The organism is Bartonella sp. bp_1, assembly GCF_055808085.1.
Window position 1 is genome coordinate 748906 of the sequence record NZ_CM147851.1, and the last position, 57671, is coordinate 806576.

The 57671-nt window shown below is 45.9% G+C and carries 55 protein-coding genes, 5 tRNA genes and 1 pseudogene (2 of these 61 only partly in view); 29 read left to right on the forward strand and 32 right to left on the reverse strand.

Annotated elements, in window-relative coordinates:
- Positions 1-4475, forward strand: the 3' portion of a protein-coding gene (locus ACYZ97_RS03735; protein ID WP_473300146.1) for a DEAD/DEAH box helicase. It extends 424 nt beyond the left edge of the window; the window shows 4475 of its 4899 coding nt (coding positions 425-4899); its start codon lies beyond the left edge, outside the window; its stop codon occupies positions 4473-4475.
- 99 nt (positions 4476-4574) lie between these two features.
- Here the strand turns inward: ACYZ97_RS03735 and ACYZ97_RS03740 are convergent.
- From ACYZ97_RS03740 to purM, 4 genes are all read right to left on the reverse strand, one after another.
- Positions 4575-4650, reverse strand: a tRNA-Thr gene (locus tag ACYZ97_RS03740).
- Between the two features lie 90 nt (positions 4651-4740).
- Positions 4741-5736: a GTP 3',8-cyclase MoaA gene (gene moaA / locus ACYZ97_RS03745; RefSeq protein WP_473300147.1), complete on the reverse strand. Its 996-nt coding sequence runs from the start codon at positions 5734-5736 to the stop codon at positions 4741-4743.
- Positions 5737-5861: 125 nt separating this feature from the next.
- Positions 5862-6473 carry a phosphoribosylglycinamide formyltransferase gene (purN, locus tag ACYZ97_RS03750; RefSeq protein ID WP_473300148.1) on the reverse strand — a complete coding sequence of 204 codons (612 nt, stop codon included), beginning with the start codon at positions 6471-6473 and terminating at the stop codon, positions 5862-5864.
- Positions 6470-7555, reverse strand: a complete 1086-nt coding sequence (purM, locus tag ACYZ97_RS03755) for a phosphoribosylformylglycinamidine cyclo-ligase (RefSeq protein ID WP_473300149.1) — start codon at positions 7553-7555, stop codon at positions 6470-6472. Before purM ends, purN begins: the two co-directional genes overlap by 4 nt.
- Before the next feature lie 182 nt (positions 7556-7737).
- Here purM and ACYZ97_RS03760 point away from each other — a divergent pair, with 182 nt between their 5' ends.
- Both ACYZ97_RS03760 and ACYZ97_RS03765 read left to right on the forward strand, forming a co-directional pair.
- Positions 7738-8958, forward strand: coding sequence for an AI-2E family transporter (locus ACYZ97_RS03760; protein WP_473300150.1), 1221 nt, complete (start codon positions 7738-7740; stop codon positions 8956-8958).
- Positions 8955-9668 carry a P-loop NTPase family protein gene (locus ACYZ97_RS03765; protein ID WP_473300151.1) on the forward strand — a complete coding sequence of 238 codons (714 nt, stop codon included), beginning with the start codon at positions 8955-8957 and terminating at the stop codon, positions 9666-9668. Before ACYZ97_RS03760 ends, ACYZ97_RS03765 begins: the two co-directional genes overlap by 4 nt.
- Here the strand turns inward: ACYZ97_RS03765 and ACYZ97_RS03770 are convergent.
- Positions 9634-10305, reverse strand: coding sequence for a hypothetical protein (locus tag ACYZ97_RS03770; RefSeq protein WP_473300152.1), 672 nt, complete (start codon positions 10303-10305; stop codon positions 9634-9636). The two genes, ACYZ97_RS03765 and ACYZ97_RS03770, sit on opposite strands and share 35 nt — an antisense overlap.
- Positions 10306-10467: 162 nt before the next feature.
- Here ACYZ97_RS03770 and ACYZ97_RS03775 point away from each other — a divergent pair.
- The 3 genes from ACYZ97_RS03775 (at position 10468) to ACYZ97_RS03785 (ending at position 11079) form a co-directional block, all read left to right on the forward strand.
- Positions 10468-10544 (forward strand) — tRNA-Pro (locus ACYZ97_RS03775).
- Positions 10545-10669: 125 nt separating this feature from the next.
- A complete protein-coding gene (locus ACYZ97_RS03780) occupies positions 10670-10975 on the forward strand; it encodes an ETC complex I subunit (RefSeq protein ID WP_473300153.1) in 306 nt (101 codons plus the stop codon).
- 27 nt (positions 10976-11002) lie between these two features.
- Positions 11003-11079 (forward strand) — tRNA-Arg (locus ACYZ97_RS03785).
- 25 nt (positions 11080-11104) lie between these two features.
- On the opposite strand, the gene ACYZ97_RS03790 is transcribed toward ACYZ97_RS03785, so the two are convergent.
- The 3 genes from ACYZ97_RS03790 to ACYZ97_RS03800 are packed head-to-tail and all read right to left on the reverse strand — an operon-like array spanning position 11105 to position 13451.
- Complete coding sequence (locus ACYZ97_RS03790) at positions 11105-11857, reverse strand: metallophosphoesterase (RefSeq protein ID WP_473300154.1); 753 nt, start codon at positions 11855-11857, stop codon at positions 11105-11107.
- Positions 11857-13164, reverse strand: a complete 1308-nt coding sequence (locus ACYZ97_RS03795; protein ID WP_473300155.1) for a DNA polymerase IV — start codon at positions 13162-13164, stop codon at positions 11857-11859. The genes ACYZ97_RS03790 and ACYZ97_RS03795 overlap by 1 nt, the downstream gene beginning before the upstream one ends.
- A complete protein-coding gene (locus tag ACYZ97_RS03800; RefSeq protein WP_473300156.1) occupies positions 13158-13451 on the reverse strand; it encodes a DUF3572 domain-containing protein in 294 nt (97 codons plus the stop codon). The genes ACYZ97_RS03795 and ACYZ97_RS03800 overlap by 7 nt, the downstream gene beginning before the upstream one ends.
- A 106-nt stretch (positions 13452-13557) precedes the next feature.
- Between ACYZ97_RS03800 and ACYZ97_RS03805 the strand changes: the two genes are divergently transcribed.
- Positions 13558-13923, forward strand: coding sequence for a response regulator (locus ACYZ97_RS03805; protein ID WP_473300157.1), 366 nt, complete (start codon positions 13558-13560; stop codon positions 13921-13923).
- A gap of 235 nt (positions 13924-14158) precedes the next feature.
- On the opposite strand, the gene rpsI is transcribed toward ACYZ97_RS03805, so the two are convergent.
- Together rpsI and rplM are read right to left on the reverse strand one after the other, a co-directional pair.
- Complete coding sequence (rpsI, locus tag ACYZ97_RS03810; protein WP_473300158.1) at positions 14159-14644, reverse strand: 30S ribosomal protein S9; 486 nt, start codon at positions 14642-14644, stop codon at positions 14159-14161.
- A gap of 2 nt (positions 14645-14646) precedes the next feature.
- Positions 14647-15111 (reverse strand): 50S ribosomal protein L13, encoded by a 465-nt coding sequence (rplM, locus tag ACYZ97_RS03815; RefSeq protein ID WP_473300159.1) that lies wholly within the window; start codon positions 15109-15111, stop codon positions 14647-14649.
- A gap of 374 nt (positions 15112-15485) precedes the next feature.
- On the opposite strand from rplM, the gene ACYZ97_RS03820 reads away from it, so the two are divergent.
- On the forward strand, positions 15486-15902 hold the full coding sequence (locus ACYZ97_RS03820; protein ID WP_473300160.1) for a CoA-binding protein: 417 nt from the start codon (positions 15486-15488) through the stop codon (positions 15900-15902).
- Positions 15903-16030: 128 nt separating this feature from the next.
- Positions 16031-17314: an O-acetylhomoserine aminocarboxypropyltransferase gene (locus tag ACYZ97_RS03825; protein WP_473300161.1), complete on the forward strand. Its 1284-nt coding sequence runs from the start codon at positions 16031-16033 to the stop codon at positions 17312-17314.
- Positions 17315-17608: 294 nt separating this feature from the next.
- Here the strand turns inward: ACYZ97_RS03825 and ACYZ97_RS03830 are convergent, their stop codons facing one another.
- From ACYZ97_RS03830 to ACYZ97_RS03850, 5 genes are all read right to left on the reverse strand, one after another.
- Positions 17609-18337: an ABC transporter ATP-binding protein gene (locus ACYZ97_RS03830; protein WP_473300162.1), complete on the reverse strand. Its 729-nt coding sequence runs from the start codon at positions 18335-18337 to the stop codon at positions 17609-17611.
- Positions 18334-19071 carry an ABC transporter ATP-binding protein gene (locus tag ACYZ97_RS03835; RefSeq protein ID WP_473300163.1) on the reverse strand — a complete coding sequence of 246 codons (738 nt, stop codon included), beginning with the start codon at positions 19069-19071 and terminating at the stop codon, positions 18334-18336. Before ACYZ97_RS03835 ends, ACYZ97_RS03830 begins: the two co-directional genes overlap by 4 nt.
- Complete coding sequence (locus ACYZ97_RS03840; protein ID WP_473300164.1) at positions 19068-20015, reverse strand: branched-chain amino acid ABC transporter permease; 948 nt, start codon at positions 20013-20015, stop codon at positions 19068-19070. The genes ACYZ97_RS03835 and ACYZ97_RS03840 overlap by 4 nt, the downstream gene beginning before the upstream one ends.
- A complete protein-coding gene (locus tag ACYZ97_RS03845) occupies positions 20012-20875 on the reverse strand; it encodes a branched-chain amino acid ABC transporter permease (protein ID WP_473300165.1) in 864 nt (287 codons plus the stop codon). The genes ACYZ97_RS03840 and ACYZ97_RS03845 overlap by 4 nt, the downstream gene beginning before the upstream one ends.
- 84 nt (positions 20876-20959) lie before the next feature.
- Positions 20960-22174 carry an amino acid ABC transporter substrate-binding protein gene (locus ACYZ97_RS03850; protein WP_473300166.1) on the reverse strand — a complete coding sequence of 405 codons (1215 nt, stop codon included), beginning with the start codon at positions 22172-22174 and terminating at the stop codon, positions 20960-20962.
- Between the two features lie 272 nt (positions 22175-22446).
- On the opposite strand from ACYZ97_RS03850, the gene ACYZ97_RS03855 reads away from it, so the two are divergent.
- Entirely contained in the window at positions 22447-23550 is a 1104-nt protein-coding gene (locus ACYZ97_RS03855) for a branched-chain amino acid aminotransferase (protein ID WP_473300167.1), read from the forward strand.
- Positions 23551-23621: 71 nt separating this feature from the next.
- Here ACYZ97_RS03855 and ACYZ97_RS03860 read toward each other — a convergent pair whose 3' ends face one another.
- The 3 genes from ACYZ97_RS03860 to ACYZ97_RS03870 all read right to left on the reverse strand — a co-directional run bounded on the left by ACYZ97_RS03860 (position 23622) and on the right by ACYZ97_RS03870 (position 26016).
- Positions 23622-24086, reverse strand: a complete 465-nt coding sequence (locus tag ACYZ97_RS03860; protein ID WP_473300168.1) for an NUDIX hydrolase — start codon at positions 24084-24086, stop codon at positions 23622-23624.
- A 276-nt stretch (positions 24087-24362) separates the two neighbouring features.
- Positions 24363-25310 (reverse strand): 3-hydroxyacyl-CoA dehydrogenase, encoded by a 948-nt coding sequence (locus tag ACYZ97_RS03865; RefSeq protein ID WP_473300169.1) that lies wholly within the window; start codon positions 25308-25310, stop codon positions 24363-24365.
- A 1-nt stretch (position 25311) separates the two neighbouring features.
- Positions 25312-26016, reverse strand: coding sequence for an SDR family NAD(P)-dependent oxidoreductase (locus ACYZ97_RS03870; protein ID WP_473300170.1), 705 nt, complete (start codon positions 26014-26016; stop codon positions 25312-25314).
- 214 nt (positions 26017-26230) lie between these two features.
- Between ACYZ97_RS03870 and ACYZ97_RS03875 the strand changes: the two genes are divergently transcribed.
- Positions 26231-26989: an IclR family transcriptional regulator domain-containing protein gene (locus ACYZ97_RS03875; RefSeq protein ID WP_473300171.1), complete on the forward strand. Its 759-nt coding sequence runs from the start codon at positions 26231-26233 to the stop codon at positions 26987-26989.
- A 105-nt stretch (positions 26990-27094) separates the two neighbouring features.
- The gene (locus tag ACYZ97_RS03880; RefSeq protein WP_473300172.1) at positions 27095-28393 is read left to right on the forward strand and encodes an MFS transporter; all 1299 of its coding nucleotides are present in this window, start codon (positions 27095-27097) and stop codon (positions 28391-28393) included.
- A gap of 418 nt (positions 28394-28811) precedes the next feature.
- Here ACYZ97_RS03880 and ACYZ97_RS03885 read toward each other — a convergent pair.
- A tRNA-Ser gene (locus ACYZ97_RS03885) sits at positions 28812-28899 on the reverse strand.
- A 325-nt stretch (positions 28900-29224) separates the two neighbouring features.
- Between ACYZ97_RS03885 and ACYZ97_RS03890 the strand changes: the two genes are divergently transcribed.
- From ACYZ97_RS03890 to ACYZ97_RS03910, 5 genes and pseudogenes are all read left to right on the forward strand, one after another.
- Complete coding sequence (locus ACYZ97_RS03890; protein WP_473300173.1) at positions 29225-29542, forward strand: hypothetical protein; 318 nt, start codon at positions 29225-29227, stop codon at positions 29540-29542.
- A 146-nt stretch (positions 29543-29688) separates the two neighbouring features.
- Entirely contained in the window at positions 29689-30048 is a 360-nt protein-coding gene (locus ACYZ97_RS03895) for a hypothetical protein (RefSeq protein ID WP_473300174.1), read from the forward strand.
- Positions 30049-30126: 78 nt separating this feature from the next.
- A complete protein-coding gene (locus ACYZ97_RS03900) occupies positions 30127-30537 on the forward strand; it encodes a hypothetical protein (RefSeq protein ID WP_473300175.1) in 411 nt (136 codons plus the stop codon).
- A gap of 287 nt (positions 30538-30824) precedes the next feature.
- Positions 30825-31865, forward strand: a pseudogene (locus ACYZ97_RS03905) (integrase core domain-containing protein).
- 131 nt (positions 31866-31996) lie between these two features.
- Positions 31997-33205 carry a phospholipase D family protein gene (locus ACYZ97_RS03910; RefSeq protein WP_473300176.1) on the forward strand — a complete coding sequence of 403 codons (1209 nt, stop codon included), beginning with the start codon at positions 31997-31999 and terminating at the stop codon, positions 33203-33205.
- Here ACYZ97_RS03910 and ACYZ97_RS03915 read toward each other — a convergent pair.
- From ACYZ97_RS03915 to ACYZ97_RS03925, 3 genes are all read right to left on the reverse strand, one after another.
- Complete coding sequence (locus ACYZ97_RS03915; RefSeq protein ID WP_473300177.1) at positions 33199-34800, reverse strand: TRM11 family SAM-dependent methyltransferase; 1602 nt, start codon at positions 34798-34800, stop codon at positions 33199-33201. The two genes, ACYZ97_RS03910 and ACYZ97_RS03915, sit on opposite strands and share 7 nt — an antisense overlap.
- Before the next feature lies 1 nt (position 34801).
- The gene (locus ACYZ97_RS03920; protein WP_473300178.1) at positions 34802-36181 is read right to left on the reverse strand and encodes a DNA methyltransferase; all 1380 of its coding nucleotides are present in this window, start codon (positions 36179-36181) and stop codon (positions 34802-34804) included.
- Positions 36182-36838: 657 nt separating this feature from the next.
- Positions 36839-36914 (reverse strand) — tRNA-Lys (locus ACYZ97_RS03925).
- A 228-nt stretch (positions 36915-37142) separates the two neighbouring features.
- On the opposite strand from ACYZ97_RS03925, the gene ACYZ97_RS03930 reads away from it, so the two are divergent.
- The 3 genes from ACYZ97_RS03930 (at position 37143) to glmS (ending at position 41237) form a co-directional block, all read left to right on the forward strand.
- Entirely contained in the window at positions 37143-37934 is a 792-nt protein-coding gene (locus ACYZ97_RS03930) for a cytochrome c biogenesis CcdA family protein (protein ID WP_473300179.1), read from the forward strand.
- A 50-nt stretch (positions 37935-37984) separates the two neighbouring features.
- Complete coding sequence (glmU, locus tag ACYZ97_RS03935; protein WP_473300180.1) at positions 37985-39340, forward strand: bifunctional UDP-N-acetylglucosamine diphosphorylase/glucosamine-1-phosphate N-acetyltransferase GlmU; 1356 nt, start codon at positions 37985-37987, stop codon at positions 39338-39340.
- Positions 39341-39413: 73 nt separating this feature from the next.
- Complete coding sequence (gene glmS, locus ACYZ97_RS03940) at positions 39414-41237, forward strand: glutamine--fructose-6-phosphate transaminase (isomerizing) (protein WP_473300181.1); 1824 nt, start codon at positions 39414-39416, stop codon at positions 41235-41237.
- Here glmS and ACYZ97_RS03945 read toward each other — a convergent pair whose 3' ends face one another.
- From ACYZ97_RS03945 to rpe, 3 genes are read right to left on the reverse strand one after another with little or no spacing between them, the layout of a single operon-like run.
- The gene (locus tag ACYZ97_RS03945; protein ID WP_473300182.1) at positions 41238-42095 is read right to left on the reverse strand and encodes a phosphodiester glycosidase family protein; all 858 of its coding nucleotides are present in this window, start codon (positions 42093-42095) and stop codon (positions 41238-41240) included. It abuts the gene before it with no gap.
- 51 nt (positions 42096-42146) lie between these two features.
- Positions 42147-43448 (reverse strand): adenylosuccinate lyase, encoded by a 1302-nt coding sequence (gene purB, locus ACYZ97_RS03950; protein ID WP_473300183.1) that lies wholly within the window; start codon positions 43446-43448, stop codon positions 42147-42149.
- A gap of 12 nt (positions 43449-43460) precedes the next feature.
- Positions 43461-44126 carry a ribulose-phosphate 3-epimerase gene (gene rpe / locus ACYZ97_RS03955; protein WP_473300184.1) on the reverse strand — a complete coding sequence of 222 codons (666 nt, stop codon included), beginning with the start codon at positions 44124-44126 and terminating at the stop codon, positions 43461-43463.
- A gap of 339 nt (positions 44127-44465) precedes the next feature.
- Here rpe and ACYZ97_RS03960 point away from each other — a divergent pair, with 339 nt between their 5' ends.
- On the forward strand, positions 44466-44975 hold the full coding sequence (locus ACYZ97_RS03960; protein ID WP_473300185.1) for a flavin reductase family protein: 510 nt from the start codon (positions 44466-44468) through the stop codon (positions 44973-44975).
- A gap of 26 nt (positions 44976-45001) precedes the next feature.
- Here ACYZ97_RS03960 and ACYZ97_RS03965 read toward each other — a convergent pair whose 3' ends face one another.
- From ACYZ97_RS03965 to ACYZ97_RS03980, 4 genes are all read right to left on the reverse strand, one after another.
- Complete coding sequence (locus tag ACYZ97_RS03965) at positions 45002-45532, reverse strand: hypothetical protein (RefSeq protein WP_473300186.1); 531 nt, start codon at positions 45530-45532, stop codon at positions 45002-45004.
- 79 nt (positions 45533-45611) lie between these two features.
- A complete protein-coding gene (locus tag ACYZ97_RS03970; protein ID WP_473300187.1) occupies positions 45612-46634 on the reverse strand; it encodes a YcjF family protein in 1023 nt (340 codons plus the stop codon).
- Positions 46631-48058: a YcjX family GTP-binding protein gene (locus tag ACYZ97_RS03975; RefSeq protein WP_473300629.1), complete on the reverse strand. Its 1428-nt coding sequence runs from the start codon at positions 48056-48058 to the stop codon at positions 46631-46633. The genes ACYZ97_RS03970 and ACYZ97_RS03975 overlap by 4 nt, the downstream gene beginning before the upstream one ends.
- Positions 48059-48144: 86 nt before the next feature.
- Entirely contained in the window at positions 48145-48594 is a 450-nt protein-coding gene (locus ACYZ97_RS03980) for a SixA phosphatase family protein (protein ID WP_473300188.1), read from the reverse strand.
- Positions 48595-48804: 210 nt separating this feature from the next.
- On the opposite strand from ACYZ97_RS03980, the gene dksA reads away from it, so the two are divergent.
- A complete protein-coding gene (gene dksA, locus ACYZ97_RS03985) occupies positions 48805-49221 on the forward strand; it encodes an RNA polymerase-binding protein DksA (RefSeq protein WP_473300189.1) in 417 nt (138 codons plus the stop codon).
- A 99-nt stretch (positions 49222-49320) separates the two neighbouring features.
- On the opposite strand, the gene ACYZ97_RS03990 is transcribed toward dksA, so the two are convergent.
- Entirely contained in the window at positions 49321-49824 is a 504-nt protein-coding gene (locus ACYZ97_RS03990) for an outer membrane protein assembly factor BamE (RefSeq protein WP_473300190.1), read from the reverse strand.
- 239 nt (positions 49825-50063) lie between these two features.
- On the opposite strand from ACYZ97_RS03990, the gene ACYZ97_RS03995 reads away from it, so the two are divergent.
- The 5 genes from ACYZ97_RS03995 to ACYZ97_RS04015 all read left to right on the forward strand — a co-directional run bounded on the left by ACYZ97_RS03995 (position 50064) and on the right by ACYZ97_RS04015 (position 53894).
- Entirely contained in the window at positions 50064-50639 is a 576-nt protein-coding gene (locus ACYZ97_RS03995; protein ID WP_473300630.1) for a YceD family protein, read from the forward strand.
- A gap of 137 nt (positions 50640-50776) precedes the next feature.
- Positions 50777-51841 (forward strand): phosphate acyltransferase PlsX, encoded by a 1065-nt coding sequence (plsX, locus tag ACYZ97_RS04000; protein ID WP_473300191.1) that lies wholly within the window; start codon positions 50777-50779, stop codon positions 51839-51841.
- Between the two features lie 40 nt (positions 51842-51881).
- The gene (locus ACYZ97_RS04005; RefSeq protein ID WP_473300192.1) at positions 51882-52853 is read left to right on the forward strand and encodes a beta-ketoacyl-ACP synthase III; all 972 of its coding nucleotides are present in this window, start codon (positions 51882-51884) and stop codon (positions 52851-52853) included.
- Between the two features lie 74 nt (positions 52854-52927).
- Positions 52928-53239 (forward strand): integration host factor subunit alpha, encoded by a 312-nt coding sequence (locus ACYZ97_RS04010; RefSeq protein ID WP_473300193.1) that lies wholly within the window; start codon positions 52928-52930, stop codon positions 53237-53239.
- A 148-nt stretch (positions 53240-53387) separates the two neighbouring features.
- Positions 53388-53894, forward strand: coding sequence for a MerR family transcriptional regulator (locus ACYZ97_RS04015; RefSeq protein ID WP_473300194.1), 507 nt, complete (start codon positions 53388-53390; stop codon positions 53892-53894).
- A gap of 7 nt (positions 53895-53901) precedes the next feature.
- Here ACYZ97_RS04015 and ACYZ97_RS04020 read toward each other — a convergent pair whose 3' ends face one another.
- Positions 53902-55119 carry a hypothetical protein gene (locus ACYZ97_RS04020; RefSeq protein WP_473300195.1) on the reverse strand — a complete coding sequence of 406 codons (1218 nt, stop codon included), beginning with the start codon at positions 55117-55119 and terminating at the stop codon, positions 53902-53904.
- A gap of 170 nt (positions 55120-55289) precedes the next feature.
- Here ACYZ97_RS04020 and ACYZ97_RS04025 point away from each other — a divergent pair, with 170 nt between their 5' ends.
- Positions 55290-56498, forward strand: coding sequence for an MFS transporter (locus ACYZ97_RS04025; protein ID WP_473300196.1), 1209 nt, complete (start codon positions 55290-55292; stop codon positions 56496-56498).
- 23 nt (positions 56499-56521) lie between these two features.
- On the opposite strand, the gene ACYZ97_RS04030 is transcribed toward ACYZ97_RS04025, so the two are convergent.
- Positions 56522-57436 (reverse strand): LysR family transcriptional regulator, encoded by a 915-nt coding sequence (locus tag ACYZ97_RS04030; RefSeq protein WP_473300197.1) that lies wholly within the window; start codon positions 57434-57436, stop codon positions 56522-56524.
- A 142-nt stretch (positions 57437-57578) separates the two neighbouring features.
- Between ACYZ97_RS04030 and ACYZ97_RS04035 the strand changes: the two genes are divergently transcribed.
- Positions 57579-57671 carry the beginning of a DUF3311 domain-containing protein gene (locus ACYZ97_RS04035; protein ID WP_473300198.1) on the forward strand. 120 nt of this gene lie beyond the right edge of the window, so only the first 93 of its 213 coding nucleotides appear in the window; the start codon lies at positions 57579-57581; the stop codon falls past the right edge of the window.

Here is a 57671-nt window from a genome sequence, read left to right on the forward strand (position 1 = left end):
GTAAGATTGATCTTGCCGCTCTTGAACAAAGTGTTATCGACTGGGAACAATATGCACCTGATAAGGCGCTTGTCATTCATGAAAAGAAAAAACTGCGGCCGCATCAGGAAACAGCATCAAAAAACGTATTGAAAGGTTTGGAGACGGCAGATCGAGGCAAGCTCATTATGGCTTGTGGCACGGGTAAAACTTTTACCAGTCTCAAGATTGCCGAGGCACAGGCAGGCGCTGGCAAGCGTGTCTTATTTCTGGTGCCAAGCCTTGCCTTGTTAAGTCAGACATTGACTGAATGGACACAGCAAAGCGAAACCAAACTTCATAGCTTTGCTGTCTGTTCCGATGTTGAGGTCGGTAAAAAGCGCGATAAAAAAGATGATGACAGTGTGCAGACCTTTGTGCATGAGCTGCAATATCCCGCCACGACCGATGCCGAAAAGCTGGCAGAAGAGATGACCGCTTGGCATGAAGACAATGCCATGAGCGTTATCTTCTCGACCTATCATTCTATTGATGTCATTTCCAAAGCGCAAAAAGATTATGGTTTACCCGCATTTGATCTTGTTATTTGCGACGAGGCACACCGCACCACCGGTCAGACCTATGAAGGCGATGAGGAAAGCGCTTTCGTGCGCATTCATAACAATGATTTTATCAATGCCACCAAACGCCTTTATATGACGGCCACACCGCGTATCTATAGAGATGATGCCAAGCTTAAAGCCGAGGATGGTGATGTTGTCCTTTATTCGATGGATGATGAAACCATTTATGGCAAAGACCTGCATGTTTTGACATTTTCGGAAGCGGTGCAGCGCGGCCTTTTGGTTGATTATAAGGTGATCGTGCTGACAGTTGAAGAAAGCCAGATCAACCGCCGTCTGCAAAATATTCTGAAAGATGAGAATAACGAGGTGCGGGTGGATGATGCAGCCAAAATTGTTGGCTGCTGGAAGGCGCTTTCAAAGCAGAACCTAACCGAAAGTCTTGAAGGTGATGCCAACCCCATGCAACGCGCTGTTGCCTTTTGTCAGGTGATTGATCGCAAAAAGAGTAATAAGGTCGGCTCACTGCAAATTGCCAATATGTTTCAAGATGTAGTGGAAGAATACCAGCGCACCGCAACCGATGAAGAAGAAATGTCCGTCAGGTTGCATTGCGAGGCACGCCATGTTGATGGCGGCATGAATGCCAGCGAGAAGGAAGAAAAAATCCAGTGGCTTAAATCCTCTGCACCTGAAGATACATGCCGTATTCTATCAAATGTCCGCTGCCTGTCTGAAGGTGTTGATGTGCCAGCTCTTGATGCCGTTTTGTTTTTAACAGCGCGTAACAGTCAGGTTGATGTGGTGCAATCGGTCGGGCGTGTCATGCGTAATGCACCCAATAAAACCCGCGGCTATATTGTCTTGCCGGTGGTTATCCCTTCTGGGGTAGAGCCGCATGAAGCTTTGAATGATAATAAGACCTATAAAGTTGTATGGCAGGTTTTACAGGCCTTGCGTTCGCATGATGATAAATTCGATGCGATGATTAACAAAATGGACTTAGTTGGTTCTGACCCGCAAAAAATGGAAGTCATTGCCGTTACCGATATGGGCAAACGCCGTAAAAAGGTGATGAAAGAGGCAACAGGCCTTGCCAAAGGAAAAAATAATCTAGGAAAGGCAGCCCCTGCTTCTGGTGGTAGAGGAGGCGAGCAAATTGAGTTTGTTTACGAGGTGACAGAGCTTGAACGTGCCATCACAGCCAAATTGGTTGAAAAGGTCGGCAATCGCCACCATTGGGAAGAATGGGCCAATGATATTGCCAAGATTGCCCGCACCCATATTGACCGCATCAAGGCCATTCTAGAAAACCCAGAAAACACCAAAGCAATTGCCACATTCAAGGAATTTTCTGCCGAGCTGAAAGACGATTTGAATGATGCGCTCAGTGATGACGAGATCATCGAGATGCTGGCACAACACCTCATCACCAAACCGGTTTTTGATGCGTTATTTTCAGGCTATAGCTTTGCAGATCATAACCCAATGTCGCAAGCCATCCAGAAGGTGCTGGATGCACTCAATGAATTCAACATTGATAAAGAATCGACAAGCCTTGATAAATTTTATCGCAGCGTTGCCATGCGTGCTGAAGGCATCAATACGGCAGAAGGCCGTCAAAAGCTAGTCGTCGAACTTTATGACAAGTTTTTTCGCAATGCTTTCCCAAAAATGACCGAGCGGCTGGGCATTGTCTATACACCAGTTGAGGTGGTGGACTTTATCCTGCACAGCGTCAATGACGTATTAAAAGCCGAATTTAACCAAAGCTTGGGCAGCGAAGGCGTACATATTCTTGACCCGTTCACCGGCACCGGCACCTTTATCACAAGGCTTATGCAAAGCGGCCTGATAGCGCAGCAAGACTTGCCGCGCGTTTATAAAAGCCAACTTCATGCCAATGAGTTGGTGCTGCTGGCCTATTATATTGCTGCCATCAATATTGAATCGACCTATCATGCCCTTGTCGGTGGCGATTATGCGCCTTTCCCCGGTATTTTGCTCACTGATACATTCCAGATGAGCGAAAAAGGCGACATGATTGACGCTATTCTGGTCGACAACAGCCAGCGCCGCAAAGATCAAATGGCTTTGGATATCAAGGTTATTGTTGGCAATCCGCCTTATTCGTCAGGGCAGGATAGCGCCAATGATAATAACCAGAATATTAAATATCCCAAACTCGATAAGCAGATCGAAGAAACCTATGCTGCCTATTCGACCGCAACCAATAAAAATTCGCTCTATGACAGCTATATCCGCGCCATTCGCTGGGCGTCAGACCGCATTGGCGATTGCGGTGTGATTGGTTTTATTTCCGGCTCTGGCTTTATTGAAAAGCCTGCAATGGATGGTATGCGCAAATGTTTGGTTAAGGAATATTCAAGTCTTTACATTATAAATCTACGCGGCGATATTCGAAAAAATATGCTTTCAAAAGGCCGAGCTAAAGAAGGGCAGAATATCTTTGAGCAAGGCAGTATGACTGGCATTGCTATTTCTATTCTGGTCAAAAATCCCGATGCCTCGCAAAAAGGCAAAATTTATTACTATGATATTGGCGATGATTTGAAGTCTGATGATAAAAAAGGCAAGCTTAATTCTCTTGGGAGTTTAACCAAAATCAGTTGGCTGGAAATCACCCCAGATGTTCACAATGATTGGCTTAACCAGCGCGATGATAGCTTTAAAGATTTTATCGTTATGGGTGATAAAAAAGATAAAAGCAGTATAGCTATTTTTGAAAATTATTCTTCTGGTTTAAAAACACAACGCGATGCTTGGTGTTACAATTCGTCTGCACAAAAGCTATTAAAGAATATGCAGAACATGATTAGCTTTTATAATCAAGAAGTCGAGCGGTTTAATGAATCTTTTCCAATTCACGATCGGAAAATGCGTGAAGTCAGTGTTAAAAATTTTATTGATAATGATCCACTTAAAATCAGTTGGTCTGATGGGGTGGTGGCAGATGCTGTCAGAGGAAAACAGAATACCTATAATGATGACGCGCTCATCAAAAGCGATTATCGCCCGTTTTCAAGTCAATGGCTATATTATGATCGAAGCTTTAATGAACGCGTATATCAAATGCCGCGCATCTTTCCTGATGCAAAAGCTGAAAACATAATGATAGCAATAACTGGTATCGGAGCACGAAGCGGTTTTTCAACACTTATCACCAATATCATTACAGACTTGCACACTTTAGATACTGGTCAATGTTTCCCGCTTTATCTTTATGAGCGAGAAGAGGCGGGGGAAGGTCTATTTGCCAGTGAAACAACACCGCAGTTAAAGCGGCGTGATGCGATAACGGGTGCGGGTTTGAAGCATTTTCACGATGCCTATCAGGACACTACAATCACCAAGGAAGATTTGTTTTATTATATTTATGGCCTGTTGCATTCCGAAGATTACCGCGCCCGCTTTGCTGATAATCTGATGAAAGAATTGCCGCGCATACCGGCAGTGAAAAAACTTGATGATTTTATGGCTTTTTCAAAAGCTGGCCGTGCCTTGGCAAGTTTGCACCTAAATTATGAAACGGTTGAAAAATACCCTGCCAATATCATCACCAAAAATAAAAATCTGGAAAATGGCGACTATTATGTCGAGAAGATGAAATATGGCCGTAACGGCAAGGACAAAGACCTGACGACCATCATCTATAACGACAAAATCACAATCACGGATATACCGCTGGAGGCTTATGATTATATCGTCAATGGCAAAGCGGCCATTGATTGGGTGGTGGAGCGGCAGCGCGTGCGTACCGATAAAGCCAGCGGCATTGTCAATGATGCCAATGACTGGGCTATAGAGACCATGCACAACCCAGCCTATCCACTGGAACTGCTCTTGAGAATCATCACTGTTTCACTTGAAACGATGAAGATTGTTCGCAATCTGCCGAAACTGGATATCTAACACCATTGCAAGCGCCCGCCGAAAGGTGGGCTGCGGGGTGGACTGAAAGAAAATTAATTTTTCTAACATATTGTTTTTATTGTATTTTTAGGAATAGAATGGTGCCCCCAGAGAGACTCGAACTCCCGACCCCCTGATTACAAATCAGGTGCTCTACCAACTGAGCTATAAGGGCACACGGGGACGACCTAGCATAAAGATATAGAGAGTAAAACAAAAAAACGCATCATTGTGCATTTTTTAGCAAAAATCTTAATTTTGCTGATTAGCCACCCAGTTCGGACATATGGCGATTAGGTCCATGTGTTTGATTTTTACCAATTATAAAATCATGCCCTTTGGGTTTGGTACGGATGGCCTCGCATATTTTTTCAACGAGAGCGTCATCGCTTTCGTTATTTCTTAGTGTTTCGCGCAATTCAATCATACCATTATGGCCCATACAGGTATAAAGGCGGCCTGTAGAACCAATTCGGATGCGGTTGCAATTGCTGCAAAAATCGCATGAGAGCGGTGTTATAAAGCCGATAATGCCGCCCGTTTCTTCAACATGCATATATCGAGCCGGACCGCCGGTAGACAATTGAGCTGGCGTGAGTGTCCAGCGTTTGGCAAGTGTATCACGTAATGCGCTGAGGGAAAGATGAGTGTCGTATCTGTTGTGGCCGGTGTTGCCTAAGGGCATTTCTTCAATCAAAGTAAGATGCATATTGCGGCTATGGCAAAAATGGATGAGATCATCAACCTCATCAAGAAAGGCGCCACGCATTGCAACCGTATTGATTTTGACTTTTAAATCGGCCTCAAGGGCCGCATCAATGCCGGAAAGGACATGGGCGATATCGCCCCGTCGTGTTATTTCATGATAGCGTTTGGCATCCAATGTATCAAGCGACACATTAAGCCGTTTGACACCGCAACGTGCCAGATCTTTTGCGTAGCGGCTAAGCATGGTACCGTTGGTCGTCAGGGTTAGCTCATCAAGGTCATTGCCAAGGTGCTGTCCGATGAGTTCAAACAATGTCATAATGTCACGTCTTACCAGCGGTTCGCCGCCTGTCAGGCGAATTTTGCGAATACCCATTTTGATGAGACGTGAAGAGAGGCGATAAAGTTCTTCCAATGTCAGCAGTTCGCGCTTGGGCAAGAAGACCATGTTTTCGGCCATGCAATAACTGCATCGTAGATCACATCGATCTGTTACGGAAAGACGTAGATAGTTGATAGGGCGACCGAAACCGTCAATAAGCGACGACCCCATGTTTTTGTCCGATAGAGAAAAAGCATGCTGGTTCACCTCGGCGTCTTCTCCTTATCTTTTGATTCAACGCAATATCAATATGAGCGCAACCGCTCGATAAAGCAAGAAAAAGGGTTAGGGGACTTTTAAAGGCTGAAAAGCTGGGCGTCTGGGACAACCGTATCAGACTTGCCGGAAATGAATTGTGCAAGCGCGGCAGCATAAAGGTGATGTTCCGCCTTAAGTACTCTTTTGGCAAGGCTGTCCGCGTCATCATGAGATAATATAGGGATAACAGCTTGCGCCAATATAGGCCCTTCATCCATATCTTCAGTGACAAGATGAACAGTGCAGCCTGCAACTTTAACACCGGCATCAAGAGCACGTTGATGTGTATTGAGACCGGGGAAAAGGGGCAGGATCGAAGGATGAATATTGAGAATTCGACCACGATAAGGTGAAATCATGGACGCTGAGAGAAGCCGCATATAACCGGCAAGACAGATAATATCCGGTTCATAAGTGCCAAGACACTGCAAAATGGCTTCTTCATGCGCTTGCTTGCTATCATAGTCTTTACGTTCAAAAACATGGGTGGGCACCCCTTGTTCTTGAGCTTTTAGCAAGCCTCCGGCTGATCCTTTGTCAGAAATAACCGCTATAATGTCTGCAGGAAAGTCATCTTTTCTACTTGCTTTGATCAACGCTTCCATATTGGAACCGCTGCCGGAAATCAGAATGATGACTTTTTTCTTCATAGCGCGAGTTGCCCTTGATAGACGACACCTTGTGTTTCGCGTTCGCTCAGCACACCAAGGCGGCTGACGGTTTCGCCTTCACGGGTTAATTTAGCCGTTATTGTGTCTGCGTATTGGGCCTCGACGACAACAATCATGCCAATTCCGCAATTAAAAGTGCGTAGCATTTCTTTTTCATCAATGCCGCCTTGCTTGGCAAGCCATGAAAAAACCTGAGGCACACGAATAGCACCAAGATCTATGTTGGCACATAAATCCTCAGGTAGAACACGGGGGATGTTTTCAGGAAAACCACCGCCGGTAATATGGGCCAATGCTTTAATGCCTTGTGTCTCGCGTAAAGTTGTAAGCAAAGAACGTACATAGATTCGGGTTGGTGTCAAAAGGGCTGCACCAAGTTTTTGTTCCGGAGCAAAGGGGGCTTTTTCCTGCCAGCCAAGTCCGCTTTTTTCTACAATTTTACGGACCAGTGAAAACCCGTTGGAATGGACGCCCGACGATGCAAGACCTAAAATAATGTCGCCTTTGGCTAAGGCCTGAGATGGCAATAATTGGCCACGTTCGGCAGCCCCTACAGCAAAACCAGCCAAATCATAGTCGCCTTTGGCATACATACCGGGCATTTCGGCTGTTTCGCCGCCAATCAGGGCTGCTCCTGCCTGCCGGCAGCCTTCGGCAATGCCGGCCACAATGGCGGCACCCTGATCGGGATCCAGTTTGCCGGTTGCAAAATAATCGAGAAAGAACAAAGGTTCCGCACCTTGGACGACGAGATCATTGACACACATGGCAACAAGATCAATGCCGACTGTATTGTGGCAATCGGCGTCAATGGCAATTTTAAGCTTGGTGCCTACACCGTCATTGGCAGCAACAAGAACAGGGTCCTTGAAACCTGCTGCTTTTAGATCGAACAAACCGCCAAATCCGCCAATTTCGGTATCGGAACCTGGACGTCTGGTCGAGCGCACCAGTGGCTTGATTTTTTCGACCATGCTGTTGCCCGCATCAATGTCAACGCCGGCATCAGCATAGGTCATGCCGTGGGGGACTGTTTTATTATCGGCGGTGTGATTTGTCATGGCGCATTCCTGAAACCTTAATCCAAAGCTTATTTCGCAATGCCATGTCACTCTTCATCGTGCAAGTCTAATCCGTCGTTAACGACATAAAAGAGGCATTTATTCATTGATTGGGTGCGTAATGCTTGACCAAGGCATGATAAGTCGCATATCTGTGCATGGTAATAGCTAATTGGAAAAACATGAATAAAGCTAACGATAGTGCAGAAAATAACGGCATAGAAGAGCTGACGCATAAGGCTGTAAAAAAAACAGCCCGTCGACGTAAAGCCGTGCATGTTCCCGCTTATGCCAATGCACCTTTTCGCGGCAGCGTTAAAAGGCAGGCTTTGTTTTGGCTGGGAACACTGGCCTTTTTCCTTGTTTTCCTATTTTTCTTCAGCAATGTTCTGCTTCCTTTTGTTGCGGGATTGGCGTTAGCTTATTTCCTTAATCCGATTGTCGAGCTGATGCAGCGTATCGGCATATCACGTATGTGGGCAACTGTACTGATTTTATTGGCTTTTATTGTCTTTTTAGTTGTCGGATTGATGGTGTTGGTGCCAATCCTCAATACGCAGCTCAGCCAGTTTACTGTCTTTGTTGAACAGCGTTTGCCCGGTTATATTGATAGCCTGCAGCGTTATCTTAATGAACATAGTTTTGAATGGATCAACAAATATCTGGGTGGCAATACTTCCGATCAGTCTAATACGATTAGTGCCTTGATGCAGCAGGGCAAGAGTTTTGTTTCTACTTTGCTGCAGTCCCTGTGGAACTCTGGTAAGTCATTGTTTGGTCTTATCAGTCTTTTTGTTATTGCCCCAGTTGTTGCTTTCTATATGTTGCTGGATTGGGAGCGCATGGTTGATAGTCTCGATTCATGGATTCCACGAGACCATCTGGCAACTGTACGCGGTATTTTTCGTGAAATGGACCGTGCTGTTGCTGGGTTTGTACGCGGACAGGGTACGGTCTGCCTTATTCTGGGCGTTTATTACGCTGTGGGCCTTTCTGTTGCAGGATTAAATTTTGGTCTTTTGATCGGCCTTTTTGTCGGCTTTATTAGCTTTATTCCTTATATCGGCTCCATGAGCGGATTTTTTTTGGCTTTAGGATTGGCCTGGTTTCAATATTATCCTGATAACTGGCTCTGGATTATTGTTGTAATGTGTATTTTCTTTGTCGGTCAATTTATCGAAGGATATATTTTACAGCCGAAACTGGTGGGTTCATCTGTCGGTCTGCATCCGGTGTGGTTGATGTTTGCTTTGGTTGCTTTTGGTTCGGTGTTCGGTTTTACAGGCATGTTGATTGCTGTTCCGGCCGCGGCGGTTATCGGCGTACTTGTACGCTTTGCTCTTCATACCTATCTGGCGTCCCCTATGTACTCCCCGCAGAATAAAACGGAGAAAAGCAAGTGAGCGATACACCGCGGCAACTGCCGCTGGAGTTGACGCTGCAACCGGGGTTAAGCGGGGATGATCTGGTTGTTACGTCAAGTAATCATGCAGTTTTCCAGCTGATCGAACAATGGCCGCAATGGCCTTTGCCAGTGGCATTGATCATTGGACCGGAAGGGGCGGGAAAGACCCATTTTGCTACTGTGTGGGCGCAAAAAGTCGGTGCTTTTCATGCCTCTTTAAAAGCAATGGACGAAGCCATTGTCATGGCAGGCAAGGGGATTCCTATTCTGCTGGAAGATATCGATAGCAAGCCGTTCGATGAAACGGCCTTTTTTCATCTTATCAACAGTGTCCGTCAAGGACATAGCATCAATCATCATGCCAGTCTTTTGATGACGGCACGTACATCGCCGCAGGAATGGGAATTGGGGTTGCTCGATCTTGCTTCACGGATGAAGCAGGTGATGTTTGTTGAGATTGAACAACCTGATGATGATCTTTTGTCTGCTGTTCTGATAAAGTTGCTGGCTGACCGGCAAATGGAAATAGACACAGTACTGATCAATTATATTATTAGCCGTATTGAACGTTCTTTGTCGGCATTACAGCATTTTGCTGTTGAAGTTGATCGACTTGCTTTGGCAAGAAAGTCTCGAATCAACCGTCAGATAGCAAGCGAGGTTATTGAAAGCCTCAGTGGCGATCACGCGCAATCGAACCGGTCTTAATTATGTCACTGTTGTGCTTGGCTGTTATAGGGGAGCGGGTTAACTGATCAGCTCTGGCCCATCCGATAATATCGGTTGAAGGAACGACAATACGATGCCATTTGCCTTCCGTTTCGTAAGAGCGCATTTCTTGTCCTACTTCAACGGTTGCAATTTTTTTTGAAGATGAATTGGCTGTCGCATAGATAGCAATGCGTTGTTTGGCGTAGATTGCGTTGGCAGCGTTTTTAACCGCAAAGCGTCCCTGTGGGGGCAAGGTGGTATCAGGCTTATAGGGAACGATGATTTGGTTCCCTTGTGTGCTTTGTGGTTTTAAAGCCGGAATAACGGTGCTGTGCATTGTCATCTGCGTTACACTGGCATGCTGATGTGGCAAGGGTTCGTTAAGCAGTGCGTTGATGGTCAGTTCTTTGCTACGTGGAACAACAATAGTAGATTGTGTGCTTTGTGGAGTATTATTACGTATAGCCATATGTTGGGCAGGTTTGCCATTCACAGGTTTTTCATGTGCGACATACCAGCCGGCAGCAGCAGCAATAATCAGTGCGCCGAGAGCGGCGTTGCCGAAGGAAAAACGTTTCTGGGCTGGTGCTTTTTTACGGTTTGTTCGGCGGGTGTTTTTTTTACGTGCAGCCATAACCTATCCTTCAGATGACATATTATTTTGAAAGATTAGAGCGTGAATCTTTTGATTTGGTTATCAAAAATGTTAATTTTAAAAAGAAACGGTAAATTTCGTGGTTTTGTACTTGCACTTGTCGCTCGAAAATCCTAGTGAGAGGTTGCTTGACAAAAGCATCGGAGCGTAGCGCAGTTTGGTAGCGCACCTGATTTGGGATCAGGGGGTCGTAGGTTCAAATCCTATCGCTCCGACCACTTTGTCTAATAGGGCCGTTTCTGCTATAGAGATGGTCTGACAAAAACATGATGTGACAGACGGGAAGTCGTCATGTTAAGTGTTATTCTTAAAGGCGTTTTCATCGTTTGTAAGGAATAGAAAAATGGTTGCACGTATCTATAGCCCTGCTAAAACTGCTATGCAGTCCGGTCAAGCCAATACAGGATTCTGGATTTTGCAATATGAACCCCAGCAAGCTAAAATGGTTGAGCCATTAATGGGTTATACGGCTTCAGCCGATATGCTGGGACAGATCAAGATGCGTTTTAATACCAAAGAGGATGCGATTGCCTTTGCAACCAAAAACGGTATTGCCTATCGGGTAGAAGATCCGCACACGCCGAAGCGTCGTCGCGTTTCATATTCCGATAACTTTAGTGCCAATCGCCAGCAGCCTTGGACACATTGATTCCAGAATAATATAATCATTGTTTGCGGTCCCGTAGCTCAGCTGGATAGAGCAACAGCCTTCTAAGCTGTGGGTCACAGGTTCGAATCCTGTCGGGATCGCCATCTTTCTCTGTTAGTTGTGCTTGGTTCATTCGATTTTTAAATCTTGCCGATTGAATATGGTGCCACAACCGCGGTCAAGAAGCGCTGGCTTTACTGGGGCAATATTATTTTTTGTTGTCTGGTAAAAATTGATATTACAATCATCATCAATGACGCAGGCTGTTAATCGACCGGAAGAATAAATGCCTGTATCAATCGATATGCGGTTTTCGGTGATAATCGGCATATCGCCAATGATTGTATGGCCATGGATGACAATAGGTACTGTATCATCAATATAATCAAGAAAGGGGTGCCGGATCCAGCAAAAGGTTTCCTCGGTTTGTGTGTCGACAGGCATTGAAAAATTGATTCCGGCATGAACGCTAATAAAATGTCCTTGCTGATGGTAGAGGCTGGTGTTTTCAATAAAAGTGACATGCTCGGGATGTTGTCGGTAAATATCCTGGATATGGTTCTCGTCGACATTGTAGGATTTAAGTGTTTCTACGCCACCATGAATCATCCATGCCTGAAAACGAGGTGCCAGCTTGCCTTGCTTGATAGCAGATAGGAACATGGCGTCGTGATTGCCGCGATGCACACATATATTGCCCCAGTCACGTTGTAGATTGATAAGGAGCTCTATGATGTCTTTGGATGCAGGGCCTCTGTCGACAAGATCACCCAGAAAAAAGATTTTGGTGTCGTCAAGTTTTTCATTTTTGGCAATATGATTCAATAATTGGTTTAACGGATCAATGTAACCATGAATATCGCCAATATAATAGCGCTTCATTATTTGTCCCTTTGCGGCTGTATGTTGCGGTTTTTTCCAAAAGTATAACCGGTTTCGACTATCTTGCCGCCGAATTTATGGCGTAACTGGTCTATGGCTCGTTCTGTCTGTGCCCGCTTTGTCGATTGGATGTCAACAAGGTCAGCAGGATCAGCACTTTCGTCACTGACAAGTTGCTGCACACCAATGCCGATCAGGCGAAAGGCTGTGCCGTCGATCTCTTTTGACAGAAGGTCAAGTCCGGTATGGAAAATACGGTCGGCAATTTGTGTCGGGTCTGTAAGATGGCGGTTGCGCGTGCGGCTCTTGAAATCACTGGTCTTGAGTTTGAGTACTACAGTTTGTCCGGCAATATGATCTTGTTTGAGTCGGAATGATACTTTTTCCGATAAGGTCCGTAGTATCGGCACAAGATCATCCATTATTTTCAAATCGACATCAAAGGTTGTTTCGGCTGAAACGCTTTTCATTTCGTTATCGGGTTCCACCTTGCGCGTATCTTGACCTCTTGCAAGACGGTAAATGCGTTGGCCCATCGCGCCATAGCGTTTCATCAAATCGGCTTCATCCATTGTCTGTAATTGGCTGATAGAGCATATACCATCTGATTTAAGTTTTTCGGCGAGGACCTTGCCAACGCCCCATAAGATGTTGACCGGCTGGGTGGCAAGAAAGCTGATGGCTTCTGTCTTTCCGATGACGGAAAAGCCGCGTGGTTTATCAAAATCCGATGCGACCTTGGCTAGAAATTTACAATAGGAAAGGCCGATCGAAACAGAAATTCCGATTTCCTTTTCTATTTTTTGTGACAGTCTGGCCAGGGTGAAAGCAGGTGGGGCTTTGTGTAAGCGGGTTGTGCCTTGTAGGTCAAGAAAAGCTTCGTCAATAGAAAGCGGTTCTACCATGGGGGTTAATTCCTGCATCATTTGTCGTACTTCGCGCCCGATACGTGCATATTTTGCCATATCGGGAGGAAGGACGACTGCATTGGGGCATATCTCCAGTGCTTTGAACATCGGCATAGCTGAACGTACGCCCGAGATACGTGCAATATAACAGGCTGTCGAGACAACACCACGTTTGCCACCGCCAATGATGAGCGGTTTATCGCGTAGTTCCGGATGATCTCGCTTCTCAACACTGGCGTAGAAGGCATCGCAATCAATATGGGCGAGTGAAAGATTATAGAGTTCTTTGTGCTGGACAAGACGGGGACTACCGCAATGGTTGCATCTCTTCGTATGCTGATGTTGCAGTGTCAGACAATCACGACAAAATCCATATTGCGGTTGGTTGAAATTCACCATGAGAAATCAATAGAACCGCCGCCCGGTAATGCGTTGTAGGCAGTCATAACATTTTCGGGTGCATGGCCTGTGGCTTGCACAAACTGCAATAATGATGGTTCGTGTGAGAGCAGAAAATGTAAAACACCAGCCATAAAGCCATCGGTGGAGGCTGCTTGCCTGATGTCATTTGCTGTCAGCCCCGTCAGATCAAGAAAACGCGGCAGCAATTCGCAGTCCTGCGCAATAAAGCTTAGCGCTTCGATGGCTAATCTTTCGGCTTCTTCACGGGAATAGATTGTTTTCATCAGCTTTTCTTAAATGTTCAGAAACGACTCATAGTTTACCCTTTAAAGGTACAAAGGCAATATGATGCCTTTGACAAATGCAAACAAAGCAGGCGGAGTTTCAGGCATGGCAAAAAAAGTGATGATCGTTGAAGATAACGAGCTCAACATGAAGCTTTTTCGTGATCTTGTAGAGGCTTGCGGCCATGAAACGGTTGAGACGCGTAGCGGGCTTGAAGCACTTGATCTGGCTCGTCAAAACAACCCCGGTCTTATTCTTATGGATATACAATTGCCTGAAGTTTCCGGCCTTGACGTCATCAAGCAGCTGAAAGCTGATGATGAATTGAAAGCTATTCCGGTTATTGCTGTGACAGCCTTTGCCATGAAGGGCGATGAAGAGCGCATTCGGGCAGGGGGGTGTGAAGATTATATGTCGAAACCCATTTCGGTGCCGTATTTTATGGAAACGATCAAGAAATATCTGGGGTAGTCTTGGTGTGACATAAGAGATGTCGATCTGGAATGGATGGAACGTAATACTTTGATTGAAGAAATCAGAAAGTTGCGGACCTGAAACTGTGTGGTTTTAATATCAAAACACCGGAGTGGCTGCAATTTATTGCAGTTGTCGCTATTGCTAATGTGTGTTCGTCGATAGCAACGAATTTAGGAAATAAAAAAACCCGCATAAAGCGGGTTTTTTGGAATTTGTAAGTTCGCTGCGATTAACGCTTGGAGAACTGGAATGAACGGCGAGCTTTGGCTTTACCGTATTTTTTACGTTCAACAACACGGCTATCGCGTGTGAGGAAGCCACCTTTTTTCAAAGTGCCGCGCAGACCCGGTTCATAATAGGTCAATGCTTTTGAGATGCCATGACGAACAGCACCGGCTTGACCGGAAAGGCCGCCACCGGCAACCGTTGCAACGATATCGAACTGGCCATCACGATTGGTAACAACGATCGGCTGACGCAAAATCATCTGCAGAACAGGACGGGCGAAATATTTGTCAAAATCTTTGCCGTTGACAGTGATCTTGCCGGAACCCGGTTTGACCCATACACGGGCAACAGCATCTTTACGCTTGCCGGTTGCATAAGCGCGACCCTGAGCGTCGAGTTTCTGGACATGGACAGGTGCGGCATTAGCAGCTTCTTCAGCGCCGCCTGTTGCATTGCCCAGTTCGGAGAGCGAGTTGATCTCAGCCATATTTATGCAATCCTTTTATTCTTGCGGTTCAAAGCACCAACATCAAGTGTTTCCGGCTGCTGGGCTTCGTGAGGATGGTTTGTACCGGCATAAACGCGCAGGTTTTTCATCTGGCGACGGCCTAGTGGACCGCGCGGAACCATACGTTCAACTGCCTTTTCAATGACACGTTCGGGAAAACGGCCTTCGAGGATCTGGCGCGCTGTGCGCTCCTTGATGCCGCCGATATAACCGGTGTGCCAGTAATATTTCTTGTCGGTGTATTTTTTACCTGTCAAAACAACCTTGTCGGCATTGATGACAATAACATTGTCGCCATCATCGACATGGGGAGTAAAGGTTGCTTTATGCTTGCCGCGCAGACGGTTGGCAACGAGAGTGGCAAGGCGACCCAGAACGAGGTTCTCGGCGTCAATAATAATCCATTTCTTCGTTACTTCTGCTGGCTTTTGTGAAAAAGTTGCCATGGAAGTTTTCCTTAATCAGATCCTGAAAAGCCTTTAAAAGTCCCTATCAGGCGTTTTTTGTTGCTTGTATTGTATCGGGTTAATCCAATACAAAAATGTACCGAGCCTCGTTTAAAAGGTATTGGCGTGTGCGCTCAATAAGGCTTCCGCTATATTAGGTCAAGAAGAAAAACAATAAATATAAAATATTGCATAAAATCAATAGTTTGTATTTGCGGTATTATGGTACCGTTTTATTGATATTGTATGCTGTTTTGACTTTGAGAAGCTTCATATTCGGTTTATATTAATTGAGATAAATGGCGATTCGAAACTTGGATGTGTTTTGAAGTGTGAGTGTAATTGATCTATGATGGCTGGGTTCTGGAGGGAATATGGCGCAGTTATTAGCAGAAAAAACCGCAATTAAGGCAGCGCTTTCTCGGGTGCAGACAATAGCACTGGTTGGTGCATCGCCTAAACAGAACCGCGCAAGCTATGGAGTTATGGCTTTTCTTCTCAATCGGGGCTTTCGGGTTATCCCCGTTAATCCATCCTATGCCGGTCAGGAAATATTGGGGCAGTTAGTCCAGCCAAGTCTTGGCCATATTGATGTGTCTATTGATATGGTGGATGTTTTCCGCAACTCGAGTGCTGTAGCCGGTGTTCTTGATGAAACGCTCAAACTGAATTTTATGCCTAAGCTTTTTTGGATGCAGATTGGCGTCTTTGATAAAGATAGTGCGCAAAAAGCGGTTGCTGCGGGTATGGATGTGGTTATGGACCGTTGTCCGACAATTGAATTGACGTGAATTTTATCACAATCTGGCTGAATATAGCATTCCATTTCTTCTGCTTCGGCTTTTGTAAGGGTATTTTTACCCTTAGGGCCTGATATGAGAGGACGGGATGAGCAGATTATTAAATGGAGTATATTTCGATGACAGACAAAAAACAGGGCTTTGAAACGCTGGCCGTTCATGCTGGAGCTGCTCCTGATCCAACAACCGGTGCGCGGGCAACACCTATCTATCAGACAACAGCCTATGTTTTTGAAGATGCCGATCAGGCTGCCAACCGTTTTGCGCTGGCTGATCCCGGTAATATCTATACCCGCATCACCAATCCGACACAGGCTGTGCTGGAAGAAAAAATTGCAGCACTTGAAGGCGGAACAGCAGCTTTGGCAACATCTTCAGGGCATGCCGCACAGTTTTTAACATTCCATACTTTGATGGAGGCTGGTGATAATTTTGTTGCTGGACGCCAGCTCTATGGTGGCTCGATCAACCAGTTTGGCAATGCATTCAAGTCTTTTGACTGGCAGGTGCGTTGGGCCGATAGCGAAAACCCCGCTTCTTTTGAAGCTCAGATCGATTCATGTACGCGTGCTATCTATATTGAAAGTTTTGCTAATCCTGGCGGCATTATTGTTGATATCGAGGCGATTGCAAAAATTGCCAAGAAATATGGCATTCCGCTGATTGTTGATAATACATTGGCTACTCCTTATCTTTTACGGCCGATCGAATATGGTGCCGATATCATTGTGCATTCATTGACCAAATTTATTGGCGGCCATGGTAATTCCATGGGCGGTATTTTGATTGATGGTGGGACATTCGATTGGGGTAAGTCGGGCAATTATAAAAAACTGACTGAGCCGCGCCCCGATTATGCAGGTTTGGTTTTTTATGAGGCTGTTGGCAATGTTGCCTTTGCTTTGGCTGCCCGTGCTTTGGGGATGCGTGATTTTGGCCCTACGATTTCACCGATTAATGCCTTTTTGTTGCTGACGGGGGCTGAAACATTGGCTTTGCGTGTTCAAAAGCACTGTGATAATGCATTGGAAGTTGCAAAGCATCTTGAAAAACACGACAAGGTTTCTTGGGTTAATTATGCTGGCTTGGCATCCAGCAAATATCATGCCCTACAACAGAAATATGCGCCGAAAGGAGCAGGTTCTGTCTTTACCTTTGGTGTTAAAGGTGGATATGAGGCCGGTGTCAAATTTGCCTCATCATTAAAGCTATTTTCGTTGCTTGCTAATATCGGTGATACGCGATCATTGGTTATTCATCCGGCTTCTACAACTCATCGCCAGCTGAATGATGAGCAACGTATCGCTGCTGGCGCAGGTCCTGATGTTGTACGTTTATCTATTGGTATTGAAGATGCTGCCGATATTATCGCAGACATTGATGCGGCTTTGGCTCTTGTGTAGACCATAAGTAAAACAGAATATAAAAGGCCGGAAAACTTCCGGCCTTTTTTATGAAGTCTTTAGCGGTCTCATTTGATGTTACCAATTCCGCTTTGGGATATTGTTCACCGTGTGGGTCAATAGCGCTAAAACGAACACCCAAAAAACATCTGATTTGAAAAGGAAAGTCGACATTGATTATTGTTTTCAGCATTTTCCTACATCGTATTCAATCAGGTCGTGCCCTAAGATAAAAGTAGTTTGAAAACAAAGATAAAGCGCACGATAAAACCAGTGCGCTTTATAATAAAATGCCTAGAAGCCAAGATAGGCTTTTTGTACATCTTTGTTGTTGATCAGATCTTTCGCCGAGCCTTCCAATACAATACTGCCGGTTTCCATAACGTAACCGCGATCGGCGCCATCCAGAGCAAGATGGATATCCTGTTCAATCAGAAGTACAGTCACTTGTTCCTGCTTGCGGATATTATGAAGAATTTCCATAAGCTGGTCGACAACGACTGGTGCTAGACCAAGACTCATCTCGTCAACAAGCAGTAACTTGGGAGAGGCCATTAAAGCACGGCCCATTGCGCACATTTGCTGCTCTCCACCAGACATGGAGCCTGCCATCTGACGACGGCGTTCGGCCATGCGTGGAAAAAGTGCGTAGACCTTTTCCAGATCAAACTTGATCTGGGCTTTATCATTGCGTCTATAGGCGCCCATCAACAGGTTTTCTTCCACGGACATACGGTCAAAAAGTTGGCGGCCTTCAGGAATGTGGACCAGACCGGCACGGAAAATCGCATCTGATTTTGAAACTGAGAAATCCTTGCCGTCATAGATGATTGTACCTGTCGGGGTGATGATATGTGAAAGTGCCCGTAATAAGGTTGTCTTGCCAGCACCGTTGCTACCGACCATGGCAACAATTTCAGCCTCATGGACAACCATATTGATATTATGGATAACGGGAAGCTCGCCATAACCGGCAGACAGATTTTTAACTTCCAGAATTGGTTTTTTAGAAGAATTTGTCATGCACGCTTCTTCCCTAGATAAGCTTCAATCACCATGGGATTGGACAACACGGTCTGCGTACTGCCTTCAGCAATTTTTTCACCATGATGAAGAACCATAACACGGTCAGACAGGCTTTTAATAGCTTTCATCACGTGTTCGATTACAAGAATGGTTACGCCGCTGTCTCTCACTTTTTTGATAACATCAATGACTTCGTCAATTTCCACCAGATTGAGTCCTGCCATGACCTCATCACATAAAAGCATTTCCGGTTTCATGGCAAGAGCTTTGGCCAGTTCAAGCCGTTTGCGATCCGGCCCACCAAGATCTTCAGCCCGTTTGTCAATCATGTTGCCAAGGCCGACAAATTCAAGATTGGCACGGGCTTTTTCACGGGCGCTCGATAGGCCTTTACTACCAGTGTCCTTACGGCCGAATAATGCACCAACAGCAACATTATCAAGTACAGAAAGTCCGGGGAAGGGCTTCATAATTTGAAATGTACGGCCGATACCCATGTGCGCACGCTTATAGGTAGGGATGTCATTGATACGTTGCCCATGGAGAAGGATATCGCCTTCGGTCGGTGTGATGGAGCCGCTGATAAGACTGATGACGGTGGTTTTACCGGCGCCATTGGGGCCGATAAATCCGAGTATTTCACCCTTGTTGAGGGTAAAGCTGACATCGTTGACGGCCGTCAGGCCGCCAAAGCGTTTTGTTACATGGCGAAGTTCTAGAAGAGCAGTCATAGTTTGGTCGCCTTTACATTGTTGACGAAATAACGCAGCCCCTGCTTCATTATATTGCGTACCAGATGGGCAAGCCCGCGTGGCATCAAAACAACGGCGATAACAATGACAACACCGAAGAACAGGCCTGCAATGTCGGTATAGTTTGTTGCCAGCCAGTTAGAAATGTACTGCAACGACAAGGCACCGAAAACCGGACCTAGAACCGTACCGGCACCGCCAAATACAGCCATAATGATCATTTGGACGTTCATTTGTACCGCATAGGCAGATTCAGGATCCAGAAAGGTGATTTTATAGGCTTGCAGAGATCCAGCCATGGCACAGAAAAAACTGGCAAGCATGAGGGCCAGAATTTTATACAGTGTTGTATTGATGCCCATGGCTGCAGCACCTTCTTCATTCTCGCGAATGGCGATCAGGCCAAAACCAAAACGTGAATGTGTAAGAAAGCTTACAAAAAGGGTTACAATGATCAGCAGGATAAGCGCTGTTTCATAGAAGAAGGTTTCATTGTTAAGCAAAGGCAGAACAAGACCGATATTTTGCCCCGCAATCGGCAGGTTGGATGTGATGGCAGCCATAACCTGTGGCAATGCCAACGTTGCGATAGCAAAATAATGGCCTTTTAGACGAAGGATCGGAAGCCCTAAAAGTAATGCAAAGATAACTGCGAGTACAACGCCGCATAATACACCGACACCGAAAGGTAGGTCGTATTGTACCATGGCGATGCCGGCGCCATAGGCTCCGAGGCCATAAAAGACAGAATTACCAAAAGAGGCATAGCCTGTGAAACCACCAATAATGTTCCAGCTTTGGGCAAGAACGGCAATAATAAATGCGTCGAATGCTACTGTCATCCAGCTGATGGAGCCAAAAAGAGGAAAAACAAGAGCAAAAATTGCGCATAAAACAGCGATAATGGAAGGAATATACTTCATGATGTTTTCCCCAAGAGACCACCCGGGCGTATAATCAGAACAGCAATGAGAATGCCGAAACTGACCACATTGCGATAGGTGTCACCAAACCAGAGGACAGTAAGGGATTCAATAACGCCAAGTAAAATCCCCCCGACAACAACACCTAGCGGATTTTCAAGTCCGCCAATAATGGTGATGGCAAAACATTTGGCTGTAAGCGGTATGCCGATATAGGGATTGACCTGATTGACTGTGCCATAAAGGCCACCAGCAACGGCAGCGATAGAAACACCAAGGCCAAAGGTAACAGCATAAAGATGACGCGGATCAACGCCATAGAGACGGGCGGCAACCAGATTTTGTGCAGTAGCACGAATGGCGCGGCCCAATCTTGTTTTGGTCATGAATATGAGCATGAAACCGGAAATGCAAAAGGCCGCAATAAAGGCCAAAAGATTCATCAAGGGGATGGTCATGCCTAGAATATTAAAGTTTTGTCCGGCATAGCTTGGGTTGATGGTACGGAAATCGGCAGAATAGACATGCTGGGCGATATCCATGAAAATAATTTCAAACCCAAAGGTAATCAGGAGCGCATTGAACATCGGCCCGCGGGCAACAAGATTAAGAATACCGCGTTGAAGAAGATAGCCGAGGCAGAACATGATGATAGCTGTGGGAACGAGTCCTATAAAGGGATCAATGCCGAAATAGGTAAAAAGTGTCCATGTTACATAGCCACCCAGCATGATCATCGTGCCATGCGCAAGATTGACAATATTCAGCACGCCCCAAACAAGAGCTAGCCCTTGGGCCATAATGGCGTAGAGGCCGCCAAGCAGAATACCGTTTATAATGATTTGTAGGAATAGGCTCATTCATCAAGTCCTTTTAACTGCGAATAAGTCTTGGAAAATCAGGTGAAAAGAGGAAGCATAGAATGCTTCCTCTTGAGTGTTATATCAACGCTTGTCCCATGCAGGCATCGGGAATTTGGCCGGAGAAATCGGGCCTTTTGGACCACGGATTTCGACAAGCTTTCCATCCTGTACCTGAATAACAATTTGTGGCAGATCAATCTGGCCGCGTTTATCAAAGGCAACAGGGCCGTAAAGGCTGTCAAACTTGATTTCAGCCAATGCATCACGCACTTTCTTGGGATCAATCGAGTTTGCTTTTTCCATGGCTTCCACAAAGGCTTGGACATCGGCAGCACCGGATGCAGCGTGATAATCAGGTTCATAGTTGAAGCGTGCCTTATATTCCTGTTCGAACTTGGCAGCATCGCCAAACCAGCGGTCTTTCAAGTCGCTAACAGGCAGCCATGCGGTCATACCAAAGGCATAGTCGGCATCGTTGCCCAATGCATTTCGGAAGTCTTCAGTCGAGACGCCCACAGTGAAGGAATACATTTTGGGCGCAAAGGCAAGACTTTTGGATTGACGTACGAAGTTCAATACTTCTGTTTCATGGCCGGCAACGAGTACCGCATCGATATCTTTGCTTTTTAATTGCGAGATAAGTGAACTGAAGTCTGTTGCATTGGTTGCAAACTTCTCATCGGCAACAATTTTAAAACCGGCTTTTTCAATCAGCGGGCGTGTACCTTGTGCAACCGATACATCAAATGAATCATCGGCATAGAGAAGGGCGACATTCTCGACTTTTGGGTCGAGGTCTTTCATGACATCGAGGGTCGAGCTGAAATAGTTGGTTGCTGGGGCCAAAGTGCCAAAAATATATTTGAAATTACGGGTGTATATTTCATCTGAAGCACCACCGCCTTGAACCATAGGGATCTGGTATTTTTCAGATATAACCGAATCGGCGAGTGCAAAATTACTGGCGAAAGGCCCGAGAAGGAAGTTAACCTTATCGTCTGTTACAAGTTGTGTATATTGGCGTACACTCAAATTGACGTTGGACTGATTGTCATAAATTTTCAAGGCAAGCTTGTAGGTTTTGCCATCAACAGTTACACCACCTGCTGCATTGATTTTGTCTACCGTAATTTCATAGGCATCTTTGTAATAACGGCCTGTATTGGCAACAGGGCCGGTTAACTGAACGGATGCGCCTAATGTAATAACGTCTTCTGCCGATGCCGAAGATGCAACAGCGGTACCACTAAGGGCAATGGCTCCGGCCGCAACAAAGCTGAATAATTTTTTTGTCATGATATTCCTCCAGTTAACCTTGTCAGTCAGCCTATATAAAAAACTTATGGTTGAAAAGTGGTATTTTATGCCCCCCATAAGAGCATATTCATTTAAGAAATGCTTATCAAAAACAAGTGAATATAAGCTAATCAAGTGCTTTTGATGTTGCAACCTGATACGCCCCGTTGACTTCATCTATTACCAAGCAATAAGGTTATAACGTCCTCGTGCTTTTTTGTGTATGGAGGATTATTCGCGTTGCTCGAAACAAATATAAAAAGGCTGTGAAAATGCAAAAGGCAGTGTCTGGAAATCAGTTTGCAATTAATCCTAATCCGCAATGTGTTTCTGATTCAAAACGTGCAGAATTATTGGTAAGCCCTGGTTTTGGCGTGGTTTTTACGGATCATATGGCTGTTTTGAAATGGTCGCAAGATAAGGGATGGCATAGTGGTGCTATTACAGCGCGCAAGCCTTTTGAAGTTGATCCGGCTAGTGCTGTTTTACATTATGCGCAGGAAATATTCGAAGGATTGAAGGCATACCGCGCTAAAGATGGCCGGATACTTTTGTTTAGACCGGAACAAAATGCCAAGCGTTTCAATCAATCGGCTGAACGGCTTGCTATGCCTGAGTTACCGGAGGCGCTTTTTCTGGAAGCTGTAGAAGAACTGGTGCGGATAGACCATAAATGGATACCGGATGCTCCCGATTCCAGTCTTTATCTGCGTCCTTTCATGTTCGCGAGTGAGAATTTCCTCGGCGTGCGACCTTCGAAGGAATATATTTTCTGTGTTATTGCGTCGCCTGTTGGCCCCTATTTCAAAGGTGGTGTCAAACCGGTCAATGTTTGGTTGGAGACAGAGTATAGCCGGGCCGGGCCGGGTGGTACAGGTGCTGCTAAATGTGGCGGTAATTATGCTGCAAGTTTGTTGGCGCAGGCCAATGCTTACGAGCAGGGGTGTGATCAGGTTTTGTTTCTTGATGTCGTCGAGAAAAAATGGATTGAAGAACTGGGCGGTATGAATGTCTGTTTTATCATGAGTGATAATCGTCTGATTACGCCCGAGCTTGATGGCAATATTCTGGCCGGTGTTACCCGTAGATCAATTTTGAAACTGGCTGAAAAATATGGCCTCAAGGTTGAGGAAAAGTCTTATTCTTTTGATGAATTGAAGGCTGATGCCAAGTCTGGTGCCTTGAAGGAAGTATTTGCCTGTGGAACAGCTGCTGTTATTGCTGCGATTGCTTGTTTTAAATATGAAGGTGGTGAAACCATTATCGGCAACGGCGAAGGTGGTGAAATTACCGCAAAGCTTCGTAGTGAATTAGTCGGAATCCAGAAAGGTGATATTGCTGATCCTGAAGGATGGGTGAGAGTTGTTAAAATTTAAGCAGCCTTGAAATTTTTACTTTGTAAACGGCTCCTTCGGGGGCCGTTTTAATGTGATGGACGGCTGATAATTTATTGGGGTGTGAAAGTCGATAAAATATTTTTCAGTTCCGGTTCGGCAACACGTCGTGCCGCTTCTGCTTGTCCAACCCATTCATAAATGCGCTGCCCATGTTCGGGCCATTTTTTTTCCTGATGTGAATAGTGTACAGCAAAAACATCAACGCTGAAATTGCCGTTTTCATTTTTAGGCATATCATGTTTTTCATAGTCATAGCGGCCGACAGGATGAATTTCGGCAACGCCGCGCACACCTGCCTCTTCATAGGATTCCCGCAGAGCTGCATGGGCCAGTGTTTTGCCTGGCATGGGCCAACCCTTAGGTATAATCCAGCGCCCCGTTCCGCGGCTGGTAATTAATAGGATTTGCAGTTGGTTGTCATGAATTCGATAGACGAGTGCACCTACTTGTAAAAAGCGGCCATTTTGGGTCAAAATGCGCTTTTCTTGTATAATCAAATTAGCCGCAATGTTCATTTTTTTTTCCTTATCGCAACAACCTAATATAGGAAAATGGATAAATGGTGAATTCATTCATAAAATATATGCTGTTGTTGTAGGTAATATATCGCACAGACAGTAGAGTTGCTGTTTCCAAGTTAATTTGGCTTATGAATAGTATAGCATCTGTCTCATCAATTTGAGTGGGAATGGGGTATGTTTGTTTTTTTACACAATGATTGGGACAGATAAATAGAAAAATAGAACTTTAAAAAAAGGACCCAGAAGGACCCTTTATGCATCTTTTAAAGCTTAAGATTTGCTGTTTTTGCGATTGCTGAGCAACTGCATTAATTGATGGTCACGCCATGCGGCCCGCTCTTTCCATTGATCAAGAGGTAGTATCTCTCGTCTTTGGCGTTCAACTTCATGAACCATTTCTTCTGTCCATGGGTCATGCTGACCGCGCTGGGCTCCCATGCGTTCGTAGGCTGGTCCCATTTTTTTTGCATGTACAGGAATGCCGCCAATTGTATTGAGGTCAACGGTCTCAAATGGACCAGTAACAGACCAGCGCAAGCCTAAACCGTTTTTCACAATATTATCAATGTCGCTAACTGAAGCAATGCCATCACGAACAAGGCAGTAGGCCTCACGCAAGATGGCACCTTGAAGTCTATTAAATACAAAGCCTTCAATTTCATGTTTCACTAATATGGGTTGCATATGGACGGATGAAAAAATATCTATAGTTTGTTGAGTTATAGTTTTTGATGTATTGGTAGATGGTACAATTTCTACGACAGGAATGAGGTAGGGTGGGTTGCCTGGATGTGCAATCAGGCAGCGCTCTTTATGATTTATATGCTTAGTAATTTCAGAAATCATCAAGGCTGATGAAGAGCTGACGAGAATCGTTTCAATGTCAGCGAGTTGATCAAGTTCGGCAAAAATGGACTGTTTGACATCAAGCTTTTCAGGGCCGCACTCGATAACTAAAGTCGTGCCAGTTACGGCATTTTGCATATTATCAAAGACTTTGACGCGATTAAGAATGGTCTCTGTACTTTCATGGATTAAGTCATATTGCGCAAGCGCATCAAGACGCGGACGTATACTGTCCAACGACTTGTTACGCATATCAGCTGAAGAATCAAAAATTTGAACTTGCCAACCGGCGCGTGAAAAGACCAGCGCAAAAGCTGTACCAATAATACCAGTGCCAATAATAGAAACGCTGGTGTTTTTTCCCTTATTCATTTTAGACTCCTGCAACGCCGATGGTCATGCCACCACAAACATAAAGAATTTGACCGGTGGTAAAGCCACTGCGTTGATCAAGCATGTAGGAGACAGCATGAGCGATATCTTCTGGCAAGCCGATGCGTTTAACTGGTACAGATTCAATGATTGCTTTGGTGCGTGGAGAATCAGCCGGATTAGCACGCTCAAAAAGCTCTGTTCGTATAGGGCCGGGGCCGATAGCATTGGCTGTTATCCCGAATTGCCCGAGCTCAAGTGCCCAAACGCGTGTCATGCCAATTAAACCGGCTTTGGTTGCGGCATAGGCAGTACGCAACTCCTTGCCTAAGGCGGCGCGTGACGACATATTAACAATGCGTCCAAAGCCCGCTTTTTTCATGTCAGGCAAAAGAGCTTGCATGGCTTGTAATGCACAACGCATATTCAGTGATACGACACGGTCAAATTCTTCAATTGTTTGTTGTTCTGCTGTATTAGGGGCTACCATGCCGACATTGTTTACAAGTCGGGTGATAGGCCCACCTTCAAGTGCTTTTTGTATGGCTATTCGTGTTTGCTCGGGATCTGTGAGGTCTGCATGTATCCCATCTCCTATACGGTCGATAATAACTGGTTCATATCCATCAGTTATACATCGCTTGGCGATGGCAGCTCCAATTCCACTGGCGCCACCTGTAATAAGAACACGTTCTTTGTTAGACATAGAAAACTCCCTTTCAGATTATTATCAGCGTATCACCAACGATAAGTACCACTAAGAATGTGCTGCAGAGCATCACAGCCGATGGTGTTTATAAATGGTAATAAATCTTCTCTGCTCCTCCCTTATTCGTTGAGGATAAATTTTTTTTCTTGCCTTCGTCAATAAATTTGTTCAATAATTGATAAATGTTCATATTGTGAACATCGGGAGGACTATGAAGGATACAGATTATATTGGTAGTCTTGCTAAAGGGCTGAAGGTTCTTGAAGCATTTGATCGTAGTGAACCACGCTTAACGATTGCCGATGTGGCGCGTCTGACCAACTTGGATAGAGCGACATCACGTCGCTGTCTGTTAACGTTTCATGCGCTTGGTTATGCTCACTATGATGGCAAATTTTTTTCATTGACGAGTAAAGTTTTTAATCTTGGGCGTAGTCATATGGAATTGAATCCTCTGCCTAAGATTATTCAGCCGTGGCTTGATAAACTTTCTAAACAAATAGGCCATAGTACTTCGGCCTCTGTGCTTGATGGTACTGAAATTGTCTATATAGCGCGTGCATCGCAACAACGTATCATGTCGATCAATTTGACTATTGGTAGTCGTCTTCCGGCGTGGTGTAGCTCTATGGGGCGTGTTTTGTTGGCAGGTTTGTCACAGGAAGAGCGCAATGTCATATTGCAAAGAAGTCAAATCATAGCCCAAACACCCAAGACATGTATAAATCGTACGGATCTTGATGAAATCTTCAAGAATATCAAAAGGCAAGGCTATGCCTTTATTGATCAGGAACTTGAATTGGGGCTTTGCTCCATAGCGGTCCCACTTAAAAATAAAACCGGTAAAACAATTGCTGCTATTAATCTAGGGATGCCGGCGGCACAAATTGAAGTGAGGGATATTTTTGAAAAATATCTGCCTCTTCTGAAGGATTGTAGTCACAATATTTCAGAATACATCAACGAATAAATCATTTTCTTTGTTAAGGATATTCCATGGATATCCTTATTAAAACATGTGGATATGAAACATACATAAAGTAAAATATTATATTGGAGTAGGGAGAAAAATTAAATGTCGAGTGAATTGGAAATAAGAACACGAGCAGCAAAGAAAGCAGGTATTGCTTCTTTTGTTGGCACTACAATCGAATGGTATGATTTTTATGCTTATAGTACAGCTGCCGCGCTTGTTCTCGGAAAGCTTTTTTTCCCATCAACGGATCCTGGTACTGCTACATTGGCCGCATTTGCTACTTTTTGGGTTGGTTTTTTTGCACGTCCAATAGGGGGCGTTTTCTTTGGTCATCTTGGGGATCGTATTGGACGCAAGAAAACACTTGTTGCTACTTTGTTTTTAATGGGTATCTGTACGACATTGATTGGCTTTCTTCCGACTTATGATCGTGTCGGTATTACGGCTGCTGGGTTGTTGGTGGCGTTGCGCCTTATCCAAGGGCTTGCGATGGGTGGTGAATGGGGCGGAGCCGTTGTGCTTTCAGCTGAGCATGCGCCAAAAGGCAAGTCGATTTTCTATGCTGCTTTTGCGCAGCAAGGATCCCCTGCTGGTAATTTGTTGGCAACAGTTGTCTTTCTATTTTTCTCAATGTTGCCCGATGAGCAATTTATGAGCTGGGGGTGGCGTATTCCATTCATCTTCTCGGCGCTGTTGGTTATCATTGGTTTGATCATTCGTATGAATGTCGATGAATCGCCTGAAATGGAAAAGCTGATGAAGGAAAAGACTATCGTTCGTCTTCCTATCGGTGAAGTATTAAAAAGCCATTTGGGAGTTGTTTTACTCGGTATTGGGGCAACAGTTATCACTGTTACTGCAACATATTTTAAAACTACATTCGCTTTGGCTTGGGCTGTTGAGGAGCATTTTTTTACCCGCACCGAGTTTTTGACGATTATTACTTTTGCTCTGGTCGTGCAATTTTTTGTCCAGCCTTTTGGTGCGGTTTTAGCTTCAAAGTTTGATCTTAAAAAGACTATTACTTGGATGTTGGTTCCTGAAGTTATTACTTTGCCATTGATGTTCACGCTGATTGAAACAAAATCCATGCCTTTGGCTATGATCGGCATGGCTTTGGCAACTATTCCTCATGCGCTTTATTATGCTGCTCTTGCTGGTATTCTTGTCAAAGCATTTCCGGCTAGAGTGCGTTATACCGCAATTTCTGTTACATATCAGGTATGTTCGATGATTTTTGCTGGCTCAACGCCGATTGTAGCGCAGTATCTGCTCAATAAAACAGATACAATTTTATCGCCTATGGCCTTTGGTATTGCACAGGTGCTTTTGACACTCGTTTGCGGTTTGGCATTGATTAAGTATGCTAATATCCGCAATGAGAAAGATGAGGCATAATTGGTTGCTTTAATCTAGTAGTCATAAGAAAGGGGCCTGTTGGCCCCTTTCTCATATGCTCATTTGGTGTAATATTTTTACACACCGATTGCTTGATCTGACGTATGCGCGTTGTGAATTTGTGTTGTGGTCTTGTGGTCTGATGCACTGATTTTAAGGATTGGTTCGTTATGACCCTTCATGAAGAGAGACGTGCTAACGATTCTTCTATCGACATCAATTATGTGGTTGATATTTTGTGTCACACTAATAGTATTTTGCTGTTGATGAGCTTTCGGGCTTCATGGAGACCGATAAAGCTTGCTCCGGTTATTGTGGACTTGGAGCAGGATGTGAATAGACGGAAAACAAAAAGTGTCTAACTGTAGTGACTGCAGCTTTTCTTGCTTTAAAAACGCTAATGAAAAGAGATTTTTGTTGGTGAGCGCGCAGGGATTCGAACCCTGGACCTACTGATTAAAAGTTATTATTTAATCATTCTATTATACACTCACGCTTACGCCCTCATACTACCAACAAAATTATAACTAACTGATATTATTCAACTGTTGGTTTTAGAGCGTAAAATATCGTAAGGCCACCTTTCCATTTTTAATATTTTGCGGTTAAATGATTCCGCGTCACATCCGCGTCACAGATATCCATATCTTTTAGTAGAAATATACAGATGAATTCCGAACTTCCATTTACTGAAAAAGCAATTTCTTCGATTTCCCCTTGCGGAAAATTGCCGTGGCCTATTTCGTATAACCCTTGATCGTAGGCAGCGAATTAAACTTGCTCGCGTCACACCGGAATTGCTTGACGACTACATCGCACAGGAAATGACACTTGAACAATTGGAAGCTTTTGCCATTACCGATGATCAGGACGTCAGAAGCAGGTCTGGAAGTTACTCATGCAGCTTCCTTATGGGCACAGCCTTATCAGATCAAGCGACATCTAATGGAAACGAGTGTACAAACCACAGACCGTCGTGTTCGCTTCGTCGGTGTGGACACTTATGCCGCAGCCGGCGGCCCAATAACACGTGATCTCTTCGATGATGAAAATGATATTTATCTGGAAGATGTCATGTTACTGGACAACCTTTTCATGGAAAAGCTTGAAAGTAAGGCGGAGGAACTTCGTGCCGCGGACTGGAACTAGGTTAAACCGCTTGAAAACAGCCAGAACACTGAACGCCACGATTATGAGCATTACAAGGGTACCGTACTTGAATCCACGGATGAACAGAACGCCGAAATTGATGCTTTGCAGACTGAAGCTGATGATCGATATGATGAAGTCCTTCCTTGATCGAAGCGATGCAGAAGCCGCTCTATACCGATGACGGTACTGGTGGACCGGATGATTATCCTGTCGCCTTGGAAAAAATGCAGGGCGATAGTGAGTCGGAAGATATCGCCGAGGTTGACGAATCCGATTCCGGGTTGTCTGATCGCTTGCTCTCGGGCCTGACGCAGCACCGCACCAAGGCCGCGCGCAACAAGCTTGGAAAAAAATCCTATGTCGCCTTGACATTCTTGCTTTGCCGTTTGTTCCGCAAACGTTACACTGCCTATGGTTCGCGCGGCTTGGATCATATTTCGCAGATTTCAATCACCGACAATGCTTTCGGCTATGAAAAACTGGAAGAAACGCCATACGGCTAGGAAATTGATAAGCGCTAAGCTGACTACAAGGAACTGCAAAGCCCGAATGATAAAGATCTCTGGTACAAGATCAGCGCCATGATGACCGACGAAAAGCTGACACTTCTAGCGCATTACCTGTCTTATGGTCTTAATCTCGTCGAAGGCAAAACCATGCAGGCTTACAACGCCAATCGCCGTCGCCAGCAGAAGGATCTGTTGTTTGAAACACTCGACTTTGACATGCGTGAGGAAGGCTTTATCCCCGATGCCGATAATTGCTTTTCCATGATGACCAAGGCGCAGGTGCTCGACGTTATCGCCGAAGTGAAAGACCCGACGACGGCACGCCAATTGAGCACTTTCAAAAAAGAACAGATCGCGCACGCGGCCGAACGCATTACCCGAGATACAGATTGGCTTCCGACACTGTTGCGCTCGACCAATGACAACAAGCGGGATTCTGAAGACATTATGCCAAATTTCATCAGGCCAAATGTTCCGGCCTGACGGATCAAACCGTCATGGTTGAAGCCGCCGAATAAGGCGGCTTCTCATTCCGAAAGTCTCCCAACTTTACAGCCCGCACCAATGCGGCTTTTTTCTTTTTGGAGCAACAAAATGCCTCAACTTATTTAAACGACTGTATACAACGTCAATGAACTATCCGGCACAACCAAACAAAAGGCGCGCGACTGCTTAAGCTTCCCCTTTCTTCACACAGATTAAAAGTAGAATAATGTGGTGTTGATGTCAGGAGGAATTGTACGAGGAAGTCACTACTCAGCGAAACGCAGATTGTCACAATCTTGAAGCAGCCTGACGCAGTTGTTCCGGTCAAGGACATTTGTCAGTAAGCGGGCATCAGCGCGCCGACCTATTACGAGTGGCAGTTTAAATTTAGCATCCTTGATGCATCGGAGCTCATTTGGGTCAAGGAATTGAAAGCAGAGAACGCCGAACTCAAAAAGGATATATGCAGAGCTTGCGCTTGACAATGCGGAGATGAAGGATCTGATCGTAAAAAAATTGTAAGGCCGGAATGCAAGCGCGTTGCGATGCGGTACCTCTGTGAAATGCACGCATTACAGGTGCGCCGGTCCTGTGAATACGTTAGCTTCTAACAATTCGCACAGTATCAACCACCTCTGGACTGGAGGGGATGCGATGGAGAGTTGATGATAGCGCTTTGTGATCTGGTCGAGGTTTATTCAAGACGCGGCTTCTGAAAAGTTCAGACGAAGCAGCGCAAGCGACCCGATTGGAACCACAAGAGGATCTATCGCATGTGCAAGGCGCTGAACCTCAATCTGAGGCGCAAGGCTAGGTAAAGACTTCCCAAGCGTCATCGCGTGTCCCTCTACGTACCCCGCCTACTAGATACCGTCTGATTAGCCGACTTAATGGCCGATGCACTGACATGGGGTCGCAGTTTTGGAACCTTCAACGTTGTTGATGACTTCAACCGAGGGGCCCTGAACATCGAGGTCGACACATTGATCTTATCAACGCGGTTGGTCTGCGTATCCGTGCAGCCAAGTGCAATCATGGATCCCCATAGTATCTGCGCACCGATAACAGACCTGAGTGTCTCGGCCAGACTTTTATGCCATGCATCGAGAGCAACAGCATGGTGATTCGTTATATTCAACCGAGCCAGTCCAATCAGAACGCCCATATCGAACGTTTCAACCGGACTTTCCGCGAAAAGGTTCTTAACCAACACCTGTTCGCTGCGGGAGGCGGCATACTGATGGATGATCGACTACAATGAAAGACGTCCCCATTACGCACTCGCTAATTTCTCACTAACGCAATACACACAAAAAAATCAGTAATCCTTCTAACTTTAAAGTGTACACTTGACAGGGTAGCTAACTTCGCTAAATATCTGCGTGTAGCCTGTGCGTCGTTTCAATCATAATCGGCGGCGGGTTCTGTGCTCGGGCGATTCGAATATGCTGTACTAATGAAGTTCATCCACCAGCCATCGACGGCCAATCGCCTCGGCGAATTCCTGACTGAAAACCTGCGAAAGCCCTGGCTGACCTTCCGCGCTGCGGTTGCGTTCGTAAAGCAATCCGGCACACGCCATATTGTCGAGCCCTTGTCCTTGTTTTCTAAGACGAGCCGCAGCGAGCTGGTCGTCGGAATCGACCATCGCGGAACATCCAGGGAAGGACTCGAAGACCTGCTCTTAGGGGTCGGAAACAGCGGGCGCGTCGTCGTCTTCCACAACCCGATTGCCTCCACCTTCCATCCGAAGGTCTATCTGTTCCGGTCGGAGACTAAGGCCGAAGTACTAATCGGCTCCGGTAATTTGACGGAAGGCGGTCTGTTCACGAACTACGAAGCCGCGGTGCATCTCGATCTCGACCTTTCGGCGGAATCTGACGCCTCGATCCTTCATTCCATCGAAACCGTTCTCGACGACTGGGCGGACACCAGCAGCGGAACGGCGCGGGTTCTCGAGGCCGATTTCCTGACTAAGCTAGTCGCGCGGGGCTATGTGCCAATTGAAGCGCTGACTGTGCCCGAACGGGCTCCGGCGGAAGGAGGCGAGTACGAACCAGAAACCGCCGACGATACCGAAGAATTGGAAACGTTGTTTTCTGCGCGGGGTGTTACACGAGCGCCAGCAGTTGCAAGGCGCGCCCGTACTGCGGGAACAGCAACCTATACTGCGGCAGCTCCAACTATCGCTGGAACGGGAGCTGCTGCCCTACCGTCCAAGGGTTTCGTGATGACTCTTCAACGTACTGACGTAGGCACCGGGCAGGTGATCGCCGGCACATCGAGGCGGTCCCCTGAAATCTTTGTTCCGCTCAGTGCCCGAGATGTCGATCCCGATTTTTGGGGCTGGCCAGACAGCTTTACGGCGGACGCGTCCAAGATGGGAAAGTTCGACCGTTTCGGCGTACGGATGCGTTTAGGCACGAACCTCGTCAACGTTAATATGATGACCTGGCCAGACAAGCACGATTTCCGGCTTCGGAGCGAGGCCCTGCGAAGTGCTGGCAATATCGGGGATATATTGAGGGTCGAACGCACCGATCCCGCCAGTGGGTCCGATTATTTCGCGGTTGTGATCCCGCCTGGCGCGACGGACTACCCGATCTACCGTGCGCTTTGCACCCACACTGTCCGGAATTCGCTAAAGCTCTACGGCTATTATTGATCCTTTTGTAGTGTAATAATCTGCTCCGAAGGCATGGCGTTGTTGCGGAAGATATCGCGAGAGACGAGCATATCCATGGACAGGTTTCCCGCGAGACGAAAACCGGCAGCTTCCGCGATCTTCGCTAGATGATCGGTCGTGCGTATCTCGATAGCCTCTCCGCCGGCTGTAGTGCGGTTGTTTCCGATCACCATGAACATGGTGCCGTGCGAGGCCAGCAACGCGCGCTGCTGTTCGACCACGGCTTTCATGTCGAAGAAATATTTGGCCAGTAGCGCCGACAGATTGCGCCGCCTGAATCCGGCATCAGAGTTCTTGTTCAGCTTGTCGATCTTCTCGATGAGCGTACGGGTCGCTGAGGGTAGCTCGTGGCGGTGTTCTTCATAATACTCCCAGTAGGCCGCTCGAATTTTGTCCGTAATCTCGCGGTTTCCGATCATAAGGGTATCGCGGCTGCGATGATCTGGGCGGGAGAGCAGTTGCAGATAGATCAGACTTAACCTGTCCGTATCGAGGTAAGGCAGCGCCGTAGCATAGGGTGGCGATGTGATGATTGCATCAACCCTCCCGATCAGGTCGGGCAGCGCCTGTGCGGACGTTCTCGCATCGGCCCCGTGAACCTCGTGCGTGCCAAAACCGTTCGTCCCTCGCTGTGCATTGTAGGCCACGATCAGCTTGGTGGAGCGGAGCAGTTCATCCAGATAACGTTCGATCACTGCCCTAGGCGCGATGGACCGCACCTCTTTGCGCACGCGCAAATCGTCCGGCTTTTGCCAAGACACCTGCCGCAGGATATTGCTTAGACACAGGGTATAGAGAGAGCGGATCGACCCGGGCGACAAACCGTCGATGACCATCTGGATATGGTCGAGTTCGTCCAGGACGCTCGGCGCAAACCATTTCTGGAGATAGTCTTGATCGGAGCCGCTCATCGTCGCAAAATGTCCCTGCTGCGTACGCTTGCGGACGGGCTTTTTCAGCTCTTGCGTCAGTTTTTCATACGCTTTGATTAGTTGCGCCGGACTGAGGTTCAGCGCTTGGCATTTGACCTTGGACAAGAACACGGAGAACGGGTTCATATCCAGCCCAACGGCACGGCGCCCAAGCAGGACGGATTCGACCAACGTGGTGCCGCTCCCGCACATCGGGTCAATGACGATGCCGTTTCTGGGAACCTCGGCCATATTAATTAGGGCGCGAACAAGCTGTGGAAAGAATTTCCCGCGATACTCATGAAGCCCGTGCGTGGCGTACCGCAGGCAGCGCTTGTTGGGCAGCTTCTTATCGACGATCTCTGGCGCCATGAGCGGCATATCATTCAGAGCGACGCCGTTCCTTGCAATGAGTGACGTCGCCTCACCGCGAAGTTGATCGGTGACAGACGTCGTTTTGGAAGAGACCGCCTCCCAGTAGGCAAGTTGAGAGCACAGTTTTTCGCGGCTGACTTTGCTTGTGACGCGAAACGAGATGGCCGTCTCAAGATTGCCATTCACCGGTAAGGGATCGTCGCCTGACAAGGCCCGCAACTCGGCCAGCGCAAGCTGACGCTCGAACGGCTGGATATATTCTTTAATCTTGCAGGTAAGGGCGACCATGTCAGACTTTCTGAAGAATCAAAATTTTCTCGGTTTTTATCTTCCCGATTTTCGGATTGAAGGATTTTCTGTTGGCGTTGATGGATCGCTCAAGACGTGCGGCCTCGCGGAAGCCTGCGACGGAGCCCGCCTCCGATACTAACGAAGCGTTGTCGATGCGTTCCCCGTTGAGCGTAGAATCGCCAATGACAAAGCAGGCATACCGGCGATCCCGCAGGCGCGTTCGCAACCATTGGAAAATTCTCTCGAACTCCGCCTGGAAAGTTTTCTCGGTCGCCCGGTGGGGGCCTTTGGCACTGTATTTCCGATGGCTACCAATTTCTATCTTCTTGAAGGCTTCCGGATCGTAACCGAGCCAGAGAAGCCGCGTCCGGTGATAGAGATGATAGCTGAACGCATTTGGATAAGGAGGCGAACAGACTACCAGATCAAACGGCTCCGTTTCGGGCATATCGAGAATGTTGCTATTATAGATATCGCAGTGAAAGCGATCCTCGATCAGGTCGGTGAGTTCCTTCGTCGCTTCCATCGCACCTTTGAGCTGCGAAATATACCGCTTGACCGTATCTCCCGGCAGGATATGCTTTTCGCGGCGAACGTAGCGCGTATCGGAGTCCTGCTTCGACACACTCACGATAATCGAGGACAGCGTAACCTCGCAGAGCATCCTTGCGGACTCTGACTGGATTTTTTCGATCAGCCTACGAAGTTCGGCTAGCTCCTCGACAACATGCGGCAGGAACCAGAATTCACAGATTTGCGGGCCTGGCCGCTCACCGGGCGATATAAATGACCTGCCGCCGTAAAATAGATCGCCTTCGGCAGGCGATATGTGATCGGCGAGACCTTGGCATTCGTGAAGATGCGAACTTACACAAGCAAACTGCGCCTCGCCCAGCGGTGTGGTTTTGGCGCGGCTAATCAAGGCTGCCAAGGGGTTCGCATCGATTCCGATGGCATTGCGTTTCAGTTGGAGCGCCTCCAGCAGCGTGGTGCCACTACCGCAGAAGATATCCGCAATCGTCTCGCCGACAGAGGATAATTCCTGGATCAACGCATTTGGAATTTGCGGAATGAATTTGGCAGGATAAGGATGAACACCGTGTGTCAGATAAGACGTTTTCGCCGACGTGAAATCCCATTCTATACCTCGCAACCGTTCAATGGCCGGGTCGAGACCGTTAAGCGGTACCTGGGCATCGCCGCCGTTTTGCGCGAAAGCGACGATGGCCTCAGCTTCTCTTTGCGAGAAGACGCGCCAACCGTGACGGTTACGATGAGGCTCCGCTACCGCATGATCCCGAAGCCACCGCAGCAAGGTATCTTTGTGAACCCCCGCAAGATCGGCTACCATTTGTGTCGTTAATGAACTGCTTTGCATATACGTGCCTATAGTTTGCGGCATGATACACGGGATGGGATTTAACTGACAAACACAAATTTCAGTTTATCCTCAATGGATTGAGAAATGGGTCTTTTTAGCAACAGTTGTCCGCCCCGTCGGCCGATTTAGAGTGTAGGCGCATAAAAAATTTGATCCAGATATAGACGGCCATGAGTTTGATAACGGCAAGGCAATTTATGGGATACTTTTTGTATCTGGTGACGATCCCCGGAAACTGTTTGAGCTTGCCGAAAAAACGTTCGACAAGATCGCGTAACTGGTAAGCCATAGGGAAAAAAAGAAACGTTTTTTTGTTCTTTTTTAATGGGATATTGGCCCACATATCTAGCTCTTGCACCAACTTCCGTATACCATAGGTATCATAGGCGCGATCATGCGCATGTCATAAGGCGACCCATGTCGTATTGAAGTGCATATTAGAAAATCTGCATGTTGTCCACATCAAACAGCGATGGATAAAACTCAACCAGACGGTTTTGATTCTTTTATCAAGTGCCGAAGAGGTAAAGGAGTTTTGTTTCTTTGTGCCGCGTTTTTGAAATGGAGAGGTTAGGTATTTTGCTTTTTATCTATATTCCGCGTCACAAAATCAACGTCGTGTGACGCGGTTAACTAATAAGTTATTGATTTTATTGGTGAGCGCGCAGGGATTCGAACCCTGGACCTACTGATTAAAAGTCAGTTGCTCTACCGGCTGAGCTACGCGCTCCCGAGCGAGCATCTGCTCGCTGAAAGTTGCCGGAACATACGGAGGCAGTTGCCATTGGTCAACACCTTTTTTATAAAAAAATGCATAAATGCAAAAAGATAGGCAACTGTTTGCTTTAGCCGTGAAAAAAACATTGATTGCGGATAATATATCACTGTTTTACCGCGGCCGTTTTTTATTGTAAAAAAAAGCGTTAGATAACTGCGTGTATATAAATGGAGCAGCGCTTTGGGTGTGGATATCTCGATTCTAGGTGTTTTGGGGGCAGGGGCCTTGTCATTTCTTTCGCCTTGCGTATTGCCTCTGGTTCCGCCTTATCTTTGTTATATGGCCGGAGTCAGCATGGATGATTTTCGCAATAGCAAGCCTGATACAATCGACGACCAGAAATTATTGGCTTTGGTTTTGGCTGCCTTATGCTTTGTCTTGGGGTTTACCACAGTTTTCGTTGCGCTTGGTGCTGTTGCAACCACGATAGGGGCGTTTCTTAGGGCCTATCAAGACTGGTTGGCGATTGCGGCTGGCATTGTTATTATTCTGATGGGGCTCAATTTTCTTGGGCTTCTGCGCATTTCATTGTTTTTACGCGAAGCACGATTCCAAACACGCAATGTTCAGGCTTCTCCATTGGGAGCTTATGTTATGGGGCTTGCCTTTGCTTTTGGTTGGACCCCCTGTATAGGACCGATTCTTGGTCCAATTCTAACTGTTGCGGGCTCCAAAGAGACGGCATTGGAGGGAGCGCAGCTTTTAGCCTTTTATTCATTAGGGCTTGGCATTCCATTTTTGTTGGCTGGCGTGTTTTCCGGAGCCTTTATGATTTTTCTTGGAAAATTTCGGTCATTTTTGGGGGTGGTTGAAAAAATTATAGGTATCCTTCTTGTCTTGACCGGTATTCTTTTTTTGACAGGACAAATGCAAACCATGTCTTATTGGATGTTGGAGACTTTCCCGGACCTTGCAAATGTGGAAGGGATGAGCTGGTCTGATATTGTGGGTTTCTTTACTGGTCGTATGTAAGGTGCCATTCAATTTGTTACAAATCTATTTAAATGCACAAGGAATGTTTTATGACGCGTAGCTGTTTATCGATTGTCCTGGCTGCGGGTGAAGGCACGCGGATGAAGTCTTCATTACCAAAGGTTTTGCATAAAATGGCAGGACTTCCTTTGGTCTGTCATGTTGTTAATATTATGCAGTCTGTTGGTAGCGAAGAGTTGGCTGTTGTTGTCGGCCGTGGAGCGGCGGATGTTGAAAAAGCCGTTATGCCTTTTGCTTCTAATATTCAAATATATGAACAAAAGGAACGGTTGGGAACGGCACATGCTGTGTTGGCAGCGCGTCAATCATTATTAAAAACGGTTGATGATATTTTGATTGTTTTTGGTGATACGCCGTTGATTGAGGCTGAATCTTTACAAAAAGCCCGTAATGCGCTTGCGCAAGGGGCCGATATTGTTGTGATGGGGTTTATAACGGATACGCCGACAGGCTATGGCCGTCTGATTGAAGAAAACGGTAAGCTTGTCAGGATTGTTGAAGAAAAAGATGCAAGCCTTGATGAAAAAAAGATCAACTTTTGTAATGGTGGTTTGATGGCGGTGCGCGGTACGCACCTTTTAGCACTTTTGGAACAAGTTGATAATAATAACGCCAAAGGTGAATATTATTTGACCGATATTGTGGCGTTTGGACATGCCAAGGGGCTGGATATTCGTGCGCTTGCTGTACCTTATGATAATGTTATCGGTATTAATACAAGGCTGGAATTGGCTGCGGCTGATGCCATATGGCAGCAACGCAAGCGCCAAGAATTAATGCTTTCAGGTGTAACAATGATGATGCCAGAGAGTATTTATTTTAGTTTTGATACACAGATCAGTGAAGATGTTGTAATCGAGCCAAATGTCTACTTCGGCCCCGGCGTCAAGGTGGGCAAAGGGGTGGTTATTCATGCTTTTAGTCATCTGGAAGGTGCAGACGTTGGTGAGTCAGCGCAAATCGGCCCTTATGCCCGTTTGCGGCCGGGGGCTGAACTGTCGGAACATGCCAAGGTTGGTAATTTTTGTGAAGTCAAAAATGCAAAAATAGGTGAGGGCGCCAAGGTCAACCATTTAAGCTACATTGGGGATGCTTCAGTAGGAGCGCAAGCCAATATCGGTGCCGGTACCATTACGTGTAATTATGATGGATTTAATAAATGGCAGACCGAAATCGGTCAGGGCGCTTTTATTGGATCCAATTCTGCTTTAGTGGCTCCTGTCAAGATTGGTGTAGAAGCCTATGTTGCTTCCGGTAGTGTTATTACCAATGATGTGCCGGCACAAAGCCTTGCTTTGGGGCGTGCACGCCAAACAATAAAACCGGATTTTGCGCCCCAATTGCGCCAACGTTTTGCGGCAATCAAGGCTGCAAAAAAGAAGTGACGTATAACAGATGTTGAAATATTGCATCATTGCTGTGATACAACGCATTTTTAAATAAGGATTGGAGCTTTTTATGTGCGGCATTATCGGTATTTTGGGTAAACGCCCAGTCGCGCCTCTTTTGATCGACGGATTAAAGCGGCTTGAATATCGCGGTTATGATTCTGCCGGTGTCGCAACGCTTGAAGGTAATCGCTTGCAACGATTGCGTGCTGAAGGAAAGCTTGTACATCTGGAAGAGAAGCTCAAGACTGTTAATTTAAACGGTTCAACGGGCATTGGGCATACACGTTGGGCCACTCATGGCGGGCCGGTTGAGCGCAATGCCCATCCTCATATGACTGATCATATCGCCGTTGTACATAATGGTATTATCGAGAACTTCACTGAGTTGCGTGACGAATTGAAAGCCAAGGGCTACAAATTTGAAACGGAAACAGATACCGAGGCGGTTGCCCATCTGGTAACGGATATCATCAATGAAGGTAAGGCGCCGGCTCAGGCTGTCAGCGCTGCGTTGAAACGTATTCGTGGAGCTTTTGCCCTTGCCTTTATATTTGAAGGGCATGACGATCTGATTATTGCAGCACGCCAAGGTCCTCCACTTGCTATCGGTTATGGCGATGGTGAGATGTTTGTCGGTTCGGATGCAATCGCTTTAGCACCTTTTACGGACCGTATTGCCTATCTGGAAGATGGGGACTGGGCTGTTCTTACACATAAAACGGTTAAAATCTATGATTCAAACGATAAAGAGATTAGCCGACCTGAGATGAAGTCTACCGGTTCTGCTTTTCTGGTCAGTAAAGGCAATTATCGTCATTTTATGCTAAAAGAGATGTATGAACAGCCGGAAGTTGTTTCTCATACATTGGCCCATTATCTCGATTTCGGTTCGCATATTGTGCGGAAGAATCAAGATGGTATCGATTGGAAAAAGGTTTCGCGCATCTCATTCAGTTGTTGTGGTACAGCCTTCTATTCAACATTGGTTGCCAAATACTGGTTTGAAATGATTGCCGGTATTGCTGTTGAGAATGATGTTGCCTCCGAGTTTCGTTATCGTGAGCCACCTTTTGATAAGGATACTTTGGCTGTCTTTGTTTCTCAATCGGGAGAAACAGCGGATACATTGGCATCTCTACGTTATTGTAAGGAAAAAGGCATCAAAACAGCTGTAATTGTTAATGTCGCGGAATCGACGATGGCCCGTGAGGCTGATTATGTTTTTCCGACATTGGCAGGACCAGAAATCGGTGTTGCATCGACCAAAGCCTTTACGTGCCAATTAGCAGCCCTTGCATCATTGGCGATTGAAGCCGCACGTGTACGTGGACGTATCAGTGAAGAGCAGGAACAGTTCTATGTGCGTGAACTTTCGGAAGCTCCGCGATTGATCAATGAGGTTTTGAAGCTTGATCAGCAGGTGGAAGCGATGAGTCGTGATCTGATGAATGTCAAGAATGTGCTTTATCTTGGACGTGGTTCATCTTATCCGTTGGCTTTGGAAGGTGCCTTAAAGTTGAAAGAACTTTCCTATATTCATGCCGAAGGTTATGCAGCCGGTGAGTTAAAGCATGGTCCAATTGCTTTGATTGACGAAACCATGCCGGTCATTGTTGTTGCACCGCATGATCGCTGGTTTGAAAAAACTGTTTCCAATATGCAGGAAGTTGCCGCTCGTGGCGGACGTATTATTATGCTGACGGACCAAAAGGGGGCTCAGACGACCGGATTGGGATCTTTATCCTCTTTGGTCTTGCCGGATGTTCCTGAATTTATTGTACCGTTAGTTTATGCCGTGCCGGTGCAGCTTTTGGCTTATCATACAGCTGTATTATTAGGGACTGATGTTGACCAGCCACGCAATCTGGCCAAGTCGGTAACTGTTGAATAATTATGGATCTGGAGGGGTGTCGATTACAACACCGATAATCGGCCCCAAAGCGTACCACCAATCATAACGGTTTATTTCTGGTGCATAAAGGCTGGAAATAGAGCCGTCTAGAAAAAGTGCATTTGGGGTTTTCAATATGTCGCGGAAGAATCGCGCCATCTCGTCAAAGTTTACTTTGGTCTGTGAAATAACAAAATAAACCATGCCGTGACCATCGACACCAACGCCATTGCGATATTCAAGAAATGGAGAATTAGGAATAAAACGGGGGTGTATTTCATTATTGATGACCAGCATAGGACCCGATTGTGTGGCAATATCCGGTTTATGGGTTTCTTTTAGATAGCTTTGTGTGTCTCGTACATAGGCTTTGCCATCTTCAATGAAGAAGATACCATTTGGCATCATATGGAAATTACCCGGCCCTTCACGTGTCGATACCGGATATAGCTCTTTGGCATTTTCTATATAAAGACCGACAGCACTGTAATCCTTATGATACATGCCGGCATTCATGGCAAAAGCTAGTGTCTTTTTTTGTGATTTCAAAGATTGGACAACATTGCGGAAATAATGAAAAGGCTTGCCTGAATCATCATTGAGGAAAAGACGGATTGTATCCTGTGTTGGATTAACCTTGCAGACAATATAGTTTTTAAATTGGAACGCATGCTGTAAACACCAGTTTTTCGTGACGGAAGGAGAGGCCATCTTGCCGGTATCATGTGATACAGGCTCTTGCGCTTTTGGTGTTGATGGTTTTTGCGGTGTGCTGCGCCAGTGAAAAAAACTGCTCGCCACGACGACGAGTGTTGTCAGTGCGATAAGGACATGTGTGATGAAATGATTTTTTTTCATGGCTGTGGCGACATAAAGGACAATGATGCCCTTTATGCCGAGCTATAAACCTTATCCGAAGACTCGTTTGAAAATTGTATCGACATGTTTGGTATGGTAGCCAAGATCGAATTTTTCACGAATTTGTTCTTCTGAAAGTGCTTTGCGGACTTCTTCGTCGCTAAGCAGTTCTTCAAGAAAGTCCTTACCTTGTTCCCAGACCTTCATGGCATTGCGCTGGACAAGACGATAGGCATCTTCACGACTGACACCGGCTTGGGTCAGAGCCAGCAAAACGCGTTGTGAGTGGACAAGTCCACGAAATTTATTCATGTTTTTCATCATGTTGTCTGGATAAACCAACAATTTTTCAATGACGTTGGTCAAGCGGGCCAGTGCGAAATCAAGTGTGATGGTGGCGTCAGGGCCGATATAGCGCTCAACCGATGAATGCGAGATGTCGCGCTCATGCCAGAGGGCAACATTTTCCATGGCCGGATTGGCATAGGCACGTACCATGCGGGCAAGGCCGGTCAGGTTTTCGGTCAACACAGGATTACGCTTGTGCGGCATGGCAGATGAGCCTTTTTGACCGGGTGAGAAATACTCTTCCGCTTCCAAGACTTCAGTGCGCTGCAAATGGCGGATTTCAATAGCCAGACGCTCGATTGACGAGGCAATAACGCCAAGGGTTGCAAAGAACATGGCATGACGATCACGTGGAATAATCTGGGTTGAGACCGGTTCAGGCCGCATGCCGAGTGCCTTGGCCACATGCTCTTCAACGCGCGGATCAATATTGGCAAATGTACCAACAGCGCCTGAAATTGCGCAGGTCGATATCTCTTCTTTGGCTGCAACGAGACGGTCGCGGCAACGTGAAAATTCGGCATAGGCCAGAGCCAGTTTGACACCGAATGTGGTGGGCTCGGCATGGATTCCGTGACTGCGGCCAATTGTAACTGTGTCTTTGTGTTCAAAAGCACGCTTTTTGAGTGCTTCAAGTAGTTTATCCATGTCAGCAAGCAAAATATCGCTGGCGCGCATCAATTGGACATTGAGTGTGGTGTCAAGAACGTCCGATGAGGTCATGCCTTGATGGACAAAGCGGGAATCAGGGCCAATGAACTCAGCCAGATGAGTAAGAAAGGCAATAACATCATGCTTCGTTATGGCTTCAATCTCATCAATACGAGCCACATTGAATTCAGCTTTGCTACCCTTTTCCCAAATGGTTTTAGCTGATTCCTTCGGGATGACGCCTAGTTCTGCCAAGGCATCACAAGCGTGTGCCTCAATTTCAAACCAGATACGAAATCTAGTCTCCGGTGACCAGATAGCGACCATGTCGGGGCGGGAGTAGCGCGGGATCATAGTTGTTTCCTTTTAGATTTTTGCTGCTTGGCGCAGTGTATTGATGCGCGTTTCATAAATTTGTTTATTGCCGTCCTTATAGATGGCGGAGCCTGCAACAAAAACATTAGCACCGGCTTTGGCGGCTGCGCCAATTGTTTTGTCGGTAATGCCACCGTCTACTTCAAGATCGATCGGGCGATTACCGATCATGGATTTAATGCGTTTTATTTTTTCCACGGTTTCAGGAATAAAGCTTTGTCCGCCAAAGCCGGGATTGACGGTCATCACCAGAATGAGGTCAAGGCTGTCCAGCAGGTATTCGATAGTGCTTTCTGGTGTGCCAGGATTAATTGAAACACCGGCTTTTTTGCCGAGAGCGCGGATAGCCTGTAGCGAACGGTGGATATGTGGTCCTGCTTCGATATGGACTGTGATAATATCCGATCCGGCCTTTGCAAAGGCTTCTAGATAGGGATCGCAAGGCGCAATCATCAAATGGGTATCAAAAACCGCTTTGGTCAATGGACGAATGGCTTTGACCACATCGGGGCCGAATGTGATATTAGGAACAAAGTGGCCATCCATAACATCAATATGTACCCAGTCGGCGCCAGCATCAAGGACATCGGTTACTTCTTGTCCGAGCTTTGAAAAATCGGATGCCAGAATAGAGGGGGCAATAATAGGCTGTGACATAGGCTTCTCCTGAAAATCAATTCTGTGCTAGCACGAGATCGATAGTGATAAAACCCTCATTTGAACGCACTCCACACCGGATATGGGTTGTTAGTTGCAGCTATTGTATGATAGATGCCGCGTATAATGATTTTGTCATAGTTTTTTTATATCTCTCTACGATGTTTAAGCTTCCCTTTTAAAGGTCGTGCGTCCGTCAGCGCGGCATAGACAACATGTAATCGGTCAACATCAAAGAGCATGTTTGCATGGATGCTTATTATCTCATGGTTCTTTTTGCTCTTGAAAGATTATAAAAGCTGTATAAGTGCAGGGTATGAATAAGAAAAAATAGTGATTATGTCTGATAAAAATATATTCCTATCCGTTTCGCCGGAAAGCTATCGTGATGCGATGAGCCATTTTGCGGCTGCTGTCCATATTGTCACAACCAATGGGGCTGCTGGACAACGCGGTGTTACTGTATCGGCCTGCTGTTCATTATCGGATAATCCGCCGACTATTCTTGTTTGTCTGATGCGCAATCGCGAAGAAAACCGTTTTTTTATTGAAAATAAGAATTTTTGTATCAATACGCTGGCCGGTCATCACCAGCCGTTATCGGACGCTTTTGCCGGTCGGGGAAACTTATCGAATGAAGAGCGTTTTCAACAGGCTGTATGGACTAAGCTTGCAACCGGAGCTCCGGTTCTTAAGGATGCTTTGGCGTCTTTCGATTGCGAATTGAGTGAATGGTACGAGCATACCACGCATTATATTTTGACTGGACGAGTTTTATCTATTCTTCGCCATGATGCAAAGTCGGCCTTGACCTATCTTAACCGATCCTATCAAAATTTAACGCTTTAAAAATGTAATCACATATTATCTTGCAATTATTTGCGAGCAAGATCACGTGTAACGTCACCAGTACGTTTGAGTTTCATGCCGACAACGGGGATAAGATCCTCATCCAGTTTGACTGAAACAGTAATATTCATTTCGCCTTTGCTTGAAAGTCTTGCCATTAGGGCACCATTCAGCTGTTTCCTGTTCAGTGCGAAGACCATATGGTCGCTGCCAACCTTGCCGGAAGTCACATCAAGACCTTCCCCCTTGGCGCCATCATTAAAAGCACCGGAAAATGTGGAACCCTTGCGGATGACCGTTGCTTTCATTGGCTGTGAAAAGACACCAACACGGCATGTGCCATCAAGTGTCATTCCTATTGCAGTCTGTTCCGAAATGCCTGAAAGGTTACAGGTAAATTTTGTACCTTTATATTTACCGGCGACAACTTCACCGGGGCCGCTCCATGTGCCTTCTATTGACTGGAAAAAATCCTTATCCTGATCGGCTGAAGCTTTTAAAGACGCCACAGGCAAAAGACCGCAAGATAAAGCGATAGAAAGAAGAAGTTTTTTCATAATAAAAGATACTCTGCCTGATAGACGCTAATACAAGCATATTGAGAAAATATGCATTTTCATTATGACTCGGGAATGGTTAATGATTGGTTTTGTTGTTAGGGGGTGATGATGTTTTTGTTGTATCCTTGTCGGAAAGCCTAATAATTTCATTGGCAAATTCATTTAAGCCTGGACGCTTCTCGCCATCGAAGGGAAAAGGGCGCAATGTATCCATGGCCGCGATTCCTATTCGTGTTGTCATCAAGCCATTGACGACTCCTTCACCTAGACGGGCCGATAGCTTTGAAGCCAGACTCTGTCCTATGATTTGATGCAAAAGACCGTCTCCTAAAGCCAGTGTGCCGGTTACGGCAAGATGGGTCAATACACGCTTGATCAATGATATGTATCCCAGACGTCCCGGTCTGCAGCCATAGAGTTCAGCAAGAGAACGGATAAGGCGGGTGGATTCAAAGGCAACATAACCAAGATCGACAAGGGCACGTGGGCTGACAGCCGTTACAATGGAAACACGTTTTGCCGCTCCTAATATCAAGTTACGCGCCTTTTGATCGAGCGGGCGAAGGATTTCCCGTTCTCCTAGATGGATAAGCTGCCTGCCGTCAATGATATCATTTTTGATCCGTTCAAGGTTCTGTCTACCAGCTATGGCAAGCGATTGGCCGGATGTGAATTGTGACAATGCATGGATAGCTTGCCGGGCAAGAGCCATGTCATCAGAAGAGGTGGCTTGTTCTGCTTTTTGCCGGATATGATCAACTTTTTTCAGCCGGGATATGGCGCAAAGTTCACGTATAATGAATGCAATAAGAGCTATAAGGGCGATGATGGTAATAATAAAGGCTATCCAGCCGAGCATTGTTGATTGCGTAGCAAGATTCTGGATAAGGTTTCCAATCCACTGACCTATAGCCAATATGATGAGTGCGCCCAGAGCGAAGAAAAATAATTTACCCCATCCGAAACCTGATTTTGTAGATTGCGGTGTTATATAATCGAGCTGATCAAGCTCTTGTTTTTCGTGATGGGTGAAAAAGTCTTCTTCTGGAATATCAAGTGTTGCAAGATCGGAAATGGCACGGGGCGCACGTTTGGTCATGACAATATATCTCCAAGCAGGAACTGCATTGCACGATCAAGGCGGATATGAGCAAGGGCACCGTCTTTTTCGATCGGTTGGGGGCGAAAGCGCACAAAATTAAGCGGGTATTGGCCATTTGCCGTTTTTAAGGCATCAAGCGTATCCGGCAAATCACCAGGAAAAATGGCTGTTTCTGTATGACCGTCAAAGATATGGTCACCAATATGTTCTCCTTGCATTGGTGTCCCGATGATCAGGGGCAGGGGATCATCTTTGCTTTTGCTGGTGGCTTCTTTTGTTGTGCGTATAGCGGCAATGGCAAAACTTTCAATTTGGACGTCTTGGATGCCGGCTTGTGGAAAGGTTTGTGCAACCATTTGCTGTATCAATATATTGAGTTTTTTATGGTTTTGATGATGGATTTGGTCGGCTTTGGTTGCTGCAACCAGAATATGGCTAATGCGATGACGCCATATTTTTTTCAGCCAGTGATTGGCACCGGGACGAAATATTTTTAATATCTGGGAAAGGTTGTCTTTCATTTCTTCGATCGCGTCATATCCCGTATTCAATGCCTGCATCAGATCAACAAGCAAAATCTGCCGATCAAGACGGGCAATATGATTGCGAAAGAAAGGTGTAACGACATATTTTTTATACGATTGGAAGCGGCGCTTCATTATGGCACCTAATGAATCATCAGGCAATTTATGGTTGCCTAGGTGAGGTAGTGGACAAAAGCGCAATACCGGCGCACCATCAAAGTCTCCTGGCATAAGGAAGCGTCCCGGTGCTTGCAAGGATAAGAGATTTTCATCTTCTCTGACCGTATGTAGATAAGTTGTAAAAGCCTCGCTCAACCGGTCTGCAGTCTGCTCATCTGCCTTATCCAGAATATTGATACTGCTGATAAGGGAGAGCCATTTTCGGGCATGTGGTTCATAACGGGGACTGGTGGCACGAGCCAAGGCGCTGGCCGAAAACTCTTCATAGCTCTTTTCAAGCAGTGGCAAGTCCAGCAACCATTCGCCCGGATAGTCGATAATATCAATGGAAAGACGGTTGCGTCCTATTATATTCTTAAGGCGCGAACGGGATTCATATTCCAGTGTTAATCGGACTTGCGACAGGTTACGGGTGGATTGTGGCCATAAGCGCTCATTGAGGATTGAGGCAAGGTGCTTTTCATATTCAAAGCGTGCAATCTGATCATCCGGCTGATGATCGGTTTTGAAGTTGATTATCCGTCCTTCATGTGACGCATTGAACAGGGTTAATCGGGATGAGTGTAGAAGCTGATGGATGAGAGCTGTAATAAAAACTGTTTTACCTGCGCGAGACAGGCCCGTTACACCTAATCTTAATGTCGGATTAAAAAGATTGGTCGTCCGGTCGCCAATTGTTGAAAGAGCGAGACGTGTTTCTTCACGGATATGATCGATAGACAGTGCTTTATCTCCATATGCGTCGGATCTATGGGGTAGGGATATGGGGTCGTCTATTTTTATTACAAGGAAAAAAGGCGTTTTCAGGGACTAAAAAAATGGTCGATATGTGCATTTTCAAGAGATTGAGTGCAATGGAAGGCAACAAGTCCTGCTGTTGGTAAAGAGAAGTCAGGATAGGGAGCGCAGCCTAGGTGATGGATGAGTGCCGATATGGAGGGGTTGTGGCCGATAATCAACAGTCCGCTACATGCCTTAAGTTGCAATAGCCGATAATAGTCATGGCCACTGCCCCAATAGAGTGTTTCCTCAAAGGTGCAGGTTGCTTTATCTAAAGCTAGTTTGGAAAGTGTCTGGCGTGTGCGTTGCGCACTGGAACAGAGAACTGTGCTGATTTTATATGAAAAAAGCTGTAATTGCTGGCTGACTTTCTGTGCTTCTATAAGACCTTTGTTGCTAAGAGGGCGATCATGATCGCTCTGGCCACTGTCTGTCAGTTCGGCATCTGCATGTCTAAGGAGAAAAATTTGCATGACAAGTGTTTTATATTGATCTGTTTTTTATGATAGATCACTTTTTACTCTATTTCTATTGAAAAGGCGTTTCATGGCGGTCGTATCCAATTATACGGCATTGATGATGAAATGTTGAAAACACAAGATAAGCGATCTTTTGACTTGTACTTAAGAAAATGTGTCAATATATAGCCATCAATATTTGGTAATATTGCGGGTGAGATAACCATGGGCAATCAAATTGAACTCGATTATCGTCCCAGCGAGGATGAGCCTTTTATGAATGCGCGCCAAAAAGCGTATTTTAGAGCCAAACTTATCGAATGGAAAAATGATATTCTGCGTGAAGCGCGAGAGACGCTTGAAAGCCTTCAGGAAGAAAATGAAAATCATCCTGATTTGGCTGATCGGGCTTCGTCGGAAACGGATAGGGCAATTGAGTTGCGCGCACGCGACCGGCAGCGCAAGTTGATCAGTAAAATTGATGCGGCTATTGAGCGTATAGACGATGGTACTTACGGCTATTGTGAAGAGACAGGTGAGCCTATTAGCCTGAAGCGTTTGGACGCGCGTCCAATTGCGACTTTGTCTCTTGAAGCCCAAGAGCGTCATGAACGTCGTGAAAAAGTTTATCGCGACGATTGACATGTGTCGGATGCGCTTTTTGCGTATTGCACAATAGGATTACAGATAAAACAAAAGCCGCGTTCAAAACGCGGCTTTTGTTTATTCTTTCTGAAAAAATCAGCGTGATGTTGTTGGTAGGCCTGAAGGGCTGCCCTTGGCCCCTGTTATCAGCTGGTTAAGGAAAGTCTGGTCTTTACCTGCAGTCGGTGTAGTGCGTGAGGCAAAGTCAAACAACTTGCCATCCTGAAGACCATAATTTGCAATTTTGGCGACTTTGCCATCCTTGTCGAAATAGATTGCAAGAATTTTGCGGTCTACAATCTTGGATTTCATAAATTGCGCACCACGATAACGTGTTTGCGAAATATAATAGAAAACTTCATTGTCATACATTGCTGTTACGGAAGGCGATCCCATAGCAAGCATAACTTGGTCTCGGCTTGAACCAACAGGCACCGAATCAAGGGCGTCCTGATCAAGAATATAACCTTCATTATAGGTTTGGCTGGTATTGAGGACATCATGTGATTTACATGCTCCCAGTCCTACAGCCGCAACGATTAAAACGCTCAGGGCTATACCGCTTTTCAGACTATTTTTGACATATGTCGTTTGAAACAATGATATTCTCCATCGTTGCCGTAAGGCGCATATTCTCTATGGTGCGGCACCAGTCGTCGCGACCAGTCACCTTCTAGCCCGTCTGATTGCCGCTTGTAAAGCCAGCACAATAGGAAAAATAATGGACGAATAAAGGCAGACTGTTATTTTATCCTGAATATTCTGCTTGCAGCCTGTCGTTGCCCTTATATTATAGCACCTTACTGAAAAGGTAGATATTCGGAGAATGCATGTCCAATATGGATTACCCAACAATGCAATATGCTTTGCGGTTTCCTGTACAAGTTGTGCCTTTGGCGGCCAAAGGGCTGCATTTGACACTGCAGACGGATGCCAAAGAACGAAAGCAGCTGGCAAGAAATCATGGGCTGGTTGATGTCCTTGATTTTTCTGCCGAGTTTCAGCTTTTGCCGTGGAAAAGGCGCGGTGTACGGTTAAAGGGACATATCCATGCAAAAGTTGTGCAAAGTTGTGTGGTAACGCTCGAGCCTGTGACGAATGTAATCGATACGCCGGTTGAAGTGGTTTTTTTACCTGATGATTCGCGTTTGACCCGTCAAAGAGGCGGGCATGATCCACAAGAGATTTTTCTGGATGCGGAAGGCAGTGATGCGCCGGAGGTGTTTTCTGGAGATACAATTGATGTCGGTTCGGTTGCCGAGGAGTTTTTTGAGTTGGCTATTGATCCTTATCCACGCAAAAGTGATGCTGCGAGCCTTGCCGCGACGGTAAATTCGGGTAAAACCGATAATAAAGAAGACGTTGAAAAGCCTGTATCACCTTTTTCTGTTTTGAAAAAATTGAAAGAAACATAAGGGTTCCTGTCAATTTTACAGTTGTATGAATGTATAAAAACGGTATTTTCACACGTTGGTTCAGATATCGGCTCGGCCGATGATCTTATTTTGATGATAGGGTAAAAAACATTGCAAATAACGAATAGGAAATCGGTTTGATTAAAATTTCGGTCGATGCAATGGGCGGTGATTATGGGCCTGAGGTAACGATTGCCGGTGCGGCAATTGCTGCGGCTCGCTATCCTGATATACATTTTATTTTTTATGGATTGGCGGATGCTGTCGAGCCAGTATTGAAAAAATATCCCCAATTATATGAGCGTTCGAATTTTATCGCGACAGAAACTGCGACAAGAATGGATGAAAAGCCCAGTCAGGCGCTTCGTAATGGCCGTGGAAAGTCATCTATGTGGCATGCTATAGAGGCCGTTAAAAACGGTGATGCGGATGCTTGTGTTTCCGCCGGTAATACCGGCGCCTTGATGGCGATGTCCTATTTCTGTCTACGCATGATGGCAGAAGCCGATCGTCCGGGTATTGCCGGGGTGTGGCCGACATTGCGTGGTGAAAGTATTGTTCTGGATATCGGGGCGACGATTGGTGCCGATGCCAATCAGCTTGTCGATCTTGCTGTGATGGGTGCGGGCATGTTCCGCGCGCTTTATAATGTCGAGCGTCCTACGATCGGTCTTTTGAATGTTGGTGTTGAAGAGGTCAAGGGACTTGACGAGATTAAGCAGGCGGGAGCCATGCTTAAGGCTGTAACGCTTGATGGACTCGAATATAAGGGGTTTGTCGAGGGTAATGATATTGGCAAAGGAACGGTTGATGTCGTTGTGACAGAAGGTTTTGTCGGCAATATTGCGCTGAAAGCTGCAGAAGGGACTGCGAGACAGATGGCCAAGACGTTGCGTGATGCAATGCGCAGTTCGATTTTTTCGCGTATCGGTTATCTTTTTTCTATTGGTGCTTTTAATAAGTTACGCCAAAAGATGGATCCGGGGCGGGTGAATGGCGGCGTTTTATTGGGGCTGAATGGTGTTGTGATCAAAAGCCATGGCGGTACAGATAGTGATGGATTTGCTTCGGCTATTCGTGTCGGCTATGAGATGGTCAACAATAAATTGCTGCAACGCATATCGGCTGATTTGCGCCATTTCCATGAGAACCGTCCTGAATTGTCCAAGATTGAAGAAGATATAACGCAGGCTGACGGATAGTTCATATGTCCGTTAATCGCATAAAGGAATGAAATAAAATATGATACGGTCTGCGGTTTGTGGCATCGGCAGTGCATTGCCAAAAAGAGTTGTAACGAATGCCGAACTTGAAAAGACGGTTGAGACATCGGATTCGTGGATCGTACAACGGACAGGCATTCGTCAGCGTTATATTGCTGGGGAGGGGGAAACAACGGTTTCTCTTGGCGCTGCGGCTGCGCGTGCGGCTCTTGAAAATGCCGGACTGACGGTTGACGATATCGATCTGATCATTCTTGCAACAGCAACTCCCAATCATACTTTTCCGGCTTCAGCTGTTGAAATCCAGCAAGAGCTTGGCATGAATCATGGTATGGCTTTTGATGTACAGGCTGTGTGCTCGGGCTTTGTTTATGCTTTGACAACAGCCGATCTCTATATTCGTGGTGGTGCGGTAAAACGTGTTTTGGTTATCGGTGCAGAAACTTTTTCGCGCCTTCTTGATTGGACAGATCGTACAACATGCGTCCTTTTTGGTGATGGTGCAGGTGCTCTTATACTTGAAGCCATTGATGGAGAGGAAGATGCGAAGGGGCGCGGTATTATCGCGGCAAAACTTCGCTCTGATGGATGCCATATGCAGAAGCTTTATGTCGATGGCGGCCCTTCGACCACGCAAACAACAGGCCATTTGCGGATGGAGGGGCGTGAAGTTTTTAAATATGCCGTTGGAATGATTACGGATGTTGTTGACGATTGTTTTGCTGCAGCCAAGATTGATGCCAATGAGCTTGACTGGTTTGTGCCGCATCAGGCCAATAAGCGTATTATTGATGCTTCGGCCAAAAAGCTTGGTATTGACGAGGAAAAGGTTGTTATTACAGTCGATCGTCACGGCAACACATCAGCGGCTTCTGTGCCTCTGGCCCTTTCGGTCGCTGTTGCGGATGGCCGCATTAAAAAGAATGATCTGGTTATGCTCGAAGCAATGGGCGGCGGCTTTACATGGGGTGCCGTATTAATTCGATGGTAGGTGTTTTGATATCTTGACCTGATAGCGGGAAGGGGTATAAAAATTTTGATAACCAACAATGAGAGGAACAGGCAATGGCAGAGAAAACAATTACGCGCGTAGATCTTGCAAATGCTGTTTGCCGTGATGTGGGATTGTCCCGCACCGAATCTTCAGCTCTTGTCGAAATGATCCTTGATGAAATTGGTGATGCCATTGTGCGAGGCGAGTCGGTCAAGCTTTCTTCTTTTGCCACTTTTCAGGTGCGTTCAAAAACGCAGCGTGTCGGACGTAATCCTAAAACAGGCGAAGTTGTACCAATTCTGCCGCGTCGGGTTATGACTTTTAAGGCTTCCAATGTCCTGAAACAGCGCATTTTGGATGCTCATCGTAAGCGCGCCAGATAATTTTATTAAATTTAGCGTGGACAAAGAATCTGTCTGGTTTGCTTTCATTGGCGAATCCGACATCATCTTAACCAATCAATGAACAGATAGAATCAAAGTAAAGTGTTCTTATATGAACCTTACTTTGGTCTTTTTCAGGAATGTGGTTATGGATAAAAGTCCTGATGCCTTTCGTACAATTAGTGAGGTGGCGCAATCGTTGGATTTGCCACAGCATGTATTGCGTTTTTGGGAAACGCGGTTTGTACAGCTTAAGCCGATGAAACGTGGTGGTGGACGCCGCTATTATCGCCCAGCAGATGTTGATCTGGTTCGTGGTATCAAGCATTTGCTGTATGATCAGGGATATACGATTAAGGGCGTTCAGAAGCTTTTAAAAGAAAACGGTATTAATTTTATTGTTGCCCTTGCTGATGGCGATATGGCTGCGGTTGAGGCTGTGGCGCAAAAGAAACAGGCTGAAACAAGCAATGAATCTTTGCATGTCGAGGAAGAAAAAAGCGGTCGAAAATTCTTTGGTCTTTTGAAGGGTGACGATAGTCTGCCGCTTATTGGCGGCAGCAATGGTACATCTAAAGATACAAAAACGCTTTTGCAGGAAGCCTTGTTTGAATTAATCGAATGCAAGCGTATTTTGGATCGTGCACGTCAGTAGCGGGTTATTAACGCTGTGATAACAGGTTGGCGCTAAAGGACTGGTTGAGCAGCATTGCGCCGTCTTGCTTCATATTGTTGCGCATTTTTTCTTCTGTTGCTTGAAGAAGACGAGCGACGGTACTGTTATGCTTGGCAACTGGGTTGCGTTCATAACCATTGCGGACAAAAAAATTGGATGTCGGTATTTTATCTCGATAAGCAACAGGCATTGAAATCATATCATAACCGTTGCCGTCACCGGTGAGGTTAAGCATTTCAAGCTCTGCACCGCTTAGGTTGCGATTTACCCCTTTGCGTCTAAGAAAAGCAAGGGATGTCGCAAGTTTATGGATTTGTAACATGGGACCGACATCTTTATCCAATAACATAGCATGGATGCCTAGTCCTGCTTGTGTTTTAGCAAGTTTTGCCTGTTCTCCCCATTGATGCGGAACTGTTTTGGCTTGTCTGGTCATACGGTCGATGACATCGGCTTTATAAAGCAGTTGTTTCCGCTCGCTGGCATTGCTGGATGCGGCGCGTTGGCGTAATTCATTTGCAATTGTCTGTCCATATTCCCACATGACGCTTACGCTCGCTGTTGCTACAAGTTGATGATATCCCATAGCCGTGGAAATAGGGCGAGCCTCTTTTTTTCCTGGAAGCATGCCGGCTTGTAAATCATAAGTACCGTTGCCGCCAGTTTCAAAAGCATAGATGGCAACCAGTTGATCACGGCTGAAACCTGCTTTTTGTGCTTGACGAGCATAGGCTTGCATAAACTGCTGCTCGTTTGATGGCCGTTGCGGTGTAAAGCCATAAACTTTTTGAGATGCCGCAATAAAATCATCTATTGTCGGTATAGACGGGCGCTGCCCGGTTGAGGGGCTGCCACCTGTTGATGGGCGTGGAGGGCCGTTATAAACAGGGGGCTGTGTCAATACATAATCAGTCATTGCAATGGTCAGGCCGCGTGCTCTCTTGTCATTTCGCACTTTGCGTAGTTCAGCAACCCTGTTCCAATAGTTTTCAGCCTGTCGCTCATAAAGTTCATAGGCGTGTTTCCATTCGGCCGTTCCAACTGGTGATGAAGCGGTAAGGCTGGAAATACTGGAAGTTGTCTCATTTGAATAGGTCGAAGCAGATGAAGCATTGGCAAGCGTCTTGTTGTCAAGTGATTTGGAGAGACAGCCTGTCGAGAGAATGGCTGTTGTTGCCAGTAATATGAAAGTACAGTTGCGCAAAGTTCAGCTCCGCTTCGAGAAATTGAACGCTAAGCTTACTCTTGATTCCTTTCTCAAGTATGAATAAGGCTCTATCTGGTAAATATTTCCGTACTGTAATATGTAGATGTCCTCTGAATTGGGCCTTTTCGTGAAGAGCAAGATAAAAGCGTCTTTTCTTGGTGTGTGATATGGACATGCATAATCCTTCATCCTATCGGTCGCGCCTTGATGCAGTAAACTTTTTTCTTGCCGATGTTCGTGATGGCTTGGGTCCTTATCTAGCAATCTATTTATTGGCGATAAAAGGGCCTCAACAGGGATGGAATGAGGCAACAATCGGTTATGTGGCAACATTTGCCGGAATTTGTGGGTTGTTGACATTAACGCCGGCCGGTATCCTGATTGACAGGTTAAGAACAAAGCGTCTCATCGTTATTGCGGCTTCGCTTGTTGTAACATTTTGTTGTCTATTGTTGCCGTTTATTTCATCTTTCTCTGCTGTTGCTGTGACGCAGGCGCTAGCGAGTATGGCGGCTAGTTTTTTTGCCCCTGCTATTGCCGGTATTTCTCTTGGTGTTGTGGGGCCGCGTTACTTTACGCGCCGTATCGGTCGTAATGAGGCTTTCAATCATGCAGGTAACGTTTTTGCAGCCGTTATTGCAGCCATTGGTTCTTATTTTTTAGGTCCAGTTCTCGTTTTTTGGCTCATGGCAGTTTTGACGGTTCTTTCTATTTTGGTTATTGCCAAAATACCGGCTCGTGCCATCAATGTTCAGGCAATGCAGGGAATGGCGGAAAGTGGGCAGTCTCCGGTTCGGCTTAAAATGCTTCTGACAAGTCGGGTGGTTCTGATTTTTGCCGGTTTGATGGCACTCTTTCATTTATCCAATGCCGCTATGCTGCCAATATTAGGGCAGTTGTTAAGCCGTCTTGTTGGTGCTGAGCATGCAACTTCGATGGTTGCTATATGTATTGTTGCTGCCCAGCTTGTAATGGTGCCAGTTTCTTTGTTTGTTACAGCAAAGACTGACCTTTGGGGGCGGAAGCCATTTATTTTACTGGCCTTTGCTTTTCTATGTCTACGCGGTTTTCTTTATCCTTTGTTTGACAATCCGTTTTGGCTAGTCTCAATCCAGCTGCTTGATGGTGTCGGTGCCGGTATATTGGGAGCACTTTTTCCGATTGTTGTTTCGGATATGACCTGGGGAAAGGGGCATTTTAATGCTGTGCAGGGTGCTGTTTCTATGGTGCAGAGTATAGGTGCAGCATTAAGTGCGACTTTTGCTGGGCTTATGATTATCGGGTATGGCTATCAATTGACCTTTGTCAGCCTGGCTTTGATTGCTCTTGTTGGGCTCATTATTGCAATACTGTGCTTGCCTGAAACACTCAGGTGATAAATCATTATATTGAAAACAAGCTATCTTGTTTTGGTTCCTTTATGAAATTCATTTGAAATAAAGTCATAACACGCAATGATATTGGGGTTGGATATGATCTTGTCGGGATGACGCAAAAGGGTCATTGCGCGTTTTATAGTCGGGTTTTCAAGTGTAATGATTTTGATGTTTTGTGTTTTCATGCCTAGTGTATAAAGTCGGGGTATAAGGGCAACCGCAAGATCCGCTTGAACAAGGCCATAGATAGAGGCAAGTGTATCAATCTCATAAATAGTCGATAATGCCATTTGATGGTGTTTTACAATAACTTCAGATAGTTGGCGTGCGCTGCCGCGTTGAAAGGCGACAATTTCTTCATCTTTTAACGCGCCCCATTCAATAGAGTTGTTGGCTGCAAGCTTATGCATGTGGTGGGTGAGCAGGATGATTTCGTCGTGGAATAGAACGGTCTGTACCAAGTCGGGATGCGGTTCTGTCAATATTGAAAAGGCAATATCTAATTTGCCGGTTTGTAGTTGTCTGGTTAAATATTCTGCAGGTCCATCAATAACGGTAAAGTCACTTGGGAAATTGTTTTTTTTCATTTTTTGTAAAATTGTTGCAAAGCGCGCCATGATGGAAGGGGGAACGCCGATGCGCAATTTTGGTTTTTGTCCGACCAAATCTGCGTGCATATCTTTGAATGCATGTCTTGCTATTTCTAATAATCGTTCGGCTTGAGGCAAGAAACGATCTCCGGCTTTTGTCAAAGTCACGGTATGAGCGTTGCGTGACAGCAGTTTTGTATTTAATTTTTCTTCTATTTGGCGAATAGCAATACTTAATGCTGGCTGGGTCATGCCAATTTTTTTGGCGGCTTTGGTAAAGTTCCGCTCATATGCAACAATTGTAAATAGTTCCAATTGTCGTAACGACATATTTTTATTCGCTAACATCTAGATTGCCTATAATTAAAATAATTTATTGCACTATTTATATAATAAATTTTTTTTATTTAAAACTTTCAATTAAGCCTATGGACGTGTCGGGGAAAGCTGCAGCTATACGGGTAGATGCAGCCAGCGTAATGGAGGTGATATGAAACCGCTTTATTATTTAGGTTTTTTGCCGTTTATAGGTTTTTTAAGTGGTGGGTATATCGCCGCTTATGTCGATACATTATTATTCGGC

Coding starts and splice junctions, on each gene's coding strand:
- moaA (WP_473300147.1), bottom strand. CDS start 5,736: ATGGGGTCGTCGCTTATTGACGGTTTCGGTCGCCCTATCAACTATCTA.
- purN (WP_473300148.1), bottom strand. CDS start 6,473: ATGAAGAAAAAAGTCATCATTCTGATTTCCGGCAGCGGTTCCAATATG.
- purM (WP_473300149.1), bottom strand. CDS start 7,555: ATGACAAATCACACCGCCGATAATAAAACAGTCCCCCACGGCATGACC.
- ACYZ97_RS03760 (WP_473300150.1), top strand. CDS start 7,738: ATGAATAAAGCTAACGATAGTGCAGAAAATAACGGCATAGAAGAGCTG.
- ACYZ97_RS03770 (WP_473300152.1), bottom strand. CDS start 10,305: ATGGCTGCACGTAAAAAAAACACCCGCCGAACAAACCGTAAAAAAGCA.
- ACYZ97_RS03780 (WP_473300153.1), top strand. CDS start 10,670: ATGGTTGCACGTATCTATAGCCCTGCTAAAACTGCTATGCAGTCCGGT.
- ACYZ97_RS03790 (WP_473300154.1), bottom strand. CDS start 11,857: ATGAAGCGCTATTATATTGGCGATATTCATGGTTACATTGATCCGTTA.
- ACYZ97_RS03795 (WP_473300155.1), bottom strand. CDS start 13,164: ATGGTGAATTTCAACCAACCGCAATATGGATTTTGTCGTGATTGTCTG.
- ACYZ97_RS03800 (WP_473300156.1), bottom strand. CDS start 13,451: ATGAAAACAATCTATTCCCGTGAAGAAGCCGAAAGATTAGCCATCGAA.
- ACYZ97_RS03805 (WP_473300157.1), top strand. CDS start 13,558: ATGGCAAAAAAAGTGATGATCGTTGAAGATAACGAGCTCAACATGAAG.
- rpsI (WP_473300158.1), bottom strand. CDS start 14,644: ATGGCTGAGATCAACTCGCTCTCCGAACTGGGCAATGCAACAGGCGGC.
- rplM (WP_473300159.1), bottom strand. CDS start 15,111: ATGGCAACTTTTTCACAAAAGCCAGCAGAAGTAACGAAGAAATGGATT.
- ACYZ97_RS03820 (WP_473300160.1), top strand. CDS start 15,486: ATGGCGCAGTTATTAGCAGAAAAAACCGCAATTAAGGCAGCGCTTTCT.
- ACYZ97_RS03825 (WP_473300161.1), top strand. CDS start 16,031: ATGACAGACAAAAAACAGGGCTTTGAAACGCTGGCCGTTCATGCTGGA.
- ACYZ97_RS03830 (WP_473300162.1), bottom strand. CDS start 18,337: ATGACAAATTCTTCTAAAAAACCAATTCTGGAAGTTAAAAATCTGTCT.
- ACYZ97_RS03835 (WP_473300163.1), bottom strand. CDS start 19,071: ATGACTGCTCTTCTAGAACTTCGCCATGTAACAAAACGCTTTGGCGGC.
- ACYZ97_RS03840 (WP_473300164.1), bottom strand. CDS start 20,015: ATGAAGTATATTCCTTCCATTATCGCTGTTTTATGCGCAATTTTTGCT.
- ACYZ97_RS03845 (WP_473300165.1), bottom strand. CDS start 20,875: ATGAGCCTATTCCTACAAATCATTATAAACGGTATTCTGCTTGGCGGC.
- ACYZ97_RS03850 (WP_473300166.1), bottom strand. CDS start 22,174: ATGACAAAAAAATTATTCAGCTTTGTTGCGGCCGGAGCCATTGCCCTT.
- ACYZ97_RS03855 (WP_473300167.1), top strand. CDS start 22,447: ATGCAAAAGGCAGTGTCTGGAAATCAGTTTGCAATTAATCCTAATCCG.
- ACYZ97_RS03860 (WP_473300168.1), bottom strand. CDS start 24,086: ATGAACATTGCGGCTAATTTGATTATACAAGAAAAGCGCATTTTGACC.
- ACYZ97_RS03865 (WP_473300169.1), bottom strand. CDS start 25,310: ATGAATAAGGGAAAAAACACCAGCGTTTCTATTATTGGCACTGGTATT.
- ACYZ97_RS03870 (WP_473300170.1), bottom strand. CDS start 26,016: ATGTCTAACAAAGAACGTGTTCTTATTACAGGTGGCGCCAGTGGAATT.
- ACYZ97_RS03875 (WP_473300171.1), top strand. CDS start 26,231: ATGAAGGATACAGATTATATTGGTAGTCTTGCTAAAGGGCTGAAGGTT.
- ACYZ97_RS03880 (WP_473300172.1), top strand. CDS start 27,095: ATGTCGAGTGAATTGGAAATAAGAACACGAGCAGCAAAGAAAGCAGGT.
- ACYZ97_RS03900 (WP_473300175.1), top strand. CDS start 30,127: ATGATGACCGACGAAAAGCTGACACTTCTAGCGCATTACCTGTCTTAT.
- ACYZ97_RS03910 (WP_473300176.1), top strand. CDS start 31,997: ATGAAGTTCATCCACCAGCCATCGACGGCCAATCGCCTCGGCGAATTC.
- ACYZ97_RS03915 (WP_473300177.1), bottom strand. CDS start 34,800: ATGGTCGCCCTTACCTGCAAGATTAAAGAATATATCCAGCCGTTCGAG.
- ACYZ97_RS03920 (WP_473300178.1), bottom strand. CDS start 36,181: ATGCAAAGCAGTTCATTAACGACACAAATGGTAGCCGATCTTGCGGGG.
- glmU (WP_473300180.1), top strand. CDS start 37,985: ATGACGCGTAGCTGTTTATCGATTGTCCTGGCTGCGGGTGAAGGCACG.
- glmS (WP_473300181.1), top strand. CDS start 39,414: ATGTGCGGCATTATCGGTATTTTGGGTAAACGCCCAGTCGCGCCTCTT.
- ACYZ97_RS03945 (WP_473300182.1), bottom strand. CDS start 42,095: ATGAAAAAAAATCATTTCATCACACATGTCCTTATCGCACTGACAACA.
- purB (WP_473300183.1), bottom strand. CDS start 43,448: ATGATCCCGCGCTACTCCCGCCCCGACATGGTCGCTATCTGGTCACCG.
- rpe (WP_473300184.1), bottom strand. CDS start 44,126: ATGTCACAGCCTATTATTGCCCCCTCTATTCTGGCATCCGATTTTTCA.
- ACYZ97_RS03960 (WP_473300185.1), top strand. CDS start 44,466: ATGTCTGATAAAAATATATTCCTATCCGTTTCGCCGGAAAGCTATCGT.
- ACYZ97_RS03965 (WP_473300186.1), bottom strand. CDS start 45,532: ATGAAAAAACTTCTTCTTTCTATCGCTTTATCTTGCGGTCTTTTGCCT.
- ACYZ97_RS03970 (WP_473300187.1), bottom strand. CDS start 46,634: ATGACCAAACGTGCGCCCCGTGCCATTTCCGATCTTGCAACACTTGAT.
- ACYZ97_RS03980 (WP_473300188.1), bottom strand. CDS start 48,594: ATGCAAATTTTTCTCCTTAGACATGCAGATGCCGAACTGACAGACAGT.
- dksA (WP_473300189.1), top strand. CDS start 48,805: ATGGGCAATCAAATTGAACTCGATTATCGTCCCAGCGAGGATGAGCCT.
- ACYZ97_RS03995 (WP_473300630.1), top strand. CDS start 50,064: ATGGATTACCCAACAATGCAATATGCTTTGCGGTTTCCTGTACAAGTT.
- ACYZ97_RS04005 (WP_473300192.1), top strand. CDS start 51,882: ATGATACGGTCTGCGGTTTGTGGCATCGGCAGTGCATTGCCAAAAAGA.
- ACYZ97_RS04010 (WP_473300193.1), top strand. CDS start 52,928: ATGGCAGAGAAAACAATTACGCGCGTAGATCTTGCAAATGCTGTTTGC.
- ACYZ97_RS04015 (WP_473300194.1), top strand. CDS start 53,388: ATGGATAAAAGTCCTGATGCCTTTCGTACAATTAGTGAGGTGGCGCAA.
- ACYZ97_RS04025 (WP_473300196.1), top strand. CDS start 55,290: ATGGACATGCATAATCCTTCATCCTATCGGTCGCGCCTTGATGCAGTA.
- ACYZ97_RS04030 (WP_473300197.1), bottom strand. CDS start 57,436: ATGTTAGCGAATAAAAATATGTCGTTACGACAATTGGAACTATTTACA.